The 57,671-nt window shown below is 60.9% G+C and carries 47 protein-coding genes and 2 tRNA genes (1 of these 49 running past the window's edge); 11 read left to right on the top strand and 38 right to left on the bottom strand.

The window, feature by feature from the left end; genetic code table 11:
* The 18 genes from ACKUUJ_RS04370 to ACKUUJ_RS04285 form a co-directional block, all read right to left on the bottom strand.
* Positions 1-1,040 carry the 5' portion of a glycoside hydrolase family 5 protein gene (locus tag ACKUUJ_RS04370; RefSeq protein WP_368143561.1) on the bottom strand. It extends 22 nt beyond the left edge of the window, so only the first 1,040 of its 1,062 coding nucleotides appear in the window; it begins with the start codon at positions 1,038-1,040; the stop codon falls past the left edge of the window.
* A 478-nt stretch (positions 1,041-1,518) separates the two neighbouring features.
* A tRNA-Phe gene (locus ACKUUJ_RS04365) sits at positions 1,519-1,591 on the bottom strand.
* Positions 1,592-1,726: 135 nt separating this feature from the next.
* On the bottom strand, positions 1,727-2,011 hold the full coding sequence (locus ACKUUJ_RS04360; RefSeq protein WP_195445762.1) for a ribbon-helix-helix domain-containing protein: 285 nt from the start codon (positions 2,009-2,011) through the stop codon (positions 1,727-1,729).
* Positions 2,011-2,277 carry a hypothetical protein gene (locus ACKUUJ_RS04355; protein WP_409064779.1) on the bottom strand — a complete coding sequence of 89 codons (267 nt, stop codon included), beginning with the start codon at positions 2,275-2,277 and terminating at the stop codon, positions 2,011-2,013. The genes ACKUUJ_RS04360 and ACKUUJ_RS04355 overlap by 1 nt, the downstream gene beginning before the upstream one ends.
* A gap of 58 nt (positions 2,278-2,335) precedes the next feature.
* The gene (locus ACKUUJ_RS04350; protein WP_409064778.1) at positions 2,336-2,695 is read right to left on the bottom strand and encodes a DUF192 domain-containing protein; all 360 of its coding nucleotides are present in this window, start codon (positions 2,693-2,695) and stop codon (positions 2,336-2,338) included.
* Positions 2,692-3,168 (bottom strand): hypothetical protein, encoded by a 477-nt coding sequence (locus tag ACKUUJ_RS04345; RefSeq protein ID WP_409064777.1) that lies wholly within the window; start codon positions 3,166-3,168, stop codon positions 2,692-2,694. Before ACKUUJ_RS04345 ends, ACKUUJ_RS04350 begins: the two co-directional genes overlap by 4 nt.
* Entirely contained in the window at positions 3,168-5,228 is a 2,061-nt protein-coding gene (locus ACKUUJ_RS04340) for a hypothetical protein (RefSeq protein WP_409064776.1), read from the bottom strand. Before ACKUUJ_RS04340 ends, ACKUUJ_RS04345 begins: the two co-directional genes overlap by 1 nt.
* Before the next feature lie 76 nt (positions 5,229-5,304).
* Positions 5,305-5,823, bottom strand: coding sequence for a TadE/TadG family type IV pilus assembly protein (locus ACKUUJ_RS04335; RefSeq protein WP_409064775.1), 519 nt, complete (start codon positions 5,821-5,823; stop codon positions 5,305-5,307).
* Complete coding sequence (locus ACKUUJ_RS04330) at positions 5,780-5,998, bottom strand: hypothetical protein (protein ID WP_147350657.1); 219 nt, start codon at positions 5,996-5,998, stop codon at positions 5,780-5,782. The genes ACKUUJ_RS04335 and ACKUUJ_RS04330 overlap by 44 nt, the downstream gene beginning before the upstream one ends.
* Before the next feature lies 1 nt (position 5,999).
* Positions 6,000-6,563, bottom strand: a complete 564-nt coding sequence (locus ACKUUJ_RS04325; protein WP_409064774.1) for a hypothetical protein — start codon at positions 6,561-6,563, stop codon at positions 6,000-6,002.
* On the bottom strand, positions 6,527-6,760 hold the full coding sequence (locus ACKUUJ_RS04320; RefSeq protein WP_117770508.1) for a Flp family type IVb pilin: 234 nt from the start codon (positions 6,758-6,760) through the stop codon (positions 6,527-6,529). Before ACKUUJ_RS04320 ends, ACKUUJ_RS04325 begins: the two co-directional genes overlap by 37 nt.
* A 10-nt stretch (positions 6,761-6,770) precedes the next feature.
* Positions 6,771-7,412, bottom strand: a complete 642-nt coding sequence (locus tag ACKUUJ_RS04315) for a type II secretion system F family protein (protein WP_409064773.1) — start codon at positions 7,410-7,412, stop codon at positions 6,771-6,773.
* Positions 7,409-8,335 carry a type II secretion system F family protein gene (locus ACKUUJ_RS04310; RefSeq protein ID WP_409064772.1) on the bottom strand — a complete coding sequence of 309 codons (927 nt, stop codon included), beginning with the start codon at positions 8,333-8,335 and terminating at the stop codon, positions 7,409-7,411. The genes ACKUUJ_RS04315 and ACKUUJ_RS04310 overlap by 4 nt, the downstream gene beginning before the upstream one ends.
* Positions 8,308-9,636 carry a CpaF family protein gene (locus ACKUUJ_RS04305; RefSeq protein WP_409064771.1) on the bottom strand — a complete coding sequence of 443 codons (1,329 nt, stop codon included), beginning with the start codon at positions 9,634-9,636 and terminating at the stop codon, positions 8,308-8,310. The genes ACKUUJ_RS04310 and ACKUUJ_RS04305 overlap by 28 nt, the downstream gene beginning before the upstream one ends.
* Positions 9,633-11,276, bottom strand: coding sequence for a CpaE family protein (locus ACKUUJ_RS04300; RefSeq protein ID WP_409064770.1), 1,644 nt, complete (start codon positions 11,274-11,276; stop codon positions 9,633-9,635). Before ACKUUJ_RS04300 ends, ACKUUJ_RS04305 begins: the two co-directional genes overlap by 4 nt.
* Positions 11,276-11,935 carry a Flp pilus assembly protein CpaB gene (gene cpaB / locus ACKUUJ_RS04295; protein WP_409064769.1) on the bottom strand — a complete coding sequence of 220 codons (660 nt, stop codon included), beginning with the start codon at positions 11,933-11,935 and terminating at the stop codon, positions 11,276-11,278. The genes ACKUUJ_RS04300 and cpaB overlap by 1 nt, the downstream gene beginning before the upstream one ends.
* 252 nt (positions 11,936-12,187) lie before the next feature.
* Complete coding sequence (gene rsgA, locus ACKUUJ_RS04290) at positions 12,188-13,141, bottom strand: ribosome small subunit-dependent GTPase A (RefSeq protein ID WP_373162151.1); 954 nt, start codon at positions 13,139-13,141, stop codon at positions 12,188-12,190.
* 478 nt (positions 13,142-13,619) lie between these two features.
* Positions 13,620-16,301 (bottom strand): cation-translocating P-type ATPase, encoded by a 2,682-nt coding sequence (locus ACKUUJ_RS04285; protein ID WP_409064768.1) that lies wholly within the window; start codon positions 16,299-16,301, stop codon positions 13,620-13,622.
* 441 nt (positions 16,302-16,742) lie between these two features.
* Between ACKUUJ_RS04285 and pyk the strand changes: the two genes are divergently transcribed.
* The gene (gene pyk, locus ACKUUJ_RS04280; protein ID WP_390396860.1) at positions 16,743-18,203 is read left to right on the top strand and encodes a pyruvate kinase; all 1,461 of its coding nucleotides are present in this window, start codon (positions 16,743-16,745) and stop codon (positions 18,201-18,203) included.
* Between the two features lie 758 nt (positions 18,204-18,961).
* Positions 18,962-19,699: a hypothetical protein gene (locus ACKUUJ_RS04275; protein WP_409064767.1), complete on the top strand. Its 738-nt coding sequence runs from the start codon at positions 18,962-18,964 to the stop codon at positions 19,697-19,699.
* On the opposite strand, the gene ACKUUJ_RS04270 is transcribed toward ACKUUJ_RS04275, so the two are convergent.
* The 6 genes from ACKUUJ_RS04270 to pheS form a co-directional block, all read right to left on the bottom strand.
* Positions 19,696-20,544, bottom strand: coding sequence for a hypothetical protein (locus ACKUUJ_RS04270; protein ID WP_409064766.1), 849 nt, complete (start codon positions 20,542-20,544; stop codon positions 19,696-19,698). The two genes, ACKUUJ_RS04275 and ACKUUJ_RS04270, sit on opposite strands and share 4 nt — an antisense overlap.
* Positions 20,545-20,623: 79 nt before the next feature.
* Positions 20,624-21,394: an energy-coupling factor ABC transporter ATP-binding protein gene (locus ACKUUJ_RS04265; RefSeq protein WP_409064765.1), complete on the bottom strand. Its 771-nt coding sequence runs from the start codon at positions 21,392-21,394 to the stop codon at positions 20,624-20,626.
* Positions 21,395-21,438: 44 nt separating this feature from the next.
* Positions 21,439-22,275, bottom strand: a complete 837-nt coding sequence (locus tag ACKUUJ_RS04260) for an energy-coupling factor transporter transmembrane component T family protein (RefSeq protein ID WP_409064764.1) — start codon at positions 22,273-22,275, stop codon at positions 21,439-21,441.
* A complete protein-coding gene (gene cbiM / locus ACKUUJ_RS04255) occupies positions 22,253-23,338 on the bottom strand; it encodes a cobalt transporter CbiM (RefSeq protein ID WP_409064763.1) in 1,086 nt (361 codons plus the stop codon). The genes ACKUUJ_RS04260 and cbiM overlap by 23 nt, the downstream gene beginning before the upstream one ends.
* Before the next feature lie 245 nt (positions 23,339-23,583).
* On the bottom strand, positions 23,584-26,037 hold the full coding sequence (gene pheT / locus ACKUUJ_RS04250; RefSeq protein ID WP_409064762.1) for a phenylalanine--tRNA ligase subunit beta: 2,454 nt from the start codon (positions 26,035-26,037) through the stop codon (positions 23,584-23,586).
* A gap of 162 nt (positions 26,038-26,199) precedes the next feature.
* Positions 26,200-27,276: a phenylalanine--tRNA ligase subunit alpha gene (pheS, locus tag ACKUUJ_RS04245; RefSeq protein WP_022094464.1), complete on the bottom strand. Its 1,077-nt coding sequence runs from the start codon at positions 27,274-27,276 to the stop codon at positions 26,200-26,202.
* Positions 27,277-27,780: 504 nt separating this feature from the next.
* Here pheS and ACKUUJ_RS04240 point away from each other — a divergent pair.
* Positions 27,781-29,355, top strand: coding sequence for a carboxypeptidase M32 (locus ACKUUJ_RS04240; protein WP_409064761.1), 1,575 nt, complete (start codon positions 27,781-27,783; stop codon positions 29,353-29,355).
* A gap of 97 nt (positions 29,356-29,452) precedes the next feature.
* Here the strand turns inward: ACKUUJ_RS04240 and glmM are convergent, their stop codons facing one another.
* From glmM to ACKUUJ_RS04225, 3 genes are all read right to left on the bottom strand, one after another.
* Complete coding sequence (glmM, locus tag ACKUUJ_RS04235) at positions 29,453-30,784, bottom strand: phosphoglucosamine mutase (RefSeq protein WP_196022477.1); 1,332 nt, start codon at positions 30,782-30,784, stop codon at positions 29,453-29,455.
* Between the two features lie 83 nt (positions 30,785-30,867).
* Complete coding sequence (locus ACKUUJ_RS04230) at positions 30,868-33,180, bottom strand: DUF4012 domain-containing protein (RefSeq protein ID WP_409064760.1); 2,313 nt, start codon at positions 33,178-33,180, stop codon at positions 30,868-30,870.
* A 149-nt stretch (positions 33,181-33,329) separates the two neighbouring features.
* On the bottom strand, positions 33,330-34,352 hold the full coding sequence (locus ACKUUJ_RS04225) for a DMT family transporter (protein WP_409064759.1): 1,023 nt from the start codon (positions 34,350-34,352) through the stop codon (positions 33,330-33,332).
* 289 nt (positions 34,353-34,641) lie between these two features.
* Between ACKUUJ_RS04225 and ACKUUJ_RS04220 the strand changes: the two genes are divergently transcribed.
* Together ACKUUJ_RS04220 and ACKUUJ_RS04215 are read left to right on the top strand one after the other, a co-directional pair.
* A tRNA-Val gene (locus tag ACKUUJ_RS04220) sits at positions 34,642-34,716 on the top strand.
* 226 nt (positions 34,717-34,942) lie between these two features.
* Positions 34,943-35,629: a DUF5710 domain-containing protein gene (locus tag ACKUUJ_RS04215; RefSeq protein ID WP_409064758.1), complete on the top strand. Its 687-nt coding sequence runs from the start codon at positions 34,943-34,945 to the stop codon at positions 35,627-35,629.
* A gap of 217 nt (positions 35,630-35,846) precedes the next feature.
* On the opposite strand, the gene ACKUUJ_RS04210 is transcribed toward ACKUUJ_RS04215, so the two are convergent.
* The 5 genes from ACKUUJ_RS04210 to ACKUUJ_RS04190 form a co-directional block, all read right to left on the bottom strand.
* On the bottom strand, positions 35,847-36,665 hold the full coding sequence (locus ACKUUJ_RS04210; protein WP_349075030.1) for a PTS system mannose/fructose/sorbose family transporter subunit IID: 819 nt from the start codon (positions 36,663-36,665) through the stop codon (positions 35,847-35,849).
* Positions 36,655-37,425, bottom strand: coding sequence for a PTS mannose/fructose/sorbose/N-acetylgalactosamine transporter subunit IIC (locus ACKUUJ_RS04205; protein WP_409064757.1), 771 nt, complete (start codon positions 37,423-37,425; stop codon positions 36,655-36,657). The genes ACKUUJ_RS04210 and ACKUUJ_RS04205 overlap by 11 nt, the downstream gene beginning before the upstream one ends.
* Before the next feature lie 44 nt (positions 37,426-37,469).
* A complete protein-coding gene (locus ACKUUJ_RS04200; protein ID WP_117746736.1) occupies positions 37,470-37,940 on the bottom strand; it encodes a PTS sugar transporter subunit IIB in 471 nt (156 codons plus the stop codon).
* Positions 37,941-37,983: 43 nt separating this feature from the next.
* Positions 37,984-38,952 (bottom strand): SIS domain-containing protein, encoded by a 969-nt coding sequence (locus ACKUUJ_RS04195; RefSeq protein WP_195920042.1) that lies wholly within the window; start codon positions 38,950-38,952, stop codon positions 37,984-37,986.
* A 133-nt stretch (positions 38,953-39,085) separates the two neighbouring features.
* A complete protein-coding gene (locus ACKUUJ_RS04190; RefSeq protein ID WP_158554614.1) occupies positions 39,086-39,802 on the bottom strand; it encodes a GntR family transcriptional regulator in 717 nt (238 codons plus the stop codon).
* Between the two features lie 476 nt (positions 39,803-40,278).
* Here ACKUUJ_RS04190 and ACKUUJ_RS04185 point away from each other — a divergent pair, with 476 nt between their 5' ends.
* Entirely contained in the window at positions 40,279-41,397 is a 1,119-nt protein-coding gene (locus ACKUUJ_RS04185) for an IS1249 family transposase (RefSeq protein ID WP_409064756.1), read from the top strand.
* Between the two features lie 99 nt (positions 41,398-41,496).
* On the opposite strand, the gene ACKUUJ_RS04180 is transcribed toward ACKUUJ_RS04185, so the two are convergent.
* Positions 41,497-43,002, bottom strand: a complete 1,506-nt coding sequence (locus ACKUUJ_RS04180; protein WP_409064755.1) for a Sau3AI family type II restriction endonuclease — start codon at positions 43,000-43,002, stop codon at positions 41,497-41,499.
* A 142-nt stretch (positions 43,003-43,144) separates the two neighbouring features.
* Between ACKUUJ_RS04180 and dcm the strand changes: the two genes are divergently transcribed.
* Together dcm and ACKUUJ_RS04170 are read left to right on the top strand one after the other, a co-directional pair.
* The gene (gene dcm / locus ACKUUJ_RS04175) at positions 43,145-44,407 is read left to right on the top strand and encodes a DNA (cytosine-5-)-methyltransferase (protein ID WP_409064754.1); all 1,263 of its coding nucleotides are present in this window, start codon (positions 43,145-43,147) and stop codon (positions 44,405-44,407) included.
* 125 nt (positions 44,408-44,532) lie between these two features.
* Positions 44,533-45,024, top strand: coding sequence for a hypothetical protein (locus ACKUUJ_RS04170; RefSeq protein WP_409064753.1), 492 nt, complete (start codon positions 44,533-44,535; stop codon positions 45,022-45,024).
* A 100-nt stretch (positions 45,025-45,124) separates the two neighbouring features.
* Here the strand turns inward: ACKUUJ_RS04170 and ACKUUJ_RS04165 are convergent, their stop codons facing one another.
* Entirely contained in the window at positions 45,125-46,591 is a 1,467-nt protein-coding gene (locus tag ACKUUJ_RS04165; RefSeq protein WP_409064752.1) for an ATP-binding protein, read from the bottom strand.
* Between the two features lie 569 nt (positions 46,592-47,160).
* On the opposite strand from ACKUUJ_RS04165, the gene ACKUUJ_RS04160 reads away from it, so the two are divergent.
* Complete coding sequence (locus ACKUUJ_RS04160) at positions 47,161-50,196, top strand: insulinase family protein (protein WP_409064751.1); 3,036 nt, start codon at positions 47,161-47,163, stop codon at positions 50,194-50,196.
* A 366-nt stretch (positions 50,197-50,562) separates the two neighbouring features.
* A complete protein-coding gene (locus ACKUUJ_RS04155; protein ID WP_409064750.1) occupies positions 50,563-51,159 on the top strand; it encodes a 5-formyltetrahydrofolate cyclo-ligase in 597 nt (198 codons plus the stop codon).
* 42 nt (positions 51,160-51,201) lie between these two features.
* Here the strand turns inward: ACKUUJ_RS04155 and metA are convergent, their stop codons facing one another.
* Positions 51,202-52,128: a homoserine O-succinyltransferase gene (gene metA / locus ACKUUJ_RS04150; protein WP_035136791.1), complete on the bottom strand. Its 927-nt coding sequence runs from the start codon at positions 52,126-52,128 to the stop codon at positions 51,202-51,204.
* Between the two features lie 210 nt (positions 52,129-52,338).
* Here metA and ACKUUJ_RS04145 point away from each other — a divergent pair, with 210 nt between their 5' ends.
* The gene (locus tag ACKUUJ_RS04145) at positions 52,339-53,316 is read left to right on the top strand and encodes an L-lactate dehydrogenase (RefSeq protein WP_035136789.1); all 978 of its coding nucleotides are present in this window, start codon (positions 52,339-52,341) and stop codon (positions 53,314-53,316) included.
* A 132-nt stretch (positions 53,317-53,448) separates the two neighbouring features.
* Here ACKUUJ_RS04145 and ACKUUJ_RS04140 read toward each other — a convergent pair whose 3' ends face one another.
* The 3 genes from ACKUUJ_RS04140 to ACKUUJ_RS04130 all read right to left on the bottom strand — a co-directional run bounded on the left by ACKUUJ_RS04140 (position 53,449) and on the right by ACKUUJ_RS04130 (position 57,299).
* Entirely contained in the window at positions 53,449-54,417 is a 969-nt protein-coding gene (locus ACKUUJ_RS04140) for an SIS domain-containing protein (RefSeq protein WP_409064749.1), read from the bottom strand.
* Between the two features lie 144 nt (positions 54,418-54,561).
* A complete protein-coding gene (locus tag ACKUUJ_RS04135) occupies positions 54,562-55,317 on the bottom strand; it encodes a GntR family transcriptional regulator (protein ID WP_409064748.1) in 756 nt (251 codons plus the stop codon).
* A 2-nt stretch (positions 55,318-55,319) separates the two neighbouring features.
* The gene (locus ACKUUJ_RS04130) at positions 55,320-57,299 is read right to left on the bottom strand and encodes a RecQ family ATP-dependent DNA helicase (RefSeq protein ID WP_409064747.1); all 1,980 of its coding nucleotides are present in this window, start codon (positions 57,297-57,299) and stop codon (positions 55,320-55,322) included.
* Between the last annotated feature and the right edge of the window lie 372 nt (positions 57,300-57,671).

Genomic DNA, 57,671 nt, shown 5'->3' with positions numbered 1-57,671 from the left:
AGCGTACCGAGTGCCGCGCGGGCGTCCCATGCTGCAATGCGCTTCTCGGTCTTCCACGTTTGGAAGAACCAACCGGCAGCCGGCGCAAACGAAGCCAGCTGGTTGGCGATAAACACGCGCTCGTAGGCATTGCGGCCCTCGGGCGTAACCGACGAGTTGGCAAAGATCGCCGCGCCCGACCATTCGCCCACCAGCACGGGGAACCCTGTCGAGATCGCTTCTTTAAGCTCGCGCTTGTTACGCGAAATCGCCGTCGTCAGCCCGCGGGGGCTCGTGATGTCGAGCGCGTACTCGTCGCGGTAATGGTACAGGTGAAGGTCCATGTAGACGTTCTTGTACTTGGCACCGCGCATAAAATGCTTCCACTCGCTGGGATGCCCCGAAGACGAGAAGACGACGATCTTATCCTCGGGCATATACGAACGGACGAGCTCGTAGGCATCGCGATAGAAATTGCGCAAGTAGTGGGCCGGAATTCCATCCGTCATGGTAAAGAGGCTCTTGCGGACGCTCATCTGCGGCGTGTCCAGCAGCTCAATGCCCAGCAGGCTCTCGGCCTCGCCGTAGCGATCGGCCAAGCGCTCGAGCACGTCGAGTGCGACATGACGGCCGTTGGTGGACGAATGCCACTCGGCAACAGCCTCCGGCGTGGTGGGCGAATCGTTGGAATCGCCCTGGCCACCGGGCACCGTCGCCAGATCGAGCAGCACGCGGATGTCGTACTTGGCAGCCCACTCAATTGCACGGTCGATGTAGTCGACAACCGAGATGTAGGACGCATCGGCCTCCTGCGAACCAAAGGCATACCAGGGCACCGGCAGACGCACGGCATTGAGACCGATCTGCGCCATGCGGCGAAAATCGTCCTCACTCACAAACGTCTCGTAATGACGGCGCATGCGCTCGTTATAGGCGGCGGTGCCCATGGCCTCCTGCAGCTCGGCCGCGTTGGATGCACCGGTCGCCGCGTATAGCGACGGGGTCACCCAAGGCTCGGGAATAAACCAGCCAGAGAGATTAACGCCGAGTATCCTCTCCATCACTGCCCCCTTCGGATCGTGCAGGCCAAACCTGCATCGTATTGCATAGGAAAAGTATCGTTTTGAGTATACCCGCGCGTACGGACAGACGACCGAACGGTCTGCAAAGTGGCGCAAAAGCGGGAGGAATGTCTGGGGCGAGCCCGAGCTAGTGCGCCGAGATGTGCACGCACGTCGGAAGCAAGCGCCGGAAAGCGCATCCCGCTCTAAAGCCCAATTCTGGGATGCATTTTCCGCGGAACCCTACATAAAAGAAAAGGACCCCTTTGCAGAGGTCCTAGTCAATTCAAGGTGGCGGGGAAGGGAATCGCGTCCGCGCGCTGCGCGGACGGACCGCCGCGGCGCTTGCGCGCCTTGCGAGCTACGCTGGAAAACGCTTGCGCGTTTCCTCAGCTCCGCGCCCTCACGGGGTTCGATTCCATGCATGGTCCACATAAAAGAAAAGGACCCCTTTGCAGAGGTCCTAGTCAATTCAAGGTGGCGGGGAAGGGAATCGAACCCCTGACACGAGGATTTTCAGTCCTCTGCTCTACCAACTGAGCTACCCAGCCATTTGAGGTGTGCCTTGTTTCAAGGCTTGATTAGTATAACCAAGGACGCGCTCCGGTCAACCGAGAATTTGAAAAAAGTTTTTGAGCACGGCGCCAGCCACAAGGCCGACCCTATAGAACAGCACGTTAGAGACATCAACCCACCGCAAGAAGTTTTTCGCTCAAGGCTGCACGGGCAAACTCACTTGGCGTCATTCCTTCAGCCGCCGCCCGACGACGAATCGCCTCCTTCATCCCTAGGGGAATCTTGACCGATAGCGTTGCCGTACCTTCGCTTGAGAGCGGAGGCCGCCCGTGCACGATCCCCCCAACGGTATGCTCGCCGTCCGGAAACCCGCCATGCTCGTACGACTCGCACCACGCGTCAATCATTTCATCCGTTACAACCTGACCATTGGCAGCCGTATACGCCTTGCTCATCATCGACCCCTCTGCCGAGCTTGCTCGATCTCTTGCCAGAATTTCTTCTGAACCGGAGACAGGGCATGAATAATGAGCCATCCACGAATTAGTTCGACTGCAACAAGTTCCACACTTCGACCATCTGGAAGCCATCCAATGGCAAGCCATCTCGGCGGCTCGTCCTCCGACTCGCGGCGAATGCACTCAGTAACCGCGAACCAGGCACCAAGCACTTGCTTTTCCGTCAAGTGTTTTTTGGCGTTGGGATGGATCTCAACATCCATGCATCTTCTCCTCCATCTTACCCAATTTCGTATGACGAAAGTCCGCTGTCGCCAATTCTTACGCCGGCACTTGTTGAAAGGCGGGAGGTGTAGCGAGGATTGAAGGGCGTTCCAGCACCGCCCAGGCACCGGGACAGGAACACATGCGCCAAGGACGGACGTTTTCGTAGCATGCGAGGATGCTGCCGTTTCGGTCGATAAAAGCAATGTCGATGGGGTAGGCCATAAAGCAGGTGTGGACCGAAGAGCAGCGTGGAAACGCCATGACGAGCGGCAACCCGTTGGCAGCAATCGGAGACCGTCCCAGCATGCCGCGCAGGCGCACGGCAAACGACTCCGCCACCACAAACTCGGCAGGCGTCCAACCCAGCCTGTTGAGCGCCCGCGCGTAGGCAATGTAGGATGAGACCGCGGTCACGTGACCACCCCCGGACGCCACGGGTCGACTGTCACCGCGCGCTCGTGCGACAACTGTGCCGGTGCCCCCAGCGAAACGCCGGCGATGCTGAGCGAGCTCGGCCACGGCTCATAGCGCATGATGCAGGTATAGGTCCTAAACGTGCCGGAAAGCGAGAGCAGACCGCCATCCGATGTCGTCGTGCCCTGTTCGCTCGAGACCTCAATCTGCACGTCACAGCCTTCCATGGCATGTTGGATCTGAGCCTGAACGGTCGCGGAGGCATCGATGGAGCTGCCATCGCCCTCCCCGCTCGGTGCCACGGCATGCGCTAGCACGATATCGGGCACCACGCGATCGAAGCGCGCGACCGCGCCGGCAAAGACCATGACGTTGTACACGATAAGCGCCAGAACCAGCAGGACGGGCGTGACCACGGCCATCTCGACCGTCGCCTGGGCGCGCTCCTCGCACAGGCGCGTGCGGATGCCCATTACGACCCACCGCCCAGGGCACCCGCCAGTGTGGCGACATCGACGGTAAGTGGGATGGAACCGCCGCCGGGCAGCGGAATCTCCGCAAGCGTGAACACCGTGCCGCTGATGGTGCGCTCGACTTGATATTCCAGCGCCTCGCAAAGCGCCTTGGGGTCGGTCACGCCCAGCGGAATACTTCGTAGCTTGTCCTGCACTTTAGAAAGACCTGTGATGTCAGACCCAGGGCTCTTGATGACATTGGCGGTGTCGGTCAGCACCGGCTTTCGCAGGCGCAAGTCGCACGGCTCCAAGCCCAGCGCCGCCACGGACGCCGAAACGGTATCGCCGAGCCACGATGCAATGGAGCCCAGCGCGCCACTGCTCCCTCCCAGGCCATCGATCATCTCGTCCATAAGCTCGTCGGCCGAGCCCTGGATGTCTCCGTATCCCACAAGTAGCCGTCCCCAAACATCCATGACGCCATCGAGTACGCCGGCAACGCCACCCGAACGTTCCTCCAACGTCGAGAAAAACCGCGAGAGAACGTTGTTCTGCGCCGTCGCGTCATCGGGCGCCAGCACCGCAGCAGAGATTGCTCCGCGATCGCCAAGCCTGACTGTCGTGTTAAACGAAGAGTTGAGCTCATCGGGGCTCGAGATGGCACCCGAAACCGCAAGGGCAACCACGCCATTTCGCCCGGGCGGGGCGATACGCGGACGCTCGCCCGAAAGCGTTTTAATAGCCTCGTCAAACGCATTGCCCGCACGGTCAGCCTCGTCCTCGGTCTGGCGCATGAGCTCAAGCTCTTTGTTGCGGCATTCGACGTAGTCTTCCAGAGCGTCTTTGAATCGATCAAAGTGGTACTCGAAGCCGTTTTCGATTGAAGTCGAAGGAGCCGCAACGGCGCCGAGCGACGAAACACCAAAATGGCATCTGTTGCATTTGTCCTGCCCGTCATAAGCAGCGACCGAGGCTAGCCCGCCTGGCGTCCCTTTCTTATAGTTGGGGCAACTCGTTCCGTAATGCAGATACGTCTTGCCATCGTTGGTACTGGTTGGCCACGCCGCATCGGTATAGAGCTCCGTCGCTCGCACCTCGTCAGTGTTGCGCGGCAACAGCGGAATATAGGAAGCGACTTCATCTCCGCCCTCGGTTACATATGCACGATTGACCTCTGTACTCGCATAGGTGTAAAACGCCTTGCGCGCCGCCGACTCCGCCTTCATCTCGACGCTTGAACCCTGCGGTTTTTCGTCTGCCAGACGCTGGTGATAGTAGGCCTTCGCGCGATCGAGCGCCACTTGCGGCTCCCACGTAACGCTCGAGGCATAATGCGGGTTCTGCTCACCTGAGAGCTTTGCCAAACTCCCCGCGCGTTCCCACATACATGAACAGCTGCCAATCGCGTTCTCGTCCGATCCACCGCAGTCGGCAAGCCAGGCGCGTTCCTTGGCCTTTGACGTTTTCTCGGACGCTTTCTGCAGTTCCTTGGCGGCATAGTCAAGGTCTTTTGAGGCGCTCTCGACGGCATCGGTCGAGATCTCGGACCCCTCGAGCGCAACGAAATCCGACTCGGACGTCCTGGGCACGGCAAGCGCCGTACCGGTATAGGTCGCACCCTCGGTATCCTGCGCCGACACGGCCTGCGTAGCTCGCGCAGCGACCAGATACGGTAGAGCCGTCTCGATTTTCTGCAGGCCCTTGGAGGCGCTTTTGGCAAACTTATTGCGCGTTTTAATGATCTCGATCCCCATGTCGACCATATCGCCCGCGGCAAGCTCGGCACCCGGAATAAGGATGGCGACCAAGCCGGTGCCGATCGTGGCAAACCCCGCTAGGCCCAAACTCAATATGCTCGCATCCACCACTGTCGCAGCCGTATGGTAGGACGCCACCACATTGGCGCCTGCCAGCGCGCCGCTATCGGCAGCCACCTGGGTGTCCCCCGCGCGCGACATGCTCCATATCGCCGCCGTCGACGAAAACAGCAACGTGAGCACCACCAAGATGACCACCGCAGAGGAGAGCGTGGTATAGGCACCGTCTTCGATAAACAGGTCGATCCCGGCTCGACCCATAAAGCCACCTCGCTTGCAGCGAGCACGCGGTCGGCAACGGCACGCAAACCCCCTCGTCACCCTCAACAGGCAGCGCTTAATCCCATGCAGCAATCCATGAATCATAGTCTCCCTCCAGCCACTCGGGACGTGATCGATACGAGACGTCGACCCTAAGCTCGACATAGCCGTTTTGGCCTGCACTACCCATAGCCTGCGCAAACACACCGATCACGGGCAGCGGTTTAACCTCGCCGGTAACGGAAACGGACGAGACGCCGCCCGTGCCAGCCCGACCAAGCTCGATATCCCACGACAGAGGCCCGCCGGCATGAAAAATCGAAACGTCGGGAACCGCGGCAAGACGGCGGCGGGCGAACTCCTTAATATCCTCGTCATCCCCCACCGTCGTCGTGGTCATGAGCCGCGCGGTCTCGGCGGCGGCAGACTCCATGACCGCGCGTGTGTAGAGCAGGCACACCGGCTGCAGCGCCAACAGGACGAGCGTCAGAAACGTCGGCAGCAGGAATGCCGCCTCGACCGTAGACTGCGCCCGGTCCTCGCGCGCGACATCAATACAGCACGATGTCCTTAGAACCCGCAGCAGCGTCGACAACCGATGTCGAAGTGACGCCGTGAGACGCCGCCCGCTCGACCAGCGCCGCCAAGCGCCCATCGGCACCGGCACGCCAAAGCCCCGCGATCGCCAGCACGATGGAAAGCAGCGCCACCGTGACGATGGCGTATTCGACCGTTGCCTGGGCAGATTCCTCGCGCAGGACATCATGCATTTCACGACCCCTCCTTTGAGTTCGTTGTCTGCGGGGTCAGGCGGACCACGCGCAGGCGACACGAAGTATCACCAGCATCCGCGGCAACCGTCACCATATCGACCCAGCCGCGTCCGTCACGCACGATGGCGCCCCACACGTTGCCCTTGATGTCGAGATAGCCGCTCAGAGCAAGTTGCGCCGTGGGCACCTCGCGATAGGAACGCAGCATATCCGCCGCCGCTTCGGTCATCGGTCGGCACTCGGACCATGCGAGACGAACAGCGACGGCATTGTTTGCAGATGAACCCGTTGCAGCGTCCGCTCGCTCGTCGAGTGCTTGCAAGAACGTTTGCGCCGTGACGACGGCATTCGCATCGTCCGCGTCTCGCGCATCGTCTTTTTGAGACGCCGCAACCGAACCCGAGCCCGCATCCGCGGCAACCCCTAAACGTTGTTGCCGTGCTGCGTTAAGCCCCCAAACCACCACTGCCACCGCCACGACCGCACAGGCAAGCACCAGCAACGCGCCGACGGGACGGGCGCCCTCTACAGGCTGTTGATGCCCTCGCTGATAGCGCTCCATAGATCTTGGACCTTGCCCTTAAATGCGACGATGGCAATGATGGCGATCACCACGAGCACACCGACCAGGATGGCGTACTCGGTGGTGCCCTGCGCGCTCTCCTCCCGCAGCAGTTCCTCGGCACGCTGGCGAGCGTGAATTGACTGGCAAAACGCCCAGCTCCAGACCTTGCCAGCAACGTCAGTCATCGTATTCATGTATTCCTCCCTACATCATCCCGCCTGCTCCCAGCAGCGGGCCCAATATGGACAGAAGCAACGCCGGCAAGATGAGCGTGCCGGTGGGAATCAGCAGCTTGACCGGCGCGCGCTCGATCTCGCGCTCGACTGCAGCGCGATGGGCCGCGCGAATCTCGCGACTTTGGGCTGCCAGCGTCTCGGCAAGCGGGGCACCGAGGGCAAGCGCCTGCCCCGCTGTGATGGCAAAGGTTTCGAGCGCCCGCACATCCAGGTCGCGCGCGGCCGCCAGGAGCTCGTCCTCGCGCGTCCCCACGCCCACCTGCCACGCCATGCAGGCTCGCTCAAGGCGGAGCGCCAACGTCGATCGGCGATTGGCGCAAAAAACCTCAAGCGCCGCATCGAACGAAAGGCCGGCCGAAAGCCCCAGACGCACCACGTCGATCATCTCGGACACCTCGCCGAGCGACACCTGCGCCGTACCACCCGTGCCGAGCATGCCCCTCAACCGTGCTACCAGGACATCGGTCACCGATCGGGCAGCCGCAACAACCAGCAGCGCCTCGCGTTTGCAGACCTGGGCGATCTTGCATGCGTCCGCACGATTGAGTCCTGTCACGATAAACACGCTGAGCGCGCACAGGCACGCCGCGACCCCGACCAGGGCGCTCATAGCTCCACCCGCATAATGCGTCGGATGGCCACCAGGGCAACGGCGTTGAGGGCGAGCCCCAGCACCACGGCACCGGCACCCGCCGGCGTTGCAAGGCCGCGGCGAAAGTCGGCCGAAAGCAGCGCCAGCACCGCACACATGCCCGCCGGCATCGCCGAGACCATATGCGCCGACATGCGCGCCTGCGATGTCTTGACGTCCAGGCGGCGCTTGAGCTCAATGCGCTCCCCCACCATGCTCGACGCCTCGGATAGCAGGTCGGCAAGCGGGGCACCGGTTCGCTGCGACACCTTGAGCGCCAAGGTGACAAGCGAAAGGCCGGGGGCATCGATACGGTCGAGTAGGTCATCCAACGCATCAGTCGCCGAGACGCCGCAGTCGATCGCCGCCGCCACGCGCAAAAACTCGGTATGCACCGGCTCTTGCGCGTGAGTTCCCACAAACCTCATGCCCTGGGCCAGCGAATGGCCCGAGGCGAGCGACATAGAGAGCGCCGTAAAGGCCTCGGGCATGGCTTCTTCCACATCGTGTTGCTCGCGGCGACGGTCGAAGGTGTCGCGAGCGGCGCCTACGCCAAACGGTGCGAGCAGCCCGAGGACAAAGCCGATGGGCGACAGCGATACGACAGTCAGGGCAATGCCGCAGACACCACTCGATAGCAGCAAGCATGCCAGGCGCGCCTCGTCATCCTCGATAACAAGGCCAACGCGATGTGCCGAAATCAGCGCCGCCCAAGAGTGGGCAATCTTTTTTAGCAGGTCGTTTTCTACCAACTCACGCGGCAGCCTCTCGGCAACCGACTCAAGCGCATGGCTGACCAGCTCCGCCGGCGGCACGCGCGGCGCACGAGGCTCCGCTCCACACGCCACCGCGGCCGAAAGCCCCGTCAAGCCCCCTACGACGAGGGGCACAACGATCTCCATTCGTCCACCTCCTCATGCGTGAGCGTTCCCGAGCGCAGGCCCTCCGCGATAAACGGAGGCTCGCGATCGAGCGTCCAGGTGCGCGTGGCGGCATCGAACGTCACGTAGCGCTCAAGCTCCACGCCGCCTGACGTGCCGCGTCGCACCCCCGAATAGGAGGACACGAAACGCCTGCCGTCCGCATGACGCTCGGACATCACGATGCCGTCGAGCGCCATGGCAATCTGCTCCTCGATAAGCTCGCTCGGCAGATCGATGCCATAGCGCGCAAGCAGCGTCAAACGCACCACGGTCTCCTGCTCGGTGCCCGCATGAAGCGTGGTGAGCGATCCGTCGTGCCCGGTGTTCATGGCCTGCAGCATGTCGCAACATTCCGCACCGCGCACCTCACCCACCACAATACGGTCGGGACGCATGCGCAGGGCGTTGGTCACCAGGTCGCGGATTGTCACCGCGCCCTCGCCCTCAATTGAAGCCTCGCGTGCCTCAAGGCGAACCACATGCGGGTGATGCGCAAACTTGAGCTCGGCGGAGTCCTCGATCGTCACGATGCGCTCGCCGGTGGATATCTCGCACGACAGCGCGTTGAGCAGCGTGGTCTTGCCCGACCCCGTGCCACCTGCAACCGCCAGATCCTGGCGCAGCGACACCGCACACGACAGCAGCTGCGCATACCAAAGCGGTAGCGACCCCAGGCCCACAAGCTCGTCCAACGAACAGATGCGGTCTGAGAACTTGCGGATGGTGAGGATTGGCCCATCGATCGCCACAGGCGGGATCACCGCGTTGACGCGATAGCCCGTCTTGAGGCGAGCGTTGACGATAGGGCTGCGCTCGTCGATACGCCTGCCCAGCGGCGAGATGATGCGGTCGATGAGCACGCGGATCTGCTCGTCATCCTCAAATGCATGCTCGATGGGATATAAGACGCCGCCGCGCTCAAAGAAAGCCGATCGGCAGCCGTTAACCATGATCTCGGTGACGGTGTCGTCCTCGATGAGCGGCTGCAGCGGGCCCAGGCCCACCACGTCATCCAAAATCTCGTCGATGATGGTCTCGCGCTCGGGCGTCGCCAGGTCGCCCGGCTCCTCCACGTTGAGCGCCGCCTCCACCGCAGGACGCAATTCCGAGCGGGCGAGCGCCGGATCGATGTAGGCGCTGATACGCGCCACCTCGTCATAACCCATGCGGTCCATCACGGCGCGTTTGGTGCGGCGCTTGACGGCACGGTGGCGCCCCGCATCAACAGGCACTGTCGCCGCGGCCGCACCGGCTTCCTTAATCCTTGTTTGCAAGCTCATCGCGAATCACCCTCGCGCGACCAGGGAAGACGGATACGCGGGCGCTCGGTGCGCGTCGCGCGGTCGGTGACCATGTCACTCCAGGGACCGACGGCGCAGCCCAGCTCCATGAGCATCTTGCGCGTGGCTTCGCGTACGCTGGTGGCAAAAGCGCTGGTCTGGCCCACTGCCTCGTCAGCACGGCCGAACGCCATGAGCGCCGCCAAGTCCTGCCCGCCGTCGGCAATGCGGATCTTGGAGCTCAACGCGCAGGTAATCTCAAAGCGCATGGCGACATCCTCGTCAGCGCCGCGCGCGCCAAACCGGTTGAATACGGCGCTCATGCGCGTACGCGGCACGCCCACACGGCTCGCCAGCTCGATAACGCGTGCCGCGGACGTCGCAGACGACGCCGATGGATCGCCCACGACCAGGCAGCGGTCGCTCGCCGCCACCGCGGCCGCCACGGCGTCGCCCCAAAAGACCGAGGTGTCGACAAGCACCACGTCGGATTCGCGGCGCAAGACATCGAGCAACAGCTCCACCGGACGCGCCATGAGCTCGGCCTGTTCGGGCGCGGCGACCGGGCCCCAAAGCGTGACGCCCGGGGCCACGCGCATCGAGGCGGCCACGATGTCCGATTCGGCGAGTGCGCCCGCAGCCGATGGCTCGATAAGCGTCGCCATGTCATGCGGGGCATCGGCGCCCAACAGGTCGTAGAGGTTTCCAAACATCAGGTCCAAGTCGAGCACGGCAGCACGCAGGCCCAGCAGCGACGCCGCGTGCGCCATGGCGGCGACGATCGTCGACTTGCCGCAACCGCCCGAACCCGAGACGGCGCAGACAACCGGGGCTCGATGCGACGAAGCGGCGGCATCCGCCGACGGCGTGGGGGCAGGCGGCGCCGGCACGGGCGGCAACGTCCCCGTCTCCCCGGCAGCGCTCATATGCTGCGCCCAAGCCGGCATGGCAGGCTGCTCGGTCCGTGGGGCCGAATCTGGGGACTTCACGGTCGCATCGACACGAACATTGTCGTTCCCGGCAAGTCCCTCAACCTCGTCGAGCTCATCGACCAGGCTCACGCCATGCACGTATCCCATATCTACAGCCAAAAGATCCTCGCCATACGGCACCGGCTCTCCGACTTCATCGTATGCAAGGGGGTCCCGGGGACACCGACCATGCTCGGCTTCCGCTTTTCCACAATCATCAACACGCGGGCCTCTTGTAGCGCGAGGCGCCCCGGGTTCCCTATCAACAAAAGCATCGGGCTCAATCGTCAGACACCGGTCGCAATCAACCGTTCCCTCGCCCGCGCGCCCGTTGCCGCATATGCTGCGCGCAGCGATAACCTCGGTCGCCCCTGCGCGAAACAGCCCCTCGATATCCGAAGGATCGAGCGTCTCTATCAGTACGACCACGCGGCTCACGCGGCCCTCGGCCGTCAGGCGCGCAACGGTCTTTCGCACGTCTTCGGCATCGAACAGGGCTGCCGCGATAATCGCCGCCCCGCGACGCGACGGAAACGCCCGCGCCATGGACACCAGCCCATCCAGGTCACCCACGCGAAGCACCTGCGCGCCCGCATCGCGGCCCTCGACTTCCCGCTGCAGCAATCCGTAATCACCACACGCGCAGCATGCAAGCCAGATCGCCTTCATCACTCGTCGCCTCCGCTCTTTTTGCTGCGCACCGTGGCGGGAATCGTCAAACTGACCGCCCCCTTGCCCGAGGCCCCCAGCAATTCCTTAACGTCTTCGGGGTCGGCCGCCAGCGTCACCCATTCGATCTTGCCTTCGCGCGTGGCGCCGGCCTCTTCGCTGGTATCGATCACGCGCGCACCGCACAGCCGATCGGTTACGCCGTCCTTTTGCACGTACACGTCCACGTAGCTGCCCACGCCCGTGGCGCCCCCGACCGAATGCTCGGCATCGACCGCCACCGAAACGGCGACCTTACCTTTGGGCACCTCGAGCGTGTGGCTTTCGGCCTTGGTGTAGACATCGCAAATCACGGCATTTTTAGGGATGCGCGAGGTCGTCACGTCGCCGCGCACCTGGCGCAACTCGGTCGCCGCATCGCGCGGCAGTAGGCTCGCCAGCCATTCCTGGGTTATGACATTGGTCTCGTCGAGCGTCTCGCCCGCATCGATATCGCGTGCCGCGACGCACACCTCGACGCGATCGCCGCCGTACTTGGCCAGCGTCTCGGCCTGGGCCTGCTCGGCTTGCGAGCGAATCGACGAGCTGTAGACCATGCAGAGCGCCGCGGCAAGCACGCCCGCGGCCAGACTGATGGCGATGCGCTTGCTCTTGTTCACGGCCGCTCCTCTCATGGCGGTGCCGGGTAAATGCCCGTACCACCATTGTCTGGGCGACCAGGGCGCAAAGCGGCGCAATCGCAATCTTGGTTTTACGTGTCAAACCAATTGCTGACCAAAAGCTGACCAGCCCGTCAAGCTCGTGGCAAGGTTTTGGTCAGAACGTCGGCAAAACGCATATTTCGAGGCGCTTTGGCAGCAAAAAAGCCGCCTCCCGAACAGTTGGGAGACGACTGTCATAGGAAAAATCAGTTACAGATGGACATCGGGATCGAGCATCTGAGCACTCACACGCATGGATGACGCCAGGTTTTGGAACGTCTCCAGGCGCAGGCTGTCGATTTGCCCGGCATCCTCGGCCTCGCGAACGGCGCAGCCCGGTTCGTGGGTATGCGTGCAGTCGCCAAACCGGCACGCACGCGACGCCTCGACGATCTCGGGAAACGCGCGTGCCAAGCCCCGCTCATGCCCCACGAGCGGCAGACTGCGCAGGCCCGGCGCGTCAGCAATAACGCCGGCTTCGCCCGGCAGCGCCACCATCACGCGCGCGACCGTGGTGTGGCGACCCTGGTCATCGCGCTCACGTACGCCGCCGGTCGCCAACGTATCGTGACCCAGCAGCGCGTTGAGCAGCGTCGACTTGCCAGCACCCGATTCACCCAAGATCATGGCGCAGCTCCCGGCGGGCACGCAGGCGCGCACCTCGTCCAGGCCACGACCCTCGGCAGAGGACGTCACGATCACGCGCACGTCCGGACCCACCAAGCGGTGCACGCGGTCCAGATCGCGTTCGAGCTCATCGGCGTCGCAGCGGTCGGCCTTGGTGAGTACCACCACCGGCTCGGCATCGCAGTCGAGTGCCAACACCAGCGAGCGCGCCACGCGGTCGAGCAGTACCTCGCCGGCGCCGAGCGCCTGCACGATCAGCACGCTATCCACGTTGGAGCAAAGCACCTGACGCTCGCCGCGAGCGCGTCCGCGCCAGCGCTCAAAACTCGTGCGGCGTGGCAGCACGCACTCGATCACGCCCATGTCGTGCCCGGGCGCACGACGCACCGCCACGCGGTCGCCCACGGCGGGCAGCAGAACCTCGTCCTCGCCACGCGACTTGGCAAACCCCACGGCATGCTCGGCACGAAAGGTGTCATCGGCAGTCGCCACCAGCGGAAACCCACGATCCAGGCGCACCACGGCACCAAGCTGCATCTGCTCGGGCTCCTCGGCCCGAGCACAATAATCATCGAAGGCAGCCCGCTGAGCATCATCGACCGGCAGATCGTCGAACGCCGGAACATCCTGCAGCGCATCGAGTCCCGGCACGCTTGCCAGCAGCTCCTCGGCAGACGCGGGAGCTTCGGTCGCAAGCTTCCGACGACGATCGCGCTTAGCCCGCGCCCCCGTCGTCTTTTTCTTCGCCTTAGCCTTAGCCTTAGCCACAAACGCCTCCCAGCACCCAAAATCACAACTGAGCAGGTATTTTACCCACAAAAAAAGAGTCGGTCGAGCAAACGCTCGACCGACTCACATACTTTCCCTCAGCCCTTTATCATCCGCACGGGAGAAAAGCCAGCAAGGATACCGTAGGGCCCACCCCGGGAGTGTTTTCTTCTGAGCGATCCCGCAGCGCGAAGCGCGAGGACCAGCGAAGAAGAAAACGCGCAGGGGCGGGCCCGGACAGGTTAACTTACTCCTTCTCGACCGCGCGCATGATCGCCTTGTAGATCTCCATCAACGGAATGATCAGGAAGGCAAGGCCCAGGGCGGCGATAACGCCCTTGAGCTCAAGCGTCACGGGGCCAAAGAACATCTCGGCAAGCGTCGGCTGAACGGTCACGATAACCGTCAGTACCAGCGCCAGCGCGGCAGATGCCCACAGCCACTTGTTCTGCTTCTTCATGCTAAACAGCGACGCACGACGGCTGCGCATATTGAAGCAGTGGAAGATCTCGACCATGTTGAGCGTGATGAACGCCATCATCACGCCTTCCTCGTCGGCATTGCCGGCGATCATATCGGCGATGTGGATGTAGCCCATGTCAAAGTACACGCCCACAAAGAAGCTCGCCAGCACCAGCACGGTGATGATCAAGCCCTGGACCACACAGTCCAGGCCCATATTACCGGCAAAGACGCCGTCCTTGGCGTTGCGCGGCTTGCGCTTCATGATGTCGCCCTCGGCATCCTCCATGCCCAGCGCGAGCGCGGGGAAGCAGTCGGTGACCAGGTTCACCCACAGCAGCTGCACCGGCTGGAAGATGGTAAAGCCGATGAGCGTGGCGATAAACACCGAGAACACCTCGGCAAGGTTAGCCGAAAGCAGGAACTGGATGACCTTGCGGATATTGTCGTAGATGCGACGTCCCTCTTCGCAAGCACCGATGATGGTGGCGAAGTTGTCGTCGGCAAGCACCATGTCGGCAACGTTCTTGGTGACGTCGGTACCGGTGATGCCCATGCCCACGCCGATGTCGGCGCGCTTGATGGACGGGGCGTCGTTGACGCCATCGCCCGTCATGGCCACGATCTGGTCGCGTGACTTCCAGGCCTCGACGATGCGGGTCTTGTGCTCGGGCTGGACGCGAGCGTACACGCCGTAGTCCTCGATGTGCGCGTCGAGCTCCTCGTCGCTCATGCGATCGAGGTCGGCACCGGTGATGGCATGGCTGCGATCGGCGACGATGCCCAGCTGCTTGGCAATGGCCACGGCGGTGTCGATATGGTCGCCCGTGATCATGACGGTGCGAATACCGGCATCGTGGGCCTCGCGGATGGCGTCGGCGACCTCGGGGCGGACAGGGTCAATCATGCCGGATAGGCCGCAGAAGACCAGGTCGTGCTCGAGCGCAGCGGGGCTGCAGTCGCTCGGGACCTCGGTGTAAGTGCGACTTGCCAGCGCCAGCACGCGCAGGGCCTCGTCGGCCATGGCCTTGTTGGCGGCCACGAGCTCGGCGCGACGCTCCTCGGTCAGCGGGACGACCTTTTCGCCCTCGTAGATATGGGTGCACAGGCCGATCACCACGTCGGGCGCGCCCTTGGTGTACTGCTCGTACTCGCCGTCCAGGGTCTCGACGACCACGGACATCATCTTGCGGCCCGAGTCGAACGGGGCCTCGCCCACGCGCGGGTGCTCGGCAGTCAGGCCGGTGAGACCAGCCTTGCCGGCGTCGTTGACGAGCGCACACTCAGTCGGCTCGCCCACGGCCTCGCCCAGCTCCTCGTCCCACTGGGCATCGGAGCAAAGGGCCATACCTGCCAGGAACTTCTCCTTAGGCGCAGCGAGCTCGTGCTTGACGACGGTCATCTTGTTCTGGGTAAGGGTGCCGGTCTTGTCGGAGCAGATGGTCTGCGTGCAGCCGAGGGTCTCGACGGCAGAAAGCTTGCGGATAATCGCCTGGCGCTTGGCCATCTTGGTCACGCCGAGCGACAGCACGATGGTCACGACGGCGACCAGGCCCTCGGGGATGGCAGCGACGGCGAGCGAGACAGCGACCATAAAGGTGTCGAGCAGGGCGGTCGGGTCGGTAAGGACGTTGCCCACGCCGTGGCGGAGGATGTCAACGCCAAAGATCACGACGCAGATGATAATCACCATGATGGTGAGGATGCGGCTGAGCTCGGCGAGCTTCACTTGCAGCGGCGTGAGCTCTTCCTTGGCCTCGGCCAGGGCGCCGGCAATCTTGCCCATCTCGGTATCCATGCCGGTGCCGACTACGACGGCGCGGCCACGGCCGTACACAACGGTGGAACCCATGTAGCACATGTTCTTGCGGTCGCCGAGCGGCACGTCATCGGTGCCCGCGGCAAGCTCGATCACGTTGGCGTGCTTCTCTACGGGCACGGACTCGCCGGTGAGTGCGGCCTCTTCGATCTTCATCGTGGCGCTCTCGAGGACGCGGCAGTCGGCCGGAACGGAGTCGCCCGCCTCGAGCATGATCACGTCACCGGGCACGAGCTCGGCGCTCGGCAGATGCACGAGCTTGCCGTCGCGCAGCACCTTGGACTGCGCCGCGCTCATCTCCTGCAGGGCCTCGAGGGCCTCCTCGCTCTTGGCTTCCTGGACCACGCCCAGTACCGAGTTGACGATAACGACGAACATGATGATGACGACATCGGCAAAGTCGGGCTCGCCCTTGACCATGCCCGTGAGCGCGCTGATGACGGCGGCAACGATCAGCATGATGACCATGGGATCGGCCATCTGCTCAAAGAAACGCTTCCACAGCGGCGTCTTCTCGGCTTCCTCGAGCTTGTTAGGGCCTGTCTTAGCGAGGCGCGACGACGCCTCGTCGTCGCTCAGGCCGAGGTTCTCATCGACACCCTGGTCGCTGAGCACCTCCGCCGCGGCGGACAGGTATTCCTTTTGCATATAGAGTCCCCTCCTGGGATTCGGGCCACTCAGCAGATTGATGCCCGATCATAATTCCCAGGAGAAGGGCAAGGGCTCATCAAGGCTGCCGTGCTGAGCGGCAGTTGATAGTGGAGCTATGGTACCCCAAAGCAACGCGTCTAGCCAAAACAATCCATTTGGAAATATGGTCCATAAGCAACGGTGCAGGCCGTGTGATGCTCAACATTGATAAAACGTTTTTTCTTCGGCGCATCATCAAATTGAAATATCGCCCAGATAGCAGCGGTTAGAACGGTTGGTAAAGTTTTTGCATATACCGTTTTTCCGCAAAAAATGAACTTCTAATTCGGCATACGGTCGATTTTTTGGGGTATTCGGTCGCCATTTCGTTATAATCAACTCAGTTTTATTTCTTATGGTTTATCTATCAGCGCAAGACGATGTCAGATGGAGGTCTGAATGTACAAGCGCACTAAGATTGTATGCACCATGGGTCCCGCCTGCGATAGCGACGAGACCATCCGCGAGATGATCAAGGCGGGCATGAACGTCGCCCGTTTTAACTTCTCGCACGGCTCCTACGACGAGCACCACGGTCGCATCGAGCGCGTCCGTCGTATTTCCAAGGAGCTCGGTATGCCCGTCGGCATCCTGCTCGACACCAAGGGCCCCGAGGTCCGCACCGGCCTTCTGGTCGATGGCAAGAAGGTTGCCGTCAAGACCGGCGACAAGATCGTCGTCACCGCTCAGCCCACGTCCGAGGATTTCCACGGCACCTCTGAGCACATCTCCCTCGACTACCTGGCTCTGCCCTCCGAGGTCGAGAAGGGCTCCCTCATCCTGATCGATGACGGCCTGGTTGCCCTCGAGGTCGAGTCCGTCGACGGCCAGGACATGACCTGCGTCGTCAAGAACGACGGCCTGATCGGCGAGCGCAAGGGCGTCAACATGCCCAACGTCAACATCTCGCTGCCCGCCATCACCGAGCGCGATCGTCAGGACATCCTCTTTGGCCTGACCGAGAACATCGACTACATCGCCGCTTCCTTCATCCGTGACGGCGAGTCCGTCCGCGGCATCCGCAAGCTTTGCCGCGAGAACGGTGGCGAGCACGTCACGATCTTCCCGAAGATCGAGTGCGCCCTGGGCGTCGAGAACTTCGACGAGATCCTCGAGGCTTCCGACGGCATCATGGTTGCCCGTGGCGACCTGGGCATCGAGATCAAGCCCGAGCTCGTTCCCCACATCCAGAAGGAGATCATCGCCAAGTGCAACGCGGCCTACAAGCCCGTTATCACCGCTACGCAGATGCTCGACTCCATGCAGCAGAACCCGCGCCCGACGCGCGCCGAGGTTGCCGACGTTGCTAACGCCATCTACGACGGCACCGATGCCGTCATGCTGTCCGGCGAGTCCGCTGCCGGTAAGTACCCGGTCGAGGCCGTTAAGATGCAGGCCAGCATTGCTCTCGAGACCGAAAAGTACCTCCCGGCCCACGCTCCGCTCGAGGTTCCGGCCGATGCCCACGGCACCCGTGTTGTCAACAACGTTGTGGGTATGTCCGCTGTGAACATGGCTACCACCGTTGGCGCCAAGTGCATCACCGTGCCGACGACCACCGGCCGCACCGCTCGCCTGATCTCGCACTTCCGTCCCAACATGCCGATCTGCGCGTTCTCCCGCCACGAGTGGGCCGTCCAGCAGATGATCATGTACTGGGGCGTTATCCCGCACCAGGCCGAGATTACCCAGGGCACCGTCAACGGCACGATCGTCAAGGCGATCGAGACCGCTAAGGAGCTCGGCTACGTCGAGGCCGGAGACCTGACCGTCGCCACCGCTGGCGATTCCCGCATGAGCGTCCAGCTCGAGGACAAGGTCTCCTCGACCAACGTCGCTTACGTCGCTCAGGTGCGCTAAATCGCACTTGCAAGCACGCTTGCATTGCAAAGGGCCCGGAAGGCAAAGCCTTCCGGGCCCTTTTTCTGTGCCAATGCCGGCGCACAGCAAAACACGCACTCATTTCTTTACCAAAAGTGCGAAATCCACCCTTCGAGGCCCATAAAATAAAGTCCCAAGCGCTAAAAGTGTTCGCCCGGTGGCAAACCCACACCTTAACCGACGCTGATAAATCGTTTTAGCAAGAGCCAGATCGACCTGGTTTTCGGAAGTATGCGGCAAATTCTGAGACCACCGAGCACACCTCGTTTTTTCGCAACAAAATGCCTGATAAACTAGCCTCAAAAGCCAGGTCTGCTCACAGGGTTCAGATTTTGCCGCATACTTCCGAATTGACGCTGGCATCGCACGGTCCAAAAGCACATTTCGACCAGGAGGACGTCATGGACCTGACGCTATGCGGTCAATCCGCTTTTTACTATCACCGTATTCCGCCGCAGGTATTAGGACTTTACCCCGCTGTCAGTCTAGACAACATGGATCGCAGGTGTTGCGCCCTTGGGAACCATGCGCTTGTTGAAGACCTTCTTCATATGCCGCTTCATCGATTTGTGTTCAGTCGCGAGCAAGTCGGATCACGGAGTTTGTTCAAGTCACACCTCCTGACCCAAGAGCCACCTCCCGGGTCGTTTAGGCAGACTGAGCATGGATTTGATGTCACGTCCCCGGAGTTCACACTGCTCAGCCTTGCCACGCAGGTCTCACGCAGCCAGTTACTCATGGCTTGCTACGAGATGTGCGGCTCCTTTGCAGTATTTAAGCCCTGCGAGCGAACGCAACAACAACTCGATGAAGCTATTTCGCTTAAGCTCATTCCGCCCAGCTGCGGCTGGGAGCGAGTTAACGACACCAAGGGCAATGACACCAACTTGTGGAAGCGCACGCCGCTTCTTACCGCAGCAGATATCACCGCGTTCGCCAAGCAGACCGCAGGCCTGCGCGGCGTTAAACAACTGCGCTGGGCGGCCGAGCACATGACGGGGCAGGCCGCCTCGCCCTTCGAAGTACAGACCTCCATGCTTGTCTCGCTCCCCCGCGACGAGGGCGGCCTGGGTATCGGCATCACCAACAACGTGCGCATCCCACTCAGCGACGCCGCGCGCTCACTGTATGACAAAACCTGCTGCTACGCCGATATCCTCATCGAGAGCAACACCGACAGTATGGGCGTCATCTTGGAATGCCAAGGCCGTTCCGCCCACGATGGCGAAGCCGCAAGCCTCTCCGATGCCGAGCGCACCACCGCGCTCACCAGCATGGGCTATGACGTTATCCAGATAACCTATGAGCAAATCAAGGACACGAAGAGCTTTAACAACATCGCCGAGCTCATTTATAAAAAGACGGGGCTCCCCTACATCCCAAAGACCGATCAGGAACGCACCACCGAAGATGCCCTGCGACGGGAGCTGTTGGTCAATTGGGATGAACTGTTCACCGTTAAGCCGGCCGGCTAGCAGCTAGCAATCAGAGGGACCGCGGGAACGTCAGAAGCAGCAACGCGAGCCGCAAAACCCGCCTCGGTCAGCTCGATGACCTCGGTAAACGTCGCATCGAAAAACTCCTCGGTTAGCAGGCGATACGGCGGATGATCGGGCTCACCGGGGTTTTCGCGCACGATCTCGTGCATAACGCCGATGGTCTTGAGCACATATTCTTTATGGATGGGATACTGCCCAAAACGTGCCGCAGCGGTATACAGGCGATCGGTCGCACGCGGGATGGAAACAATGCCGAGCGTCTTGCCAAACCAGTCAAAGTCGCCTTGCTTTTTAATGCGGAACTCCTCGCACGGCTTGCCGCCGTGCGCCTCCAGGTACTGATTCACGCGCGTATTCCATACGGTATCGGCCACCAGATGCGACCAGACACCCAGTGTCAAATCGAGCAACGACTGCGCCACGTCATCGGGCGCGAGCGAAAGCTCGCTAGCACCGGGACCGGCAACCGGCTCGGCATCCTTGTAGCGTTGGGGATAATGTACCCGATTGAGTCGCTCGCGCTCCTCGACAATCGAGGTCGCGGCAGCCGGCGTACCAACAGGCGCCCCTTTGAGCAGCGGCGCCACATAGGTATCCCAGAACTCGTGCTCGCGCGGCTTAGGGATAGGTTCGGGCTTTGCAAAGTGCGTAATGCGGTATGGGATGGGATCGGCGATGCCAGGGACCATATAGCCCACGAAGATATCCGGAACCACGCAGCCAAACAAAAAGGCATTGCGGTCGCGCACGCTATTGGCAAGCGCACCGGTGCGCTCCAGCAAACGCTCCGTCTGAGCGATATGAATGTTCCAGCTTGGCATAGCCACCCCCATAAAAACCTGGATAACTATACCATCACGGCAAAGCCGCGCAGGCGGCTACGCACGCTCTACGCAGCAACTATTCCGCAGCGCCGCTCTCGGTTCCATACGACGACACCGGCGCCTCGACCACATGGTGATATCGATCGATATAGATTGCACGGGCACTCAGGCGTCGCACCAAATCCTGGTGATGTGTGCTCATCAAGACCGTCTTACCCGCCGCGACGTAGGCCAGCAAGAAGTTGACCACGATGTCGCATGAATCCTCGTCGAGCCCATTGGTAGGCTCGTCGAGCACCAGGATATCCGGGTTCATCGACACCACCGCAGCCAGCGCAACGCGCTTCTTTTGCCCGCCCGAGAGCTGATAGGGAGAGACGTCGGCAAGGTCGGCAACCTGGAATAGCTCCATGGCATCGCGGACGCGGCGCTCGAGCTCGTCTGCCGGCAACCCCATCTGCGCGGGACCAAAAGCAACTTCCTCGCCCACCGTAGCGCAGAACAGCTGGGCGTCGGCATTCTGGAACACAAAGCCCACGCGCTGATGAAAACGCTGAGCGGCCGCAGAATCCTTTAGAAACGCCGCATCGACCGCATGCCCGTCGAACAGGTACGCACCCGCGTCCGCAAGCTCAAGGCCGTTGATAAGACGCATAATCGTCGTCTTGCCGCAGCCGTTAGGACCAAGCAGAGCAACGAGCTCTCCACGGTTCACCTGCAATGAAACGCCATCGACCACCGTATGACCCGCATAGGAAAACACCACGTCGCGAAACTCGATGAGCGGCGTGACCTCGGCGCCGGCAGCACCGCTCGCACCCATCGCGTTATTCGTATCGTTTGCCAAAACGTCGCCCTTCCCTACTCACATCAACGGTTCGACCGTCCGCGCTACAGCACCGCGCACAACACGGCGAGCAACGCCACAACGGCCGCGTAAACCGCATCGCGCCAGCCAAAGCCGCTCCGTGCAGGCGCCGGATACACGCCGGCGAAGCCGCGACACAGCATGGCCTCGTCCATCGCGCGGCTGCATTCCATCGCCTTGATAAACGTCATGCCCATGATACCCGCCAGCGAATCGGTGCGCGAAAAACCCGCAGGCGCGGAACCGACGCTGCGCAGCATGACCGATTCGCACAGATCGTGCGCCGTGCGTCCCAGCACCTCAATATGCTTGAGCGCCATATCAAACGTAAAGATAACCTCGTCGGGCAGGTGCAGCATTTTGAGCGCCGCCGACATGCGGCTCCAGGTGAGCGTCCACGAAACACCCAGCACCAGCGACACATTAATAAACGTCTTGAGCGCGATCTTGAGCATGGCGCCCATGGCAGACGCGCTCAGCAACAGGGCAGGCAGCGCCAGAACCACCGCAAGCCCCGTGGCGCCAAGCGCCGGTACAAAAGTCGCGCGCAACCCGCGCGCGGGGCGCACCGCGACCAGCACCAGCGCGATAGCCGCCATCAGCATCAGGTACAGCGGGCTCTGCGTCAGACACACGCACAGGACGCAAACGAACATCCCCACCAGGCGCACCGGAGCCGAAACGCAAGAAAGGGCGCGGTCGACCATCGACCCGCCCTCGTGCGCGCCTCCACCCAGGCGAACCCGCTCAAGCAGGCTCGCCAGGTGCAGGACGTTCTTTTGCATCACGCGATGACGAGCGCCCGTGGGCTCGTAACGCTGCTCGACCGCAAGCCAGCTAGGCAGCTCGACCATCGCCATGGGCTCCGCTTTCCTTGACCGTCAGCGAGATCAGACGGAATGCGATGGTGAGCACCGCCACGCCAATCACGCCGGACAGGATATACATGGCAGCCTGACCGACAAAGCCAAGACCCTGTTCCTCGGAATAGGCCTGCAGGTAATCACCCGTAGGCAGAGCGTCGGCAAAGGTCGGAGTATCGAGGCCGACCGAAGCCTGCAGACTGTCGTCACCAGCCTCCTGAACGGCAGTCGCGGCGCCCTCAGCGTCCCACTCGCCCCAGGCATCACCGGTAGCAAGCAAGCCGAGCGGCGTAGCCACGACAAGCACGGCGACCAGGATGAGCGTGGGGACCAGCGAGGTCTTCTTAGCAGCAGTGCCCTCGGCAGCAAGCTGGCCATCGACGGCCTCGGGCCCGACGATAACGCTCGGCGCCGTCTTCTTAATGAAACCGTAGATGGCGGCCGTCGCCACGCCCTCGACCACGCCGGCAACCAACATATGCGGAATCATCATAGCCGGAATGGCAATGGACAGCGGGAAGGGGCAGTACAGCGGAGCGCCCGAAGCATTCGTGAAAAGCATCGGCTGAATACCAAACTCGATTGCTGCGCACAGGGCCGCCAGGCACAGGCCGACCCAGCCGCTTACGATGGCCGAAACCGAGGTGCCCCAGCTCTTGTCGTGCAAGCGGCTGTTGAGTGCACGGAACACGATAGCAGCGGCAAACGGCAGCACGAAGGCCATGTTAAAGCAGTTGGCGCCAAAGGACAGAATGCCGCCGTCGCCAAACAGCAGCGCCTGCAGCGCCAGCGCGACCGAGACGGCAATGGCAGCAGCCTCGGGGCCCAGCAGCAGCGCGATGAGCGCGCCACCAACGGCGTGACCAGTGGTACCGCCGGGCAGCGGCACGTTGAACATCATGAGCAAGAAGGAGAATGCGGCGCAGATGCCCAGGAACGCCATGTGCTCGCGATCGAGCGTGGCGCGCACCTTCTTGATGCAGTGAACCCAAACGGGCACCATCGCCACTGCCATGACGGCATCGGTCTGCGGGGACAGATAATTATCTGGAATGTGCATGTACGCCTCCCGGTTGTCGGCGCACGGAATTGCAACGCCGCCTGAATCACCTTGTCAGTGTTACGTATTGTCAGATTCGTAACACGCCGCGGGCTATCATAGCAAAACGGCGCGCTGCCGACAAAGCAGCACGCCGTTATGTAATGCGCGTGTCATATATGCAGGCTCAGCAGTGCCTTATACCGAGCATAGCAATCACGTAGGACTCGGCGGCAGCCACCGCTGACCTATACCCAGCGCAAGCCCTAGCCGCGGACCTCGCCGTTTACGCCCTTGCACACCTTGGTGACGATCTTCTGGTGCGCCTTCTCGACCTCTTCGCTGGTGAGCGTGTGGTCGTCGGAGCGATACGTAAGCGCAAAGGCCATGGACTTCTTGCCCGCTCCGATGCGGATGGGATCGCGGTAGACGTCGAACAGGCGCACGCCCTCGAGCAGCTTGCCGCCGGCGCTGGTAATGCGGCGCTCAAGATCCTCGCAGGTCACGGAGTTGTCGACCACGATAGCAAGGTCGTGCTCAACGGCCGGGTACTGCGAGAACTCACGGTAGTTCTCCTGGTTGCGGGCGCCCTTGATCAGCTTGTCCAGGTCGAGCTCAAAGGCAACGACAACCTCGTCAATGCCCATAGCCTCGCGCGCCTCGGGGTGAATCTCGCCAACCCAGCCCAGCACGGTACCGCCGGACAGAACCTCGGCGGCGCGACCCGGCTGCAAGAAGGCATAGCCCTCGCCCTCGACGGGACGGAAGCGAACCTTCTCGATGCGCAGCTGAGCAAGCAGCTCCTCGACAATGCCCTTGCCAAAGAAGAAGCGCAGCTTACGGTACTTCATGTTCCAGGACTGCTCGCTCCACTGGCCCGAGAGCACGCCCGCCACGGACTTGGTCTCCTTGGGCAGGCTGGCGTTCTCGCGGCCATGGAACAGGCTGCCGACCTCGTACAGGTGCACGTTGGGCGTGCCGTGGGCCTCGTTGTAGGCCACAGACTGCAGCAGACCCGGCAGCAGCGAGCGGCGCATCTCGGTCTGCTCGGCCACCAGCGGGTTCATGAGAACCACGGGGCAGCCGCGGCCCTCGGTGGACATACCAATCTTCTCCAGGTCGCCCGGGGCGGCAAAGCCAAAGGTCGTGGTCTCGTTGAGGCCGCAGGCGCGCAGGATCTCGCCGACCTTACGGGTGAGCTTCTGCTCGCGGGTCAGGCCGCCGATGTGGTTCTTGGCAGCCGGGATGGTCGCCGTAACGCGGCCCATGCCCCATAGGCGCAGGACCTCCTCGATCAGGTCGATCTCACGCGGCAGGTCGGGACGGAAGCTCGGCGGGGTGACCATGAAGTCCTCGCCGTCGCGCTCGACGGTGCAGCCCAGGCGGGTGAGCGAACGCTCGATAAAGTCGGGCTCGATGTCGGCACCGCAGATGGCACGCACGCGGGCCAGGCGCAGCTTAATGCTGTCGATGGTCTTGGGCGCGGGGAACACGTCCACATAGCCGGGAGCAACCTCGCCGCCGGCGATCTCCTCGATCAGCGCGCAGGTAACGTTGGCGACATCCACGCAGCCGGTCTCGTCGACCTGGCGCTCAAAGCGAATGGAGGCGTCGGAGATCAGCGACAGATCGCGGCTGGTGTGCGAGGTGCGACCGGCGTTGAAGCAGGCGCTCTCGACCATCACGTCGACGGTGTCGTCCTCGATCTCGGAATCCATGCCGCCCATTACGCCGGCCAGCGCCACGGGACGCTCGCCGTCGGTGATGAGACCCATACCGGCGTCGAGCACGCGCTCCTCGCCGTCGAGCGTCGTGAACTTCTCGTCCTGCTGGGCGGCGCGAACCACCACACGACGGTGGCCATCGCGCTCGGCAAAGGTGTCCAGGTCAAAGGCGTGCAGCGGCTGACCGGTGAGCATCATCACATAGTTGGTGATGTCGACGATGTTGTTGTGCGGGCGCACGCCCAAGGCGTTAAGGCGCTTGACCATCCAGTCGGGCGACGGGCCGACCTTGACGTTGCGCACGATGCGGGCAACGTAGCGGTCGCACAGGCCCTCGTCGGCAATCTCGACCGAAAGCTCGTCGTCGGTCGCGCGGCCGGTCTCGGCCTTGATGGCGGGCAGCTCAACGTGGAAATCGCGGTCGAAGATGGCGCCGGTCTCGCGGGCCATGCCGATCATGGACAGGCAATCGGGACGGTTGGGCGTGATCTCGCAGTCGAGCACGGTGTCGCTCGAGCCCACGTACTCGGCAAACGGCATGCCGCAGGGCGTATCCTCGGGCAGGATCATGATGCCGGAGTGGTCGCCGCCCAAGCCGAGCTCGCGCGCGGAGCAGTTCATGCCCATGGACACGACGCCGCGAAGCTTGCTCTTCTTGATCTTGACGTCGCCGGGCAGGACAGCGCCGATCATGGCCGTGACGATGTGGTCGCCGGCCTCGAAGTTCTGCGCGCCGCAGACGATCTGCAGCGGAGCGGGATTGCCGTCGGCGTCGAGATTCTTGTCGCCCACATCGACCGAGCACACATACATGTGGTCGCTATCGGGGTGCGGGATCTTGGTGAGCACCTTGGCGGTCACCACGTGGTCGAAGGACTCGCCCACGGTGTCGATCGCCTCGACCTCGGTGCCGGTACGGATATATTCGTCCGAAAGGGTCTTGGGATCCTCCGGAATATCGATCATGGTCTTGAGCCAGTCGTAAGAAACGCGCATGTAGCTCTCCTAGTTCTTAATCTCCGCATAGGGAGGAAATATCAAATGAAGACGTTCGCCTTAGGGTTGTCCAGGTGCCCCAGGTTGGCGTGAAAGAGGAGCGACGCGTACTAAAGGTACGCGAGCGACGGTTGAACGCCAAGATGGGGTGCCTGGGCAAGCCTAAAATTGGTTCAGGAAACGCATATCGCCTGTCATCAGGGTTCTGAGGTCCGGCAGGTCGTAGCGCAGGGCCGCGACGCGCTCGGCGCCAATACCAAAGGCGAAGCCGGTGTACTTCTCGGGGTCGATACCGCAGTTGATCAGGACGTTGGGGTCGACCATGCCGCAGCCCAGGATCTCGATCCAGCCGCTGTGTTTGCAGAAGTTGCAGCCCTTGCCGCCGCACACATGGCAGCTCACGTCCACCTCGCAGGAAGGCTCAGTGAAGGGGAAGAAGTGCGGGCGGTAACGCGTCTTGCGGTCCTCGCCAAACATGCACTTAACAAAGTAGTCGAGCGTGCCCTTAAGATCGCCAAAGGTGATGCCCTCGTCGACGACCAGGCCCTCGATCTGGTTGAACTGCGGCAGGTGGCAGGCGTCGGCCGTGTCGGGACGATAGACGGTGCCCGGGCAGATCATGTAGATGGGCGGCTTCTGCGACTCCATGGTGTGGATCTGCACGCCCGAGGTCTGGGTGCGCAGCAGCACGTCGGACTCGCCGTGGGCGTGAGCCTCGGGGTGTGCGACGCTGCCGGGGTTGTTGTCGACCACGTAGAAGGTGTCGCGGGCCGAGCGGCTCGGGTGATCCATGGGGGCGTTGAGCGCGGTGAAGTTGTAGTAGGAGGTGTCGACCATGGGACCGGACTCGACGGTGTAGCCGATGCCGCAGAAGATGTCCTCGGCCTCCTCGATGATCTGCTTGATCAGGTGCTGGTGACCGATCTGCGGACGGATGCCCGGCAGCGTGATATCGACGGCCTCGTGCTCGAGTGTGTGCTTGAGGGCGGCGGCCTTCATCTCGGTGGTGCGCTCGTCGAGCATGCCCTCAATCAGCTGGCGCATCTCGTTGGCGCGCTTGCCCATCATGGGACGATCCTCGGGGGCGAGCTTGCCCATCATGCGCATCAGGCCAGTGATGCGGCCCTTGCGGCCGAGCAGCTCAACGCGCGCGGCCTCGAGCTTTGCGGCGTCGTCGGCGCCCGCGACGAGCTCCTTGGCCTCTTCCTCGAGTTTGACCAGATCATCAATCAGACTCATGTCTTCCCTTTCGTCTCTCGCGCTCCCCGCTTGCCGAGGCGGCTGCCGCCGTCTGACGTTGCGAAAACGCGGCCCGGTTCGGTAACAAAAAACCGCCCTCGGGCATGTGCATTGCCCAAGGACGGTTGAATTCCGCGGTACCACCTTGTTTGACCCGGCGGATGTCTGGCCCGCCGCGCCCACTCTTTGCCCCTTGTCGCGAGGCTCACGGCTTCCCTACTGGGGCTTCGCCGCCGCTGGCCGCGTGCCCGTTGAGGTCGCTGCTCGGGAGTGAACGCTTGGCCCTTGTCACCGCAGGAAGGCTTGCAGCCCATGACCTTCCCTCTCTTGCCGGCGACGCGGCGGGCAAAACCCTCTCCGTCAACGCATTGGGCTATAGGATACCACATTGTGTGGGCGTATCGCCGCGTTCCGTTTTGTTCGTGCTGGGTACAAGGCAGGTAGCTGTGCAAACTGGCCGTGCGCCCAGCCGTGGCGTTCGGCTCGCGAGATCAAGGATATGGTATGGAAAAGAAGCACGATAAGAAGGCCAAGCCCGCAGCGGGCAAGACACCCAAAGGCATGAAGGTCGATAAGGCCGTCAAAAAATTCCGCAAGCTCGAAGGCAAACTGTGGACCCGCGAGTACCTGCTCAAGATTGCCGAGTTTGACGGCGCGACCATTGCTCCCGCCAACGGTGCCGCCGCCCGTGCCGACGCCATGGGCACCCTTGCCGGCGAGCACCATAAGCTCCTGACCAGCGAAAAGTCTGTCGAACTTGTACGTTCGCTGGCACGCGAGACCGTCACCGGCGGAAAGATCGACGACCCGCAGCTGCTTGACGAGATTCGCGTGCTCGGCCGCGACCAGCGCGAGGCAAGCGTCATCCCCACCGAGGAGGCCGAGGCCTGGACCAGGCTCACCTGCGAGGCCGACGCCGTGTGGCACAAGGCCAAAGCGGCCAACGACTGGGCGAGCTTTGAGCCCTATGTGGACAAAATCGTCAGCCAGCTCAAGCATCAGGCCGAGCTCATGGACCCCAAGCGCGACCCATACGACGTGTGGCTCGACCAGTACGAGCGCGGCCTTTCCACCGAGAGCTTCGATGCGTTTTGCGACGAGGTTAAGGCCACGGTCGTGCCGCTCGTGCACGCCATCGGCGAGCGCGGCCAGCAGCCCGCTGCCGACTTTTTGCATGCCCGCGTGCCCGAGGCCGCCCAGCGCGCCATGAGCTTCGACCTGATGAAACTCGTCGGCCTGGACCTGGACGACACCACGCTTGCCTTTACCGAGCATCCGTTTAGCGAGGGCTTCTCGGTGGGCGACGCGCGCATCGCCACGCACATCTACGAGGACGATTGCATCTCCAACGTCTACAGCATCATCCACGAGGCCGGCCACGCCATGTACGAGCTGGGCGTGAACCCCGCCTACGCGCGCACGTGCCTGGAGGGCGGCACCTCCATGGGCATCCACGAGAGCCAGAGCCGCTTTTTCGAGAACACCGTGGGCCGCAGCCGCGCCTTTATGGGACCGCTGCTCGAGGTGCTGCGCCGCCACGCGCCCGAGGTCTACGGCAACGTGGACGAGGACACGCTCTACCGCGCCGTGAACATCGCTCAGCCGTCGCTGATCCGTACCGAGGCCGACGAGCTCACCTACCCGCTGCATATCATGGTGCGTTACGAGATTGAGCGCATGCTGTTTGCCGGCGAGGCCACGGCCAAGGACATCCCCGCGCTTTGGAATCGCTTTATGGACGAGTACCTGGGCATTCCCGTTCCCAACGACACACGCGGCTGCCTGCAAGATACGCACTGGAGCGGCGGCTCGTTTGGCTACTTCCCCACGTATGCGCTGGGTAGCGCCTACGATGCCATGTTTGTGCCGGCCATGTGCCGCGACGGCGTCGACCTCAATGGCGCCTGTGCGAGCGGCGATCTGGCGCCCGTCCGCGCCTGGCTGGGCGAGCACATTTGGCAGTGGGGCCGCGCCAAGGACGCGCCGGAACTCATCAAGGGCGCATGCGGCATGGCGTTCGATGCCCGCTACTACTGCAGCTACCTGCAGGACAAGTTCACCACGCTCTACGAGCTGTAAGGCATAACCGACACGTCAACGCAAAGGGGACGCCGCGGAACCAATCCGCGGCGCCCCCTTTCCACCTAGTTGTTTAAGAACGTCCCCAATGACTACCTTACAGAGCCTCGAGCGCGTTGGCGATGCGCTTCATGGCGGCATCGGCGGATGCTTGGTCGGGCGCCTCGGCCAGCACGCGGATAACCGACTCGGTTCCGCTCTTGCGCACGAGCACGCGGCCCTCGCCTGCCAGCGCAGCCTCGGCCTCGGCGATGGCGTTCTGCACGCCCATGTTCTCGAGCGCGGCATCCTTGTCCGCCACGTGCACGGCCACCTGCGCCTGCGGCAGCAGCTTGCACGGAGCCGTGAGCTGCGAGAGCGTCTCGCGCTCGGCACGAATCACTTCCATCACGCGCAGCGAGGTCATAATGCCGTCGCCCGTGCGCTCGATATCGCCAAAGATCGTATGGCCCGTCTGCTCGCCACCCAGGCTGTAGCCGCCCTCGCGCATCTTGGCATACACGTGACGGTCGCCCACGCCGCTGGTCACGGCGCTCAGACCGGCAAGCTCCAGCGACTTGACCAGGCCAAAGTTGCTGGCAATCGTCGGCACCACGGTACCGCCCGAGAGTCGCCCGTGCTTGTTCAGATACACGCCGCACACGTACAGGATCTGGTCGCCGTCTACCACGCGACCGCGCTCATCCACGGCCAGGCAGCGGTCGGCATCGCCGTCGTAGGCAAAACCCACGTCCAGGCCCTGCTCCACCACATGGCGCTGCAGACGCTCCATATGCGTGGAGCCGCAGTCGACGTTGATGTTAAAACCATCGGGCGCGGCGTTGATCACGCGCACGTCAGCGCCCAGCGCGTCGAACACCGGCTTGGCCACCGAGGAAGCCGAGCCGTTGGCGCAGTCGATACCGATCTTGACGCCCTGCAGCGAAAAGTTCACGCTGGCGATGAGCGAAGCAATGTAGCGGTTGCGGCCCTGCATGTAGTCCACCGTGGCGCCGATGTGGTTGCCCGTGGCCAGCGGCACCTCGCTCTTGCCATCGATGTAGTCCTCGATGAGCTCCAGTACGTCCTCGTCCATCTTAAAGCCGTCGCTGTTGACGAGCTTAATGCCGTTATCGCAAAACGGGTTGTGGCTCGCGCTGATCATGATGCCGCAATCGAAGCAGCCCTCCACGGTCTGATGCGCCACGCCCGGCGTGGGGATCACGTGCAGCATATAGGCGTCCGCACCGCTCGCGACCAGACCGCTCACCAGCGCCGCCTCGAACATATAACTCGAGCGACGCGTGTCCTTGCCCACGATGACGCGTGCCTTGCGCTCGCGGTTGGCGCCGTAATACCAGCCCACAAAACGGCCAATCTTATAAGCGTGCTCTACCGTCAGCCCAACGTTGGCCTCACCGCGAAAGCCGTCGGTGCCAAAGTACTTCATGCGCTCTCCTTACAAAATAGGGGCGGACAGATTGCCTGTCCGCCCCAAAATGGTACTCGATTATCTGCGCTACCAGAAAAACCCTACGCCGACGCGCTGTCGCGAGCCGCCTGGCATGTAGGGGTCTGACGCAGCGTAAGAGGCTTGTCCCCCGCCTCGGCCGACGTGGTCAGCGTATACGTGATCGTCGTCGTCTCGCCAGCATGCAGGTCAACGGTGCCCGAATAGAAGGGGATTCCATGCCACGTAGCGGCACCAAGACCAAACTGGGTACCCTCAACCGTAAGGTCACTGATGTTGCCACCCGTCGGGGCAAACAACGAGACATTCAGACGCTCGTCGTCACGCGCGGCATCGGGCGCGCTCGCCGCAACGTAGTCGGGCAGCTTGCCAGCCTCCTCCTGCGTCATGATGTTCGTCAGGGTAACGGTGATGCGATAGGAGCACGTGCCGTCGCCGTTCTTCACGCCCTGACCAATCTGAGTGTCGGCGTTCAGATACCAGTCGAGCTTGGAGAAGCTCAGGTTGTTAAAGTAAACGCCGGCAACGGGATCGGCACTCGGATCATCCGGATCGGGCAGCGAAGCGTCAATGCCCGTCTCTTTGATGGCATTCTGCTCATCATCGTTTCTCATCCACGCGATCAGGCGGCCCTCTTCGGCACCGCGCTCAACGGCGCTGACAAGCTTCGTAACATCGACATCGCCGATACCGCCAAGGACCTTGTCGAAGGCAGCGCTGGCGACGGATGCAAAGATGCCGTCCGACTCCTCGACCGGATAGTTCCAGTACACATCGTGCATGAGGACCTTTGCGGCGTTGGTGCCGTCGACAACCGTTCCGTCGGGCAGTGACACGTTACCGACCAGGCCCAGCAGATACTGCAGGAACACCGGGTCGATACCGATGACGCCATCAACGTCCTGTCCATACTGGGACTTCCACAGCGCGGCGACACGCTGCGAGTTGCGGGGCCAATCAGGCGAATAGGTATTGCCCGAGTTGTACAGGTTGCTGTGGTTGCCGAACAGCGCCTCATCCTCTTCGTCGACGCTCTCGACCGCCTCATCCTCGCTGAGTCCAATGCGGGGAACAAACTCGCCAATCGACATCTGACCGTCGGTGACCGAAATCAGGCCCTGCGAACCGCCAAAGCCGCCGCAGGCACGAATCTCGACGTTGTTCATGGCGTACATAAGGTAGTTGCGCGTCTGGCCGTTGGCGCCGAGCATCTGGGGAAGGACGGGGGCGACCTTCTCCGCCGCGTCAACCGCGCCGTTGAGGGTGGCAAAGCCGTCCTTGGCCTTATCGACCAGCTCGGTCACCTGGGAAATATGAGTATCGCCAATGCCCTGGACCTTCTCGTTGGCGCTCTTGAACACCTTCGAGCTGCTGGAAAGCGAATCGGCGACCGCCTGCAGCGCGGACACGTTAATCATGCCGTCCTGGAACAGCTTGCCGGGCGTGGCCTGCGAAAGGTTGTCGGCCATGGGAACCAGCGCGTTGCTCGAGACATCGGACAAGGCGTCGATCATGGTGCGGGCTGCGTTGATGTCACTGCCATACACCGGGATAAACGATGCCGCCGTCCACAGCGGGCTCGAGGTCTCCGCCTTCATGCTGTCGCAGAGCTCATCGATCTTCTTCGCGTCGTCAGGCAGCGTCGAAAAATCGCCCGACGTGACCTTGTCCTTAAGGCCACCGACGATCTCGACAGCCTCCTTCGCTTCGCTCTTTACGGTCTTTGCCGAGTTAAGCAGCATAAAGCCGCTTGCGCCAAGCGCAACGAGAAGCACCGCGACTACAACGGCAATAATGGCGCCGGTGTGACGCTTTTTGCGCTCGCCCTTGCGATGGCGATGACGGACCAGACCGTCAGAGGTCGAACTCGGCGAAGCGTCGCCACCGTAGTTCAAGCCAAAATCGTAATAATCTTCCTTGGAACCCGAGCCCGCAAACTCGGCACCGCTATCATCCAGGCGGGCGAACGTGCCAGTCTCGGAGGCGCCGGTGTAAATCGTGCCAAGGTTACCCGTAAGCCCCGCGCCACCGGCAGAGGGAGTATTGTTGGCGGCCTTGTCGGCATTAACGTTGCCGGCGGCATTCGCGGCGTTGGCAGCACCTGCGTTGTTCGCGGGTACCGAAGGAGCCCCGCTCGGCTGCGACGTGGAGGTTGCACCGCCCGCAAAGACATTCCCTCTTGCACGGCCGGTCTTTTTTGCCTTTTGAGACTGCTCGTACAGAGCGGTAAACATCGCTGTCTCGCCCGGGGACACGCGCTTACCGGAACCGCCCTGTCCAGCGCCGCCCGGCGTGCCGGCCTTACCAGCCCCGTTCGGACGCGGCGGAACTGCAGGACGGCCGCTATCGCTGCCCTTAAAGTGATTACCAGCCATAAAGAAATCCTCGCAATTGAGTCGCAATGAAAAAGTCCATAACGTTACTAGTTTATGGCATTTTGAGCATCGACAGCTAAACTCCAGACACGGACATCAATTGGCGAAAATGCGGCACAACACCTTTTCCGTCTTGGCAGCGGCGCCAGCTACACCGTGAGGAACATCATCACGATGATCATGGCAAAGCCGATAAGGTCGGTCGGCAAAAACACCGTGCCCAGCATAACGGCGCTGGTGATGGTCGCCGAGACGGGCTCCACGGTTCCGATGAGGCTCGCACGTACCGAGCCGATGTCCTTAACGCCCTGCATATAGAGCATGTAAGCAAAAAACGAGCCGATAACCACGAACACCGCGAGCGCCTCGACGCCGGCAGCGTCGAGCGCCGGCATATGCGCCCAGGGCTGCACGAAGACGCACGAGACCACGCCCGCCGTGAGCATTGCCGAACCCGTGACGATGGGGCTGCCGTATTCGGGCAGGATCTTGGCGGGAATCACCGCCATACACGCGGCGCTGACCGCACACATAAGACCTGCTGCCAGGCCAAGCGGCGAAATATTCAGGCTGGTGGGGTCACCGCCGGTGGCGATTAAAAAGGTTCCACCCAGAGCCAGGCCAATGCCGATGACTTCGCGAGTACGCGGCATGCGGCGATCGATCACGCAGGTGTAGCCCATGATGATAACGAGCTGCAGGCACTGGAGCACCGTCGCGGTTCCGGCGTTCGTCAGGCGCACGGCCGAAAGATAGCAAAACTGGTTGAACAGCAGGCCAAAGGCGGTAAAGAGCAGCAGCTGCTTGCGATCGGCGGGTGTGGTCCAGAGCTTAATCAGGCGCTCGCGGTCGCGCGTAACAACCACGGCCATAAAGAGTAGACCGGCGAGAATCTGACGCACGCTCATAAGCCACAAGGTGTCGACGTGGTAGGTATCGAACAGAAAGCTCGCGCTGGTGCCCGAGAAGCCCCAAAACGAACCGCCCACCAGCGTAGCCAAGACGCCCGTGATCATCTTGCGCGACGACGCATCGTTAAGGCGCTCGCGCCAGGCGCGGCGGGTGCTACGGCTGAGCTCGTCGATGCCCTCGGGCACATCAATGTTCGATATATCGGTCATCGGCACCGAAGCCCCTGCGCCTTCGACCTGCTCGACACACTCTTTGCTCATTCCACTCCCCCGAAACAGCCTGGAAACAATTCGGCTTACCTTACCACGGCGAAGTCACCAGCTGGAGGCTTGTCCGCTTATCGGTAGGACAATTCCGCAGGCGTCTTTCCATAGCTCGATACCGCAATGGCCTTGCATTATGCGACAGCCAAATCGCGGCAGCAGGCTCTTTTGAAATGGATGCGACAAAGCCCCCGAATTCCACAATGTAAGCGATTTTTAAAAATGTTCTTGCCACCGAGTTCAGGCTCCGTTATATTATCCCTTGCGCGCTTGCGCACCCTTGATCGGGCGTTTAGCTCAGGGGGAGAGCGCTTCCCTGACACGGAAGAGGTCAGAAGTTCAAATCTTCTAACGCCCACCAAATGTTCGCAGCTCAGAGGCTATGCCCTCTGGGCTGTTTTGTTTTATGTCGCCAAATCCGCTGGCAGCTCCAACCGCCCAACTGGCCAAATGCCGACCATCTACTTGTCGATCTATCCATCGGCATAACCAATCAGTCCGCACCGCAGCTTCTCGGCAAAACGCCGCGATGTCTGCGCCCTGCGGTATCCTTGAGCCACTTGCACCTGCAGCACCAAGGAGCCGCCATGCGCACCGAGCTCGATGTCCCCTTTTCGCACAAAGAAGAAGCCAAGGCGCTGGGCGCCAAATGGGACCGGACCAAGAAGATCTGGTATGTACCCAGCGGCGTCAACCCCGAGCCCTTTGCCGAGTGGCTGCCCGGTGTTGACCGATCCGACCCCTCAGCGCCGTATATATATCTAGTACTGGGCAAGCGCGAGTGCTGGAAGTGTCACAAAGAGACCTCGGTCGCGGCCTTTGGCATTCCCTATCGAACCGATAACGACGAGAGCATCGCCATCGCGCACGCGCCCAACGAAGCCGGGCACATTGCCATCGACACGGCCAACGCCAACGCACTCGCCATCGTGCCCGCTCTTGGCTGCGTGCCGGGCGAGATCCGCGACTACCTTCATAAGCGTTGCGGCTACAAGCCCGTAGGCGCGCGAGCCTCCAAAGCCCCGTCGCTCGGCAACACGTGCACCAGTTGCGACGCGCTGCAAGGCAGCCGCCATCTGTTCGAGGAGCCCTCGTCCCCGTTTGCCCTCACTGCCATCAACAAGCTGCCGGCACTGGAGTTTGTGCGCGTCGAAGTTGCCGGCGTCTTTGGCGTTCCGACCACGCGCACCGACTTTGACCAGGCGCTCTTTACCTGGGCACGCGACCATCACGCCGAGTTCCACAAGAGCCTGTTCGAGGGAATTTACCTGTAGGGCAAAGCTCGAAAATCGAGTATGCGCAGGTAGCAAGGTATATCTAACGGGAAACCGAGAGGCCGACACTTAGCTGACCAACAATCGATAATCGATACTCCGACTGAATAAATACAGAAACAACCCCCCCGCATCGGAGTCAGTGCAGGGGGGGGCAGTGCCTAAACCAAAACTCAGCCGGATGGCAATCAGCTCACGCTAAGCAAGGATATCAACTCTAGAGAATTCCAACCGCAGAGCATGCAATCGAAAAGACGACTATCGAGACAAGAACGACCGCAGTATTTGGCTTCTTTCCCATAACCCAATAAATCACAGCTGTTGCGATTACCGAAAGCAGGCATGGCATAATCTGATCCAGCACGCCTTGAATGGCAAGGGCCTCATCGCCCGAACCGAAAGCCAGCGGAGTTGTAACGCTCACCATTGAGGCAATCATTGCTCCCACCGCCATCATGCCGACGACGCCAGTCAGTCTCGTCAGACGTTTCATGATATTTGTCTCGGACAGCTTAACGAGTAGCTTGCTGCCCATCTCGTAACCTTTAATGGCGCAAATGTAGCGCACGGCTTGTGCAGGTATGTTAAACAGTAAGAAAAATAGGACAGCGCCGAGCGGGTTCCCCTGCATTGCGATGGAGCAGCCAATTCCGGCAGTAACCGTACGCCAAGTTGTTAGAAACAACGAATCGCCAATGCCGGACAACGGGCCCATAAGCGAAGTCTTCACATTGCTGATAGCTTCTCCACCAATTTCTCCGCCGTTCGCCTTCACCTCCTCCATTGCTGTCACAATTCCACAAACCAGTGTCGCGAGATAGGGGGTGATGTTAAAGAACTCAAGATGGCGCTTCAATGCGTCTGCGCGATCTTCTTTCGACGGATACAGCTTCTTGATAATTGGGCCAAGCGTAAATGCATTCGCAAGGTACATTTGCCGCTCGTAATCCCAGGACCCCTCGAATGTCATTGAGCGTAGGAAAATTTTATTGAGATCGGACTTGGTGATTTTCGATCCACCTTCTTTAGAACTCATCGTCGTCTCCTTCCACAGAAGCCGTAACAGCGACAGCGGATTCGCGATCTTTAAATACCATCAACAGCACAATTCCGGCGGCGATGAGCGAAACACCCAAGATTGGCAAGCCCAGATACGCACTGAGAACGAATCCAAAGATCATATAAGGCAACAATTTCCGGTCCATGATAGTCCTAAGCAGAATGACAAAGCCGAGGGCGGGCAAAATGCCTGCGGCAACCGTCAAGCCATGCTGGACAAATTCGGGAATAGCCGCAAGTACGCCTTCCATAACCGGAGCACCCAGCGCATAAGCTGCGGTCACATACAGCGCCTGGGGAATAATGAACCCGAAGAAGCTAGAGATAAGATGGGTCCTGCACACCCCGTCAACGTCTCCTCGTTCGGCATATCCATCGGCAGCGCGATTAATAAGAGGAATCAGAACGATGTAGCAAAAATTCCTGATTACCATTCCGAGCATTGAAATTGGGATTGCCAAAGCAACGCCGGCGCCAGCATCTGAATGGGAAATGATCGCAAACGCAGTGCCCAAAATGCCACCGGAAATCACGTCAGGAGGCGCAGCCGCTCCGATTCCCTGAGCGCCCATAAGGGCCAGCTCAATCGTGGCGCCGATAATACAGCCACTTGCCAAATCACCGAATGCGAGACCCACAATTGTTCCCGTTATCAGGGGTCTATCAAGCATTGATTTACCAAGAAACCAATTCGAGTAGCTAAAGCATGAAATAAGAAAGATCAACAGAATGTCCATTGCATCTCCTTTCATTAGCACAAATATCTGGCTGCGCTAAAGGCCTACAGAGCCTCCGCCAGTCGCAATGCCTTATCTCCTGGCAAACTCCGAATTACGATATCGACTCCCGCCTCAACAAGCGCAACAAGGCTCTTCTCTTCGTCCGGAGAAACGTAAACGCACCGACTAATTTGTCGGGTTCCCTCTCTCGGTATGACGTTTCCCAGATTAATTGCCTTAATATCTGGGCACCCTTGAGCGAGAAGGCAAGCATCTTTTACGGTTTTGACGACTATAAACAGACGGTATTTGTCCGTTATGCCACTTCTGATCGCCGCAATCGAATCATCAAGTCCTTTTATTACAAGCTTGCATCCAGAAGGCTTTGCCATTTTCAGTATTGCGCGTTGGGCATCATCTGCAGCAACCTCGTCATTTGCAACAAGAATGCAATCAGCCCCTAATGCAGACAGCCAAGATACGGCAACCTGCCCATGGATAAGTCTCTCATCCACCCTCGTTGCGACGATCATAATTGTCACCCATTCCTAAAAGCGAGTCGATAAAACCAGGCGTTTAATACTCGACATGCCACATATAACGGCGCGTCATCAGATCGTGTTTCCTGATATCCCCGAGTGCAGACAGGAGCCTACGCTGTGCCGCATCAAACACAAAGTGATTGAAGAACTCGCAGACGCTTGCCGGGAATTGATTGATATAGAGCTCCTTCGCATCCAGCACCGTGACGCGGTCGGCATATTCATCAAGGAACTTCTTTGCACGCTCATCGTTGGAACGATTTCGGCCATCACTCATAAACAGAACGAAGGGAGTAGTTCGGTCCACAATCTCAAACGGCCCATGGAAGAACTCGCCGGTATTGATGAGGGGCGCATGGACCCATTGCATCTCCATCAAGCTGCAGATGGAGAAACCATAGCCGACACCCAGGGCAGGGCCGCCAGCAAGCGGTACGATAATCTTATCGTCCTTGTGCGAACGGGCAAATTCTTGCGCGCGGGGCTCGATATAACGAACGACCTCATTCACAACGTCCTGCAACATATCAAACGCCGCGTTAGCGTCATTCAGATACTCATAGCCATCGAAAGCAGAGAGGATCTCAAAGGCGAGCTTGAGAATAGGAGCGGCGTTGCTCTCCATATATTTAGTCTCGGGATTAAAGATTGTGTTAAAGGGGACGTGGTAATCAGCAATCTTGCTCATATTGGCATTGGGATCATGGCAATAGGCAATCGTAATCGCCCCGGCATTCTTCGCGACCTCGGTCGCCACCATGGTCTCGGGGGTTCCCGAGAGCGAGCAGAATACGGCAATGGAGTTCTCATCCAGGGCCTTCGGGGTGGCGTGCACGAATTCGTTACTCGTAATCATCTGTGCGTCGATACCCTTGCCCTCGCGCTGAATCAAGTAGAAGGCCGGATACTGAGCAAGGAGAGACCCTCCGCAAGCCACGAAGTAAACGTTCTTGGGATGGAAATCCTTGGCGAGCAGGTCCTGGACGATTTTCTCTTCTTTCATCGCTACTCCTTTTGTATTAATACATGTCCTACTACATGTATTAATTAGAGAATAATCCACGCTGCAGCGTAGTCAAGAAAAAACTGTCGTTTTCCCGCGAACGGCAGTTTAGAGTCGTAAGCGGCAAGCGCTTCTATGCGTAAAACTGATAAAGACCCGGATCGTCGGCAATGGCATGCTGATCGGCAACATGCAGCGGATGCCCTTCCGAATCTTTAACGAAGGACCTATTGAATAGCAGAGCCGAACCAAGGTCGACCTTGAGGAGCTCAGCGTCTCGATCGTCCGCATAGACAATTCCTATACGACGAGTAAGTTCCCCCGGCATCACGCCATGGCGCTGCAAAAGTTCGTATAAAGACCCTTCGAGATCGTGTTCGGCCAAGAACGCGAAGGAAGCTCGAAAGTAATTGGTTTCGGACAGTACCGGCCTACCATCAGAAAACCTAACGCGACAGAGCTTAAAAGCAGGCGAATTGTCTAGGCCCAGAAATGAAACCACTTCCTTTGGACAATCCGCTTCGAGAGAGGCGGACACAATCCGTGCAGACGGCTCCTTTCCCTGCAATCGGCAAAGATCGGAAAAGCTGACAGAAGAACGTGCATGTCCGTCAGAAGCAGCAGACGTACTCTCGTTATCTGCAACGAATGTGCCTCGCCCATGCTCTTTTACCATCAGGCCTTCATTTACAAGATTCGCCAATGCGTGTCGCAGCGTCACGCGGCTGACGCCAAACTGCTTGCACAAAATCTGTTCTCCCGGGACTTGCTCACCAGGCCCCCAGGCACCCGATTCAATATTCGCCTTTAAACGGTCTTCAACCTGAAGATATAGCGGCTTTTCATCCATCATTACCTCCTGACAGTCTGATACTTGTAATATTACATGTATTGACTTTCCGTCAGCTGCATATACGTCACCATTTTCAAATTAGTTGGAGAAAACCCTTTATAGAAATGAGGAAGTGCGAAGCATAACGCGCCGAGCACGATGTCTACGCGTTCCCCATTGGAGCGCTGCGGGCGTAGGGCGGTGCATCTCAGCTCATTTGATTATCTTGACTGGCAATTTAGTCATCAAAGCTACGGCTCCGCCTCGTCATAGGTAATGGCGAGGCGGAGCCGCGATCAGTAATAGCGGGCTTATAGGACAAAAAGTGTGTCCACGTTGGGGGCATCGGCGCAGGTCGATGCCCCTTTTTCAGCCGTTTAAATTCCGTGCCCGCTTTTAACCGCTCGGACAGAATGTGTGTCCGGTTGCCTATCGTTCCCGCAGGTAGATAACCTTTTCCGGAACCGTTAAATACCCTTTCGGAAGAGGTGCCCATGAAGGCCGTTTATTGCCCCTACTGCGGCGGTCGGACCAAGCGCAACGGCAGGACCTCATCGGGGTCCCAGCGGTGGAGGTGCACGGCCTGCGGCGCGTCGACGACGGTGAGGTACGACGACACGGCGACGAGGCTCGAGGAGTTCCTCGGGTGGCTCCTCTCGAAGGACTCGCAAGCCATGATGCCGGGCGGCGGGCGGTCCTTCAGGCGCAGGACGGCCGAGTTCTGGGAGGTCTGGCCCATGCCCGTCCCCGACGGCGAGCTGCACCGCGTGCTCCACGTCGACGGGATCTGGGTCGCGCGCGACCTCGTGGTGCTCATATGCTGCAGCGGCGAGAGGGTGGTCTCCTGGTACATGGCGAGGTCGGAGAACTCGAGGGCGTGGTCGGCCCTCATGGCGCCGATCCCGGCGCCCGACGTGGTCGTCACCGACGGCGGGAGCGGGTTCGCCAAGGCCGTGCGCGAGACCTGGCCGCGCACCAGGGTCCAGAGGTGCACCTTCCACGCCTTCTCGCAGGTCAAGCGCTACACGACGACGCGGCCGAAGCTCCAGGCGGGGCGCGAGCTCTACCTCATCGCGCGCGACCTCATGGGCATCGAGACGCTGCACCAGGCCGAGCTCTGGGTCGAGCGCTACCTCGACTGGTGCGGGTTCTGGGCCGACTTCCTGGAGGACAGGACCGTGGTGGACGGCAGGAGGGTCTACACCCACGAGAGGCTGAGGCGGGCGCGCTCGTCGCTGTCGTCGCTGGTGTCGGCGGGGACGCTGTTCACCTACCTCGACCCCGCCCTGGCCAAGGCCGGCCCGCTGCCGTCGACCAACAACATGATCGAGGGAGGGGTGAACTCGCAGCTGAGGGCCGTCCTGCGCAACCACCGGGGGCTGACGTCGGTCAAGCGCGTGAAGGCGGTGTTCTGGTGGTGCCACGCGCACTCGGGGGACGCGAGGACGGCGCGCGAGAAGCTCGCCACGATGCCGACCGACGCGGACATCGACTTCCTGTTCAGCGTCTACTCCGCCTCGCCGTCGCGCGAGGACGGAGGGCCGGAGTGGGGCGACAGGGCCGTGTGGGAGGACCTCCACTGCAGGGACCCGTATCCGTTCTGGCTGGATTAATGGATGGAAACGGATGTTCTATCGGGACACACATTTTGTCCTATAAGCCTAATAGCGACGTTACGAACAGAACGCCGTTGAGAATCCCATGCGAAAACGCTACAGCCCCAGAATATGCTCCAGGTAGCCCTTGTTGAACCAGAACGATTGCTTCGTCATCCAACGCCCGTCGGGCAGTTCGTAAGCATTCCTTGCGATGTCACCGATCTCTGTTCCATCGGCAAACTTGTAAGCCGCTTTTGACGTATGCGGACGAACGTGAACAATTGGGTTGTCCGCCATACCGGGCAGATTGTTAGTCACTTTGAGCTTTCCGCTCGCATCCCGATACGGATTGAGCTCAACGCCCTCACGTATTACCTTTCGCGTCTCATCCCAACAAGCTTTCGCAGGGCCTTCGATTTCGTTTTCTCCCATCGCCCAGAACAGACAACGGTCGAGACGCAGCACGCCATCGTGGTCCTCGCGAAACACAACGAAGAAGAAGCGATTGGTCTCAAGGCACGCATGAAAAGGCGACGTTTCCCAGTCTTCCTCGATCAAACGCTTGAACTCAAACGGCGGAAACGACATAGCCTGCTCGATGTGCCCCCTGTTGTTAACTCGAACAGTTCGAACGGAAATGCCTGCCTTGACGAATTCCTCGGCAGCACTGTTTTTGATTCCGAGCATGCGATAGACAAGCGTTGTCCACTGCGCCTTATTGCCCGTGTACTCCAGTCCATACTGTTCGGCAATTTGACGATCGGTCTCACCGTAATGGCGCTCGATAAGTCCAGTTACGTAACTTTCGAAATCGATAGACTTGCCATCGTCCTGAACAATGCTCTCCCCGACTCGCGGAGCACCGAGGACATAAGTATGGAGCACATAGTCCATATACGAGCGCTTGAGGGAAAAGGCGCGACGCTTTGCGCGATGGCGCTCAATCTCACCCGTATCGGTATTGAAGTATTCATAATACTGGTCCGCCCACATTGTGGCCTCAGTTGCGCCCTTCGTGCAAGCACCCAGATAAGTCGTCATGCCTTCTGAAAGCTCGTCCGCACGGCCATCCTGAATATAGGAAATGATCTTCTCGTAGTCGGCGCGAATGATTTTCATGTCTTCTTCGGGAAGACGCACCATGACAGCGCGCTCGATACGCTGGTCATATTTGTCGATAGAACGATCTCGGCCGTAATAAATCAACAGAATATTGCTGAGCTTAGTCTTGAGGTGAGAATTGTCATAGTCGAGCGAAACAGGACGGTCGTAAGGGATCATGGTCAGGACAAGACGCTCACCCGCAGACTTACGGCCATTCTTGAGCACATCGAAACACGTTGCCTTGAGCTCAACGCCCGCCTCGGGAAAATCGGGACGGTCGTCGCTATTGGCCTTGTAGCCAAAGTAGCGCTCCTCGATAAGAGTACCCATACCGCCTTTGTACTTTTTAGAGCCAAAGTCCTTGGGCGCACTCTCCCCTTCCGGGGCAATACCGAGCTCGAGAATATCGCGGAACGTCATGCCGTCGAGATTGGCAGCGTAGCGCTCAATGCTTGAAGGGTCAGAAAAATCAGTATCGTCAAGCATGCGCTTGAAATCTAGGCGCTTCTTGGACACGGGATACCTCCGAAACTCGCAACTAACCCCATAGTAGTTCAGAGCAACTACTAACGCCCAGAAAATTGAGGTCTTGATCTTGTCCCCTCGATCGGCTATTGTTGTGAGCACCATAAACGGACACAGCAGCGATTGGAGAAACGTGTCTGAGATTAATATTGCCGAGCTTTTTGCGGGCGTCGGTGGATTTCGTTTGGGTCTCGAAGGCTATGCCGACCCTCGACATCCCGAGTTTTATATGAAACCAGCCGGCCCCTTCCGCACCATTTGGGCAAATCAATGGGAACCGCCCGGAACCAAGGCGCGTCAGTTCGCGGCCCGTTGCTACATGGATCGCTTCGGCGATGATTCCGTTGTCAACGATGACATTAATAGGGTCTTGGAACAAGCCGAAGCGGGCAAAATCGAAATCCCCAATGTCCAAATGGTCGTTGGCGGCTTCCCCTGTCAAGACTACTCTGTCGCGCGTCCGCTCAATCAGGCACACGGCATCGAAGGAAAGAAGGGTGTCCTCTGGTGGGACATCTATCACTTCCTCGAAATGAAGAAGCCCAAGTTCGGTCTCTTTGAGAACGTCGACCGCCTGCTCAAGTCGCCCGCGTCTCAACGCGGTCGCGACTTCGCCATCATCCTAAGCTGTCTTGCCGACCTCGACTACACGGTCGAATGGCGCGTGGTCAACTCTGCCGAATACGGTTTCCCCCAGCGTCGCAAGCGTGTTTATATCTTCTGCGAAAAGGACGCTGGCAAGGTTGATCTCGTTGACCGCATGCACAACGGCGTCATGGCTAAAGCCTTCCCCGCCATCTATCCCGACGAGATGTCCGAGCTCGACGTTTTACCCGACCCCTACGAGAACTCAACTCGTTTTGGCGTCGGCCAAAAGACCTCTCAATTCAAGAATGCTGGCGTCATGCAGGGCTGTCATGTTCTGACCTGCGACTTTGCCGAAGACTATCACGGTAAGCGCCACGTGCTTGGCGACGTGCTTGTCGACGAAGCTGATGTCCCGGAGCAGTTCTACATCTCCGACGAAAAGCTTCCCGACTGGCGCTACCTTAAGGGCAGCAAGCGCGAAGAGCGCACTAACAAAAAGACAGGCTTTACGTACACGTATTCCGAGGGAGCCATGAGCTTCCCGGATGCCACCGACAAGCCGAGCCGCACCATCCTCACAGGAGAAGGCGGCACGGGAGCGAGCCGCTTCAAGCACGTCATCGAATGTCCCGATGGCCGTTTCCGCCGTCTTGTTCCCGACGAGCTCGATCAGCTTCAGGGATTCCCGAAAGGTTGGACCGATACGGGCATGACCGACGGCCATCGGGCCTTCTGCATGGGCAACGCACTCGTCACCGGCGTGCCCCATCGCATTGGCGAAGCTATGGTCGAAGTGTACGGCCTCTAAGGCAAGCAATCCGGAGCCGGCAGTTCACGCTGTCGACTCCGTTTTTCCACCCCACTCACCTGTATACTGATGTAGCACGTGTTTCATCCGGGCTTGTTGGGCCGGGTCGTTCATGGGAGGGTCTTATGGCTGCTTCGAATCCGCCTAAGGGGAGCGTTTCTTCTTCGTCCATCAAGCCGGTTACGCGCAAGGCCGTGCGCTGCCAGCGCGAGGTCGCCTGGCTTATCACGCAGGCAGCGGGCAGGCTTGTGGCGACCACCCAGAACGTCAATGCGCCTACGCCGAGCTTTGTGTTAGCGGCGGCGCTGGATTTTGTGCGCCAATTGGAGCTTGCCGCGCAGGATGCCAACGGCCACCTCGACTACCAGAACGTTATGGCGCCCGATCTGCAAACGTTCTGTCACATGGCCAAGTTGCCTGCCGCGCCCAATGCGCTTTCGGACGCAGGCTACATGTTTACGCTCTCGGGCGCGGACCTTATCCGCGACATCTATGCATACTGCAGCGAGCTCGCCGAGCGCAGCGTCTTTGGCACGGCTGAAGTCAAACCGGGAAATGTCATCAAGCTGGTTCTTAGGCTGTTCTTGATAGACGGGTTCGGGGCCATGCCGGCGTAAGCCGAGTCTTTAGCATCACCGTCGACTGGGCAACAACCGCTTTACCTTAGTGGGCGCCAATCGAGGGTCGATTATTGAGTCGCCTCGTCCACTAACGCATTTATTCCACGCGCTCTGACAGTCGATATTTGCGGTTGCGGCTTGTCGACGGCGCCGTGGGCTCAAGCTCGCCTTGAGCAATGAGCGCGTTGACGCGCGACCTAACCTGGGAAATTGTAAGCCCTGTGTGCTCTGCCAGCTCGCGCGTCCCCAGCTCGCCGTAGTGTTTGAGTGCCGTCACAATTAAGCCCCCGCCATGATCGACCGGCTCGATCTTTGAACGGTAAAGTACGACCTTGAACCGATCGAACCCCGGGCAGAACAGGGGCTCGGCCAGACCATGCGCGCGCATGGCATCGATCATCATCGGGATGCCCGAGCCATTGCCCTCAGCCGGCGAACCTGCGCCATCCGGCAGCGGGACAATCGACATGAGCTTCACAAGCGTCGCGTTACGGCATCGGGAGCTGCCGTCAAACAAGTTCTCGCGAGTCTTTCCCCCGTAAAGGCCGCCAGGATTCGTCACCTCGACACGATCGTCAAAGACGTCGACGGTAATCGATTGTCCACAGAACCGATCCCCGTATTCTCGATGGATTACGGCGTTGGCGATTGCCTCGCGCAGAACCTCCTCGGGAATCTCCAGCGAGTCGACACGCGAGACGCCTTGGACGGTCGAGGTTCGCCGCAAATTCTTGGCGACGGCCGCGACGGCATCCGAGATCATCTCGCCCAACGTTCCCTCACAGATTGTGCGGTCCATGAACCTCAGCGATCCCGCCGTGCCTTTCCGGGTCCCCGCATAGACAGCCATGTCGATAAAGAGCTTGGGATAAAACTGCTGAGGGTAGGTGCCCGCAACTAGGAGTCCAGCCTTGGTAACATTGCCCTGGGAATCAAGGAAATTTAGGCGCTCCAGCTTCGTTTGTTTGTCCGGCGCGCCGCGCATTGCCCGAGGCGTCAACGAGAAAGCCCGATCTATCGTACGGTCGACCAGCGCCTCGTCGAGATCGTCCGCGCCCGCGCCCGCCACCGCGTCGCGATCGCTCGGAGTCGCTCGACCGTATGACGCCAATGCGAGCACCTCGGTCGACGAAAGCGGGACATCTTTGTCATCGATGCGTTTGTAGCTGCCACCTTGAGCGCCCCGCTCTATGACATAACAAGGCTTGCTCGACGGGTCGAGCTCCTCAATCGTGATGACCAGAACCACGGTGCCCTGGAGCTCCACGCGCTCAATGGTGTATTTGGGCGGATTGGCCAGCTTTCCGCGACCGCCCGCATCACCCATGCCCGCCACGAATTGGTTGAGCACTTTCTCGGTCTCAAAGTTTGCAACTGGGACAAAACCCGCGCGCTCGCTCACTCCGAGCACGATGATGCCGCCGGCGGTGTTTGCGAAAGCGCTGACCGTTTCCCATACGTCGCGGGAAAGCGTTGTGGCGCTCTCCTTGACCTCGACGTTAAGATCGTCCGAGCCCATGCGCCTTAAAGACTCGAGCAGACCGGTCAGTTCGTTTTCGTTCATCTGCACGTCCTTTCGCTCGGTTCTGCGAAGAATGCCGCGAATGAATTTCCTTCGTCTCTCAGTTATCTCTCGTAATTATCTCTCATCTTTCTGTTATCTCTCATATTAGAGATGAGTGAGAGATAAAAGATAAGATGTCTGCCATCTGTTTCATATAAACATGTTTTTGCTGGTAGAACAATCGGTATTGAGATAATACCATGATTGCTTGTCTCTTTGCTGCTCAGTTATCTCTCATATTTATCTCTCGTCTTTCTGTTATCTCTCGTATTCGTGACGAATGAGAGATGAGAGATGTGCGGGCGGCGGATGAGCGTGGATTTTGGACGGTCGGGAAATGAGGGTGGATATTTGGACGGTATTTGGGCGTTTTGAGGCTGATTCCGTCCGAAAATCCACTCTCATTCGATAGGCGTCCAAGTTTCCACGCTCGCGCGGCGGGCACGCGGGGCCTTTACCCAATCCGCTGGCATCGTCTCCAGTTCGCCGCAGAGCCGCGGCCCCATATGGGTATACTCTCGTGGATTCGACTCGATTCGCCCCCGCTGGGGCGTCAAAGGAGACTGCATATGCCCACCACCTCAACCGACCCGCGCGCCGCAGCCGCTGCACTGCTGGTGCCCGGCACTACCTGCCACGGCTTTGCCGTCGAGCGCCGCGAGACCGTGCCCGAGCTCGACTCGGACGCTTACGTGCTGCGACACACTGCCTCGGGCGCTCGCCTGCTGTACCTGGCGTGCGACGACGAAAACAAGGCCTTTGCCATTGGCTTTAAGACGCCGCCGGCCGATTCCACCGGCGTGTTCCATATTCTTGAGCACTCGGTGCTGTGCGGATCGGCCAAGTTTCCCGTCAAGGAGCCGTTTGTCGACCTGATCAAGAGCTCCATGCAGACGTTCCTCAACGCCATGACCTACCCCGACAAGACCATCTACCCCGTTGCCACCACCAACGAGCAGGATCTGTACAACCTGATGGACGTGTACCTGGACGCGGTGTTCAACCCGGCCATCTATACCAAGCCCACCATTTTTGAGCAGGAGGGCTGGCACTACGAACTGGACCTGCCGGAGGGCGACGGCGACAGCAGCGCCGCGAGCCTGCACGAGGGCACGCTGCGTTATAACGGCGTGGTGTTCAACGAGATGAAGGGCGCGCTGTCCGATCCCATGAGCGTGCTGGACGATGCCGTCAACGCCGCGCTCTATCCCGACACCGCCTATGCGCACGAGAGCGGCGGCGACCCGCGCGCGATTCCCGCGCTCACCTACGAGCAGTTCCTGGACACGCACGCGCGACACTACAATCCCTCCAACTCCTACATCACGCTCTACGGCGACCTGGACGTGGACCGCGCACTGGCCTTTTTGGACGAGCGCTATCTGTCGCAGCCGAGTGCCGCGAGCCGCCGCATGGACGCTGCCGTTGCCGCCGGCGAGGACCCGTCCACGCTGGCGCCCAATCCGTTGGACGCGCAGGCGCCCGTGACCTGCGAGTACAAGCGCATCGAGATGGCCACCACACCCGAGAACGCCCTGGTGGGCCTGGGCCTTGTGCTGGGCAGCGCGCTCGACCGCAAGCGCACGATCGCGGCGGATATCCTGTTCGAGGCGCTGCTGGGCTCCAACGAAGCGCCGGTTAAGAAGGCCATTCTGGCCGCCGGCCTGGGCGGCAACGTGGTGAGCTACACCGCGGCCGAGAGCCTGCAGCCCTACGAGCTCATCATGCTGCAAAACGCACAGCCCGGTGTGGCGCGCGAGCTGCGTCGCGTGTTCCAGGACGCCTGCCGCGACCTGTGCGAGCACGGAGTTCCGCGCGAGCGTCTGGAAGCCATCATCAGCAGCAACGAGTACGACCTGCGCCAGCGTGACTATGGCATCGCCGACGGCGTGGCCATTGCGTGCGACGCGCTGAGCACCTGGCTCTACGATGACGACGCCGCGACGCTGGCGCTCAAGTACGGCCCGGTGTACGGGGAGCTGCGTAGCGAGCTGGACGGCAGCTATTTTGAGGACCTGCTGCGCGAGCTGGTGCTGGAAAACGACCACATGGCACTGGTCGAGCTGGTGCCGGTGGACGCCGCCGAGGGTTCGGAGGGTGCCGAGGCCGCCGAGCTGGCAGCCAAGCGCGATGCCATGACCGATGCCGAGCTGACCGACGTGGTCGAGCGCACGGCCGCGCTGCGTGCCGCGCAGGAGGCGGAAGACACACCCGAGGCCAAGGCCACGCTGCCGCGCCTGCGCGTGTCCGACATTGGCGAGGCGCGCCCCGAGCCGCCACTGATCGTGGACACGACCGTGCCCATCCCCTGCCTGCGCCACGGCATCCCCACCAACCGTCTGGCCTACGCCATGCAGTATTTCGACCTGAACTGCGTCGCGTTTGAGGACCTGCCCTATGTGACACTGCTCTGCCGCCTGCTTAAGCAGCTGCCCACGCGCGAGCACTCGGCCGAGGAACTCGACAACTTGCTCGCTGGCAAGCTCGGCTTTTTGAGCTTTACGACCGAGGTCATGACGCAGCCCGAAGTGGACGGCGTGCGCCCCTACCTGCTGGTGAGCGCCGGCGCCCTGTCCGAGAAAATCGATGCGCTGGCGAGTCTGCCGCGCGAGGTATGGTCGAGCACGCTTTTGGCAGATGCCGACGCCGACCGCGTGCGCGACGTGCTCACACAGATTCGCATTGGGCTTGAGCAGGGCTTTATCAACAACGGCCACTCGGCGGCGCTCGGTCGCGCGATGAGCTACAGCTCGCCTTCGGCCGTGGTGCGCGAGCAGCTTTCGGGCGTGGACTTCTATCTGTTCCTGCGCGACCTGCTCGACCACTTTGACGAGCGCGTGAACGGGTTGCGTACCAAGCTTGCCGAGCTGGCAGGCCGCATCTTTGTGGCCGATGGCTGCCTGGCGAGCTTTACCGGCAGCGACGAGGACTTTAACGCATACTGGGCCGCCGCGGGCGACCTGGAGCTGGGCGCTGGCGACGGCGCCGATGCCGGCCGCAACGCGCTCGTGGTGCCGACGCCGTGCGACCGCCACGAGGCCTTTGTCATCCCCAGCGACATCTGTTTTGCGGCAAGCGCGTGCGACCCGCGTCGCTTGGGCATCGACGTGACGGGCGCCTGGGCGGTTGCCGCCAACGCGCTCTCCTACGACTATCTGTGGAACGAGATCCGCGTTAAGGGCGGCGCGTACGGCTGCGGATTCCGCGCGGCCGGCGAGCGTCAGGCGGCGTTCTACACCTACCGCGACCCGGCAATCGACCCCTCGATTGAGCGCGTGGCGCGCGCGGGCGAATGGCTCGGCAGCTTTGATCCCGACGAGGCCGCCTTTGAGGGCTTTATCGTGAGCTGCGTGAGCGGCATGGACGCGCCGGTGAAGCCGTACGCGCTCACCAAGCGCCGCAACACGACCTACCTGGCCGGGCTCGATCCGCATGCGCGCGAGGAGCGCCGCACCCAGATGCTCGCCGCCACGCCCGGTGAGCTTCGCTCGCTCGGCGCCGACGTAACGCGCATCGCAGCCGAGTCACCCACCTGCGTCTTTGGCGGCCGCGACGTCATCGCCAAGAGCAACGCCGGCTTCAACGTCATCGACCTGCTGGGCTAAGGCACAAAGGTAGATTTTTAGGACATGCCTGAAAATCGACCTTTTTCTGCGGCTTGGGCGAGGCGGCGCAGCCCACCGCGGCGGTTTGTCTCGATCTGTAACATCTAGACGGCAATATCGGCTCCAGATGTTACAGATCGAGACGTTCCCGAACGGCACCAGCTCTTTGTCTCAATCTGTAACATCTAAGTCCAATTTTGCCGAGTTACTGTTACAGATCGAGACAAACCGCCGCAGACACCCATCACAGCACAGACCACCACGAAGGTGCATGTATCCCCTTCGTGGTTGTTTTGCTGTTTGCCCAGATAAAACCTGCCAAAATAAACCTGTCCCTTTTTGGCAGGTTTGCTAGAGGAGGTTGGGATGGACAAGGCTAAATTGCGGCGAGCGGTGATTGCCCGGCGCGATGCGATTGATTTGGATGTGCGGGCGGCGAAGTCTGCCGTTATCTGTGCGCGGCTTGTTGAGCGACTGGGTCGCTCGGATCCCGCGGCACCGCACACCGTTGCCGTCTATGCCGCGATGGGTTCCGAAGTCAATCCTGCCGCGTTTGCCGCTGCGGCCGCCGTGCGCGGCCGGCGCGTAGCCTATCCGTGCATGCTCTCGGCAGCCGAAGCCACAGCTTGTGGCCAGCGCATGTGCATGCGGGCAGTTGCTGTCGACGATGCGTCCGCGGCTCCGTTTATCGCCCACCCCACGCGGGCCTTCACGGCCATGGACATCGACAGCGACCGCTTCCCTATCGTGCCTGCCGATGTTCTCGACATGATCGTCGTGCCGCTCGTGGCCTTCGACCAAACCGGCGCGCGCCTGGGCTACGGCGGCGGTTGCTATGACCGCTATCTGCCCATGCTCTCGCCCGCATGCCAAATCATCGGCATCGCCTTTGACGAGCAGCGTGTCGACCGCGTTCCCACCGACGCTCACGACCTGCCGCTACCCCACATCATCAGCGCCTAATCGCCGCCATATCAGCCACGGCTACAGCAGTACCATCGCAGCCTAGTGCTCCTCGCCGGCGCGGGCCAGGTCGTAGGGCGTGGTCTGGTAGACGTAGTAGTTGAGCCAGTTGGTGTAGAACAGCTGAGCTTGGCTGCGCCAGACGTTGCGCGGCTCGGCGGAGGGGTCGTCGCCCGGGAAGTAATGCGCCGGCACCTCCGGGTTGAGCCCGCGCTTCACATCGCGCTCGTACTCCAGGCGCAGCGTATCGGTGTCGTACTCGGGATGGCCAAAGACAAAGAAGCGACGGCTGTCGGTCGACTTGACGATGTACAGGCCCACCTCGTCGGACACGGCCACGACCTCAAGCTGCGGCTCGGCCTCCACGTCCTCGCGGCGCACATCGGTGTTGCGCGAATGCACGGCATAGAAACGGTCGTCGAAGCCGCGGACCAGCGGGCTTTGCGGCTTCACCAGATAATGCTCGAACACGCCGCTCGCCTTTGCCGGCAGGTCATACTTCTGGATACCGTAATGATGGTACAGACCGGCCTGTGCGCCCCAACAAATGTGCAGCGTAGAGTGTACGTGCGTGGTAGACCAGTCCATGATCTGGCAGAGCTCGGGCCAGTAGTCGACCTCTTCGAACGGCATCTGTTCCACCGGGGCGCCCGTGATAATCAGGCCGTCGTAGTGGATGTCGCGGATGTCGTCGAACGTGCGGTAGAACGTCTCCAGGTGGCCGGCGCTCACGTGCGTGGCCTCGTGTGTTTTGGTGCGCAGCAGGTCCACCTCCACCTGCAGCGGCGTGTTGGAGAGCTTGCGCATGATCTGCGTCTCGGTAGCGATTTTGGTGGGCATGAGGTTGAGGATGAGCACGCGCAGCGGACGGATGTCCTGGTGCAGCGCCCGGTACTCGGTCATGACAAAGATGTTCTCGCTCTCGAGCTGCGCGGCGGCAGGGAGGGCGTCGGGGATGCGAATGGGCATGGATGCTCCTTACGAGTCAGTTGCAGCTATGGTACAACGACCAGCGCCATCCGCGCGAGCACATCGCCCAGCGATACCGTCAGCGGCCCAAATCGCTCCAAAAGTAGAGATTAAGGCATGCCCAAAAATCTATAGCGCTTTAGCCTAGCAAAGTGGCAACAGGACGCTACAATGGTTCGACGCGAAAAACTCGGCCGAAAGGATACATATATGTACCAGACGCGTAAGATCGGTGTGGTCGGCCAGGGCCACGTAGGAGCACATGTCGCCAACAGCCTGCTCATGCAGGGCATTGCCGATGAGCTGTACCTGTGCGATATCAACGAGGCCAAGGTGACGTCCGAGGTCCAGGACCTGCGCGACTCCCTTTCGTTTGTCCCGTACAACACCAAGATCGTCAACTGCTACGACCACTACGAGGAACTTGCCTGCTGCGACGTCATCGTCAACGCCGCCGGCAAGGTCGCGCTGGCCGCCGGCAACCGCGACGGCGAGCTGTTCTTTACCACCGACGCCGCCCGCACCTTTGCCAAGCGCATCGTCGACGCCGGCTTTGACGGCATCTTCGTGAGCATCTCCAACCCCTGCGACGTCGTGTGCACCGAGCTGTGGCACCTGACCGGCTACGATCCCAAGAAGATCATCGGCTCGGGCTGCGGTCTGGACTCCGCCCGTCTGCGCACCGAGATCTCCAAGAAGGTCGGCGTGAGCCCCAAGTCCATCGACGCCTACATGATCGGCGAGCACGGCTTTAGCCAGCTGGCCGCCTTTAAGGCCGCAACCATCGCCGGCAAGAGCCTCAACGAGCTTCAGGCCGAGAACCCCGACAAGTACGCCTTCGACCACATGGAGGTCGAGGAGCTTGCACGCAAGGGCGGCTATGTGACCTACCAGGGCAAGCAGTGCACCGAGTACGCCGTCGCCAACTCCGCCGCGCGCGTCTGCGCCGCCGTTCTGCACAACGAGCACGCCGTGCTTTCCGCCTCCACGCTCATGACCGGCCAGTATGGCGAGGAGGGCATCTTCACCTCCCTGCCGTGCGTGATCGGCGCCGAGGGCGTCGAGGAGGTCTACACGCTCGACCTTTCCGAGTATGAGCTCGAGGGCTTCCACAAGAGCTGCCAGCACATCCGCGACAACATCGCCCAGCTCGACTGGTGGGAAGCCGAGGCATACGACGCCAAGTAAGCGTCGGTTGCCGCGACACCTCGTGAATCTAAGCGCAATACCAAGCGGGCTGCGTCGGAAATCCCCGGCGCGGCCCGCTTTTTGACTCAAACGACACGCTTGCGAATCGAAGGTGAATGCTTTTCCCGTTACCTAGTACTGCTCGATGCCCATGTAGCGACGAATCTCGGGGCTGTGGTCGAACACCTTTCCGCGGGCGGCGCGCAGCTCGCAGCTCATGTTGTAGAAGAAGATCGGCTCCAGGTACGAACGCACGCTGGCAGGCACGTCACCCACGCCGTACTCGAGCGCATCGAGCACCATGACGGTATCGGTGTGCGTGTTGAGGAACGCAAGAGCGCGCTCCTCCATGGGGCGGCACTCGCCCGATCCGAGCTGCACAAAGTAGAACACGCCGGGCTCGGTGGCTTCGAACGGGCCATGGAAGTACTCGCCGGAGTGGATGTAGCAGCAGTGCTGCCACTGCATCTCCATGAGCGAGCAAATCGCCATGGCATAGGTCTGGCTAAAGTTGGGGCCGGAGCCCAGGATATAGAAGAACTTGTGCTGCTGGCAGAGCTCGGCAAAGCGGGCGCCCAGCTCGGCGCTGACCTTCTCACGGGCGGCGGGCAGCAGCGCATCCATCTGCTTGAGGCCCTCATACATGTCGGCGAGTGACTCGTAGCCTTCCTGCTGGTCGAGCAACTCGGCGGCGATCAGAGCGCCAATGCCCTGCGGCACCTCAGCCTGCGACACGCCCTCACCCCACGGATAGACCCAGGTAGTCCACTTGCCGTTGTCGATCTTTGAGCCCTCGCAGTCGGTAAGGGCAATGACCTCGGCACCGGCGGCCAGCGCCATCTCGCAGCCGTCGACGACCTCCTGCGTGTTGCCGCTGTGGCTGCAGGCGATGACGAGCGACTTCTCGCCAAGACTCTTGGGAGCCATCAGGCAAAACTCGCGCGCCGTGTAGACCGTCGAGGTAAACGTGGTGGCCTCACGCTTGAGCAGCTCGTTGGCCGGCATGAGATCGATCATCGAACCGCCGCAAGCGATCCAAAAGACGTTCTCGATCTTGCCCTTGCGCTCGATGATTTCCTGAACCAGATCATGTGCGTTCATGCTGATGCTCCTCCTTGTGGGACGGCTTTGAACGACGACAGCTCGTACCTGCTGTCATTCTATGTTGTCCTATTTATAGCACGTGTAACAACGCCCGTGAAGTCATCTCAGCAAATTTGTTCTATGTTGTTCTATCTGTGGACGTTAGATGTCGAAGACGTAGCGCGAGCCCACGATCTTTTGGCGGCCGAGCAGTAGAGGGCGCCCGCCGGCGTCGGTAAAGTAGGCCTCCATATAGAAGAGAGGCTCGCCGACCGGCACCTCCAGCAGCGGGGCCGTCTGAGTATCGGCAAGCGCAATCTCCACGGTGCAGGGGTCGGACTTGAGCGGCGCGCGACCCGAATGCTCGGCAACGAGCGCAAAGATTGAGTTATCGGTGAGGTCCTCGTCGGCCAGCGTCTGCAGGTAGGGATGGTCGGCAAGCACAAAGGCGTTGTTCTCGAGCATGACGGGGATGCTGTCGGCCGTGCGCACGCGCTCGACCACGATAAGCTCGCAGCCGGGCTCCACGCCAAAGAACGCCGCATCCTCGTGCGTCGCCGCGACCACCGTGCGCGACACCAGACGCGCACCCGGCACCATGTCGTTGGCAGCACAACCCTCAGTAAAGCTCTGGACGTCACCCTTCTGGCGAATCTTGCGCTTGAGCTTGGGGGCGCACACAAACGTGCCCCTCCCCTGCTGGCGGTTGAGATACCCCGCGCGCGACAACTCCTCGATGGCACGGCGCACGGTGATGCGCCCCACGCCGTAGGACTTCGCGAGCTCCATCTCGGCAGGGATGCGCGAGCCGGCGGGGTACACGCCGCGCGCGATCTCGCCCTTTAGGTCGACCATGACCTGCTGGTACAGCGGCACGGCGGGCACGTCAGTGCGGTCGGTTTTATCGTCGAATGCCATCGTTACACTCCATCCCGCGCATGCTCGGACTCAAATTCTTCAATCGCCGCCATAAACTGCTCGCCAAAGGCGTCGGCTTTTTTCTCGCCAATGCCGTTGACCTGGATCAGCTCCTCGCGCGTCTGCGGACGCAGGCGGCACAGGCCGCGCAGGGCCTTGTCGGAAAAGACCATATACGGCGCCATCTCCAGCTCGGTCGAGATCTCCTTGCGGAGGGCACGCAGGCGCTCGAACAGCTCGGTATCGTCGCCAACGCGCGGGCGCTGATCCAGCTCGGCCTCCTCGCGCAGCAGATCGACGGCGCGGCGGGCGCGGGCCGAGGCCTTGCGCTTGGACGCGCGACGCTTAACGGTAAAGGCGAACGCCTCGTCCTCGACCTCGCCGGCACGCGGACCCAGTCCCACGACCGGGTACTGCCCCTGCGAGGTGGCCAGATAACCGCGGCCGCACAGCTGGCCGATGATGTCCTTGATGCGCCCGACCGATTCGCTCGACAGCTCACCGTAGCCGCGGTCCTCGTCCAGATGCATCTGGCGAATGCGCTCGGTGTTGCCGCCATGGAGCACGTCGGCGACCAGCGATTTGCCAAAGCGCATGGGGCGCGTGGCCACATAGCGCACGGCGGCGCGGGCCATATCGGTGACGTCCTCGACCTCGAACTGCGTGAGGCAGTTGCTACAGTTGCCGCAGCCCTCGGCGTCGTCTGTGGTGCCGCCCGCAGCAGCCGCAACCGCATGCTCGGCCGCGGCTTCGTCGCCAAAGTAGCGCAGCATGTATTCGCGCAGGCAGCCGGTGGTATTGCAGTAGCCCTCCATCTGGCTGAGCAGGCGATAACGGTTCTGGAGCGCCCACGCGCGCTGCTCGTCGTCAAGCGCCTCGTCGGCCGCATCGCCGCGGTCGATCAAAAAGCGCCGCATGCGGAAATCGTTACCGTTCCACAGCAGATGGCAGCTGGCCGGGTCGCCATCTCGGCCGGCGCGACCCGCCTCTTGGTAGTAGGCCTCGATGCTCTCGGGCACGTTGTTGTGAATCACGTAACGCACGTTGGGCTTGTCGATGCCCATGCCAAAGGCGTTGGTGGCAACCATCACCTGGATGTCGTCGTCGATAAAGGCACGCTGGCTCTGGCGGCGGGCGTCGTTGCCCATGCCGGCATGGTAGCGCCCCACACGAATGCCGCTGGGGCCCAGTGCCTCGGCAAGCTCCGCGGCCAGCGCATCGACCGTCTTGCGAGTCGAGCAATACACGATGCCGCTCTCGCTCGAATGCGCGATCACATAGTCGCGCACCCACGCGGCCTTGGCCTTGTCGCCCATCTCCTCGCAGCCAAAGTAGAGGTTCTTGCGATCGAAGCCCGTCACCACGGTCGCGGGGTTTTGCAGTCCGAGCATCTGCTGAATGTCCGCGCGCACGCGCTCAGTCGCCGTGGCGGTAAAGGCCGCCACGATGGGGCGCTGCGGCAGGGAATCGATGAACTCGCGAATCTGCAGGTAGGCGGGGCGGAAATCCTGGCCCCATTGGCTCACGCAGTGGGCCTCGTCAATAGCCACGAGCGGCACGCCAATGCCGGCGGAACCCGCGGCCTCCTGGGCAAAGGCTAAAAAGCGCGGCTCGAGCAGGCGCTCGGGCGCCACGTACATAAGCTGGTAGCGGCCCTCGCGCGCCCGCTTGAGCACGGTGTTTTGCTGGGCCGGAGTAAGACTGGAGTTGAGATAGCTGGGTCGCGCACCCGCCGCGAGCAACGCGCGGGTCTGGTCCTCCATAAGCGACAGCAGCGGACTCACCACAAAGGTAATGCCGGGCAGCATAAGCGCGGGCACCTGGTAGCAAATGGACTTGCCGGCGCCCGTGGGCATAACACCCAGCGCATCGCGACCGGCAAGGATCGCATCGACCATGCGGTCCTGCCCCGGGCGAAACGAGGTGTAGCCAAAATAGGCGCCGAGCGTGTCAAGCGCCATCTGCTGCATGCTATCGGTCATGGTTTCCTAACGTCCAAGTCATCTGCCGCCGATTATACGCCGCCACGCGGACCGGCGTCGCCCGGCTGCCGACCACGGGCAATACGATCCAAGGCGGGCAACCGTGGATTTTCGGACACTTGCCAAACGAGCGTGGATAATCTCCCACTTTGAGACCGTCACCGAGCCAAAAACGGGAGATTATCCACGCTCATTCTGCAGGTAGTCATTGGGGACGTTCTTGAATGACTAGTCGTTTAAGAACGTCCCCAATGACCATCTTGACAAGCGCGAAAACGTTGCCGGTTGAGCATAAGTCAGACACTATGACCCAATCCAGGGGCACGGAAACGACAGGAGCCCCCGCTCGTGACCGCGGGTCGGGGCTGCGAC

The organism is Collinsella sp. wc0583, from assembly GCF_046116915.1.
In the GTDB taxonomy this organism is placed as follows: domain Bacteria; phylum Actinomycetota; class Coriobacteriia; order Coriobacteriales; family Coriobacteriaceae; genus Collinsella.
This window is presented reverse-complemented; position numbering and strand designations above follow the sequence as displayed.

Excerpts from the sequence above, each read along its gene's own strand:
- ACKUUJ_RS04360 (WP_195445762.1), bottom strand. The coding sequence starts at position 2,011 with ATGAGCAAGGCGTATACGGCTGCCAATGGTCAGGTTGTAACGGATGAA.
- ACKUUJ_RS04355 (WP_409064779.1), bottom strand. The coding sequence starts at position 2,277 with ATGGATGTTGAGATCCATCCCAACGCCAAAAAACACTTGACGGAAAAG.
- ACKUUJ_RS04345 (WP_409064777.1), bottom strand. The coding sequence starts at position 3,168 with ATGGGCATCCGCACGCGCCTGTGCGAGGAGCGCGCCCAGGCGACGGTC.
- ACKUUJ_RS04340 (WP_409064776.1), bottom strand. The coding sequence starts at position 5,228 with ATGGGTCGAGCCGGGATCGACCTGTTTATCGAAGACGGTGCCTATACC.
- ACKUUJ_RS04330 (WP_147350657.1), bottom strand. The coding sequence starts at position 5,998 with ATGCATGATGTCCTGCGCGAGGAATCTGCCCAGGCAACGGTCGAATAC.
- ACKUUJ_RS04325 (WP_409064774.1), bottom strand. The coding sequence starts at position 6,563 with ATGGAGCGCTATCAGCGAGGGCATCAACAGCCTGTAGAGGGCGCCCGT.
- ACKUUJ_RS04320 (WP_117770508.1), bottom strand. The coding sequence starts at position 6,760 with ATGAATACGATGACTGACGTTGCTGGCAAGGTCTGGAGCTGGGCGTTT.
- ACKUUJ_RS04315 (WP_409064773.1), bottom strand. The coding sequence starts at position 7,412 with ATGAGCGCCCTGGTCGGGGTCGCGGCGTGCCTGTGCGCGCTCAGCGTG.
- ACKUUJ_RS04310 (WP_409064772.1), bottom strand. The coding sequence starts at position 8,335 with ATGGAGATCGTTGTGCCCCTCGTCGTAGGGGGCTTGACGGGGCTTTCG.
- ACKUUJ_RS04305 (WP_409064771.1), bottom strand. The coding sequence starts at position 9,636 with ATGAGCTTGCAAACAAGGATTAAGGAAGCCGGTGCGGCCGCGGCGACA.
- ACKUUJ_RS04300 (WP_409064770.1), bottom strand. The coding sequence starts at position 11,276 with ATGAAGGCGATCTGGCTTGCATGCTGCGCGTGTGGTGATTACGGATTG.
- rsgA (WP_373162151.1), bottom strand. The coding sequence starts at position 13,141 with ATGCAGCTTGGTGCCGTGGTGCGCCTGGATCGTGGGTTTCCGCTGGTG.
- ACKUUJ_RS04285 (WP_409064768.1), bottom strand. The coding sequence starts at position 16,301 with ATGCAAAAGGAATACCTGTCCGCCGCGGCGGAGGTGCTCAGCGACCAG.
- pyk (WP_390396860.1), top strand. The coding sequence starts at position 16,743 with ATGTACAAGCGCACTAAGATTGTATGCACCATGGGTCCCGCCTGCGAT.
- ACKUUJ_RS04275 (WP_409064767.1), top strand. The coding sequence starts at position 18,962 with ATGGCTTGCTACGAGATGTGCGGCTCCTTTGCAGTATTTAAGCCCTGC.
- ACKUUJ_RS04270 (WP_409064766.1), bottom strand. The coding sequence starts at position 20,544 with ATGCCAAGCTGGAACATTCATATCGCTCAGACGGAGCGTTTGCTGGAG.
- ACKUUJ_RS04260 (WP_409064764.1), bottom strand. The coding sequence starts at position 22,275 with ATGGCGATGGTCGAGCTGCCTAGCTGGCTTGCGGTCGAGCAGCGTTAC.
- cbiM (WP_409064763.1), bottom strand. The coding sequence starts at position 23,338 with ATGCACATTCCAGATAATTATCTGTCCCCGCAGACCGATGCCGTCATG.
- pheT (WP_409064762.1), bottom strand. The coding sequence starts at position 26,037 with ATGCGCGTTTCTTACGACTGGCTCAAGACCATGATCGATATTCCGGAG.
- pheS (WP_022094464.1), bottom strand. The coding sequence starts at position 27,276 with ATGAGTCTGATTGATGATCTGGTCAAACTCGAGGAAGAGGCCAAGGAG.
- ACKUUJ_RS04240 (WP_409064761.1), top strand. The coding sequence starts at position 27,781 with ATGGAAAAGAAGCACGATAAGAAGGCCAAGCCCGCAGCGGGCAAGACA.
- glmM (WP_196022477.1), bottom strand. The coding sequence starts at position 30,784 with ATGAAGTACTTTGGCACCGACGGCTTTCGCGGTGAGGCCAACGTTGGG.
- ACKUUJ_RS04230 (WP_409064760.1), bottom strand. The coding sequence starts at position 33,180 with ATGGCTGGTAATCACTTTAAGGGCAGCGATAGCGGCCGTCCTGCAGTT.
- ACKUUJ_RS04225 (WP_409064759.1), bottom strand. The coding sequence starts at position 34,352 with ATGAGCAAAGAGTGTGTCGAGCAGGTCGAAGGCGCAGGGGCTTCGGTG.
- ACKUUJ_RS04215 (WP_409064758.1), top strand. The coding sequence starts at position 34,943 with ATGCGCACCGAGCTCGATGTCCCCTTTTCGCACAAAGAAGAAGCCAAG.
- ACKUUJ_RS04210 (WP_349075030.1), bottom strand. The coding sequence starts at position 36,665 with ATGAGTTCTAAAGAAGGTGGATCGAAAATCACCAAGTCCGATCTCAAT.
- ACKUUJ_RS04205 (WP_409064757.1), bottom strand. The coding sequence starts at position 37,425 with ATGGACATTCTGTTGATCTTTCTTATTTCATGCTTTAGCTACTCGAAT.
- ACKUUJ_RS04200 (WP_117746736.1), bottom strand. The coding sequence starts at position 37,940 with ATGATCGTCGCAACGAGGGTGGATGAGAGACTTATCCATGGGCAGGTT.
- ACKUUJ_RS04195 (WP_195920042.1), bottom strand. The coding sequence starts at position 38,952 with ATGAAAGAAGAGAAAATCGTCCAGGACCTGCTCGCCAAGGATTTCCAT.
- ACKUUJ_RS04190 (WP_158554614.1), bottom strand. The coding sequence starts at position 39,802 with ATGGATGAAAAGCCGCTATATCTTCAGGTTGAAGACCGTTTAAAGGCG.
- ACKUUJ_RS04185 (WP_409064756.1), top strand. The coding sequence starts at position 40,279 with ATGAAGGCCGTTTATTGCCCCTACTGCGGCGGTCGGACCAAGCGCAAC.
- ACKUUJ_RS04170 (WP_409064753.1), top strand. The coding sequence starts at position 44,533 with ATGGCTGCTTCGAATCCGCCTAAGGGGAGCGTTTCTTCTTCGTCCATC.
- ACKUUJ_RS04165 (WP_409064752.1), bottom strand. The coding sequence starts at position 46,591 with ATGAACGAAAACGAACTGACCGGTCTGCTCGAGTCTTTAAGGCGCATG.
- ACKUUJ_RS04160 (WP_409064751.1), top strand. The coding sequence starts at position 47,161 with ATGCCCACCACCTCAACCGACCCGCGCGCCGCAGCCGCTGCACTGCTG.
- ACKUUJ_RS04155 (WP_409064750.1), top strand. The coding sequence starts at position 50,563 with ATGGACAAGGCTAAATTGCGGCGAGCGGTGATTGCCCGGCGCGATGCG.
- metA (WP_035136791.1), bottom strand. The coding sequence starts at position 52,128 with ATGCCCATTCGCATCCCCGACGCCCTCCCTGCCGCCGCGCAGCTCGAG.
- ACKUUJ_RS04145 (WP_035136789.1), top strand. The coding sequence starts at position 52,339 with ATGTACCAGACGCGTAAGATCGGTGTGGTCGGCCAGGGCCACGTAGGA.
- ACKUUJ_RS04140 (WP_409064749.1), bottom strand. The coding sequence starts at position 54,417 with ATGAACGCACATGATCTGGTTCAGGAAATCATCGAGCGCAAGGGCAAG.
- ACKUUJ_RS04135 (WP_409064748.1), bottom strand. The coding sequence starts at position 55,317 with ATGGCATTCGACGATAAAACCGACCGCACTGACGTGCCCGCCGTGCCG.
- ACKUUJ_RS04130 (WP_409064747.1), bottom strand. The coding sequence starts at position 57,299 with ATGACCGATAGCATGCAGCAGATGGCGCTTGACACGCTCGGCGCCTAT.